Origin of the sequence: Tychonema sp. LEGE 07196 (assembly GCF_963890365.1) — a bacterium.
Classification (GTDB): domain Bacteria; phylum Cyanobacteriota; class Cyanobacteriia; order Cyanobacteriales; family Microcoleaceae; genus Microcoleus.
Genome location: NZ_CAWPRX010000102.1, coordinates 1 through 57,671 on the forward strand (window position 1 = coordinate 1; position 57,671 = coordinate 57,671).

The 57,671-nt window shown below is 45.8% G+C and carries 48 protein-coding genes, 1 pseudogene and 1 riboswitch (1 of these 50 running past the window's edge); of the genes and pseudogenes, 32 read left to right on the top strand and 17 right to left on the bottom strand.

Features of this window, described 5'->3' with window-relative positions:
• The first annotated feature begins 242 nt into the window (after positions 1 to 242).
• Positions 243 to 2,309, top strand: a complete 2,067-nt coding sequence (locus AACV78_RS12375; protein WP_194009901.1) for a phosphodiester glycosidase family protein — start codon at positions 243 to 245, stop codon at positions 2,307 to 2,309.
• 111 nt (positions 2,310 to 2,420) lie between these two features.
• Here the strand turns inward: AACV78_RS12375 and AACV78_RS12380 are convergent, their stop codons facing one another.
• Positions 2,421 to 2,609 (bottom strand): hypothetical protein, encoded by a 189-nt coding sequence (locus AACV78_RS12380; protein ID WP_194009902.1) that lies wholly within the window; start codon positions 2,607 to 2,609, stop codon positions 2,421 to 2,423.
• Between the two features lie 562 nt (positions 2,610 to 3,171).
• On the opposite strand from AACV78_RS12380, the gene AACV78_RS12385 reads away from it, so the two are divergent.
• Positions 3,172 to 5,913, top strand: coding sequence for a DEAD/DEAH box helicase (locus tag AACV78_RS12385; RefSeq protein WP_194009903.1), 2,742 nt, complete (start codon positions 3,172 to 3,174; stop codon positions 5,911 to 5,913).
• A 21-nt stretch (positions 5,914 to 5,934) separates the two neighbouring features.
• On the opposite strand, the gene AACV78_RS12390 is transcribed toward AACV78_RS12385, so the two are convergent.
• Positions 5,935 to 6,090, bottom strand: a complete 156-nt coding sequence (locus AACV78_RS12390; RefSeq protein WP_339383600.1) for a hypothetical protein — start codon at positions 6,088 to 6,090, stop codon at positions 5,935 to 5,937.
• A gap of 90 nt (positions 6,091 to 6,180) precedes the next feature.
• Between AACV78_RS12390 and AACV78_RS12395 the strand changes: the two genes are divergently transcribed.
• The 12 genes from AACV78_RS12395 (at position 6,181) to AACV78_RS12450 (ending at position 24,673) form a co-directional block, all read left to right on the top strand.
• Positions 6,181 to 8,946: a family 10 glycosylhydrolase gene (locus tag AACV78_RS12395; protein ID WP_194009904.1), complete on the top strand. Its 2,766-nt coding sequence runs from the start codon at positions 6,181 to 6,183 to the stop codon at positions 8,944 to 8,946.
• 717 nt (positions 8,947 to 9,663) lie between these two features.
• Positions 9,664 to 13,608, top strand: coding sequence for a PAS domain S-box protein (locus AACV78_RS12400; protein ID WP_194009905.1), 3,945 nt, complete (start codon positions 9,664 to 9,666; stop codon positions 13,606 to 13,608).
• A 7-nt stretch (positions 13,609 to 13,615) separates the two neighbouring features.
• Positions 13,616 to 15,040 carry a hybrid sensor histidine kinase/response regulator gene (locus AACV78_RS12405; protein WP_194009906.1) on the top strand — a complete coding sequence of 475 codons (1,425 nt, stop codon included), beginning with the start codon at positions 13,616 to 13,618 and terminating at the stop codon, positions 15,038 to 15,040.
• Between the two features lie 216 nt (positions 15,041 to 15,256).
• Positions 15,257 to 15,649 (top strand): response regulator, encoded by a 393-nt coding sequence (locus tag AACV78_RS12410; RefSeq protein ID WP_194009907.1) that lies wholly within the window; start codon positions 15,257 to 15,259, stop codon positions 15,647 to 15,649.
• Positions 15,646 to 18,213, top strand: coding sequence for a response regulator (locus AACV78_RS12415; RefSeq protein WP_194009908.1), 2,568 nt, complete (start codon positions 15,646 to 15,648; stop codon positions 18,211 to 18,213). Before AACV78_RS12410 ends, AACV78_RS12415 begins: the two co-directional genes overlap by 4 nt.
• Complete coding sequence (locus tag AACV78_RS12420; protein ID WP_194009909.1) at positions 18,188 to 19,846, top strand: adenylate/guanylate cyclase domain-containing protein; 1,659 nt, start codon at positions 18,188 to 18,190, stop codon at positions 19,844 to 19,846. The genes AACV78_RS12415 and AACV78_RS12420 overlap by 26 nt, the downstream gene beginning before the upstream one ends.
• Positions 19,847 to 19,914: 68 nt before the next feature.
• Positions 19,915 to 20,430 (top strand): DUF1499 domain-containing protein, encoded by a 516-nt coding sequence (locus AACV78_RS12425; RefSeq protein ID WP_194009910.1) that lies wholly within the window; start codon positions 19,915 to 19,917, stop codon positions 20,428 to 20,430.
• 48 nt (positions 20,431 to 20,478) lie between these two features.
• Positions 20,479 to 20,628: a hypothetical protein gene (locus AACV78_RS12430; RefSeq protein ID WP_194009911.1), complete on the top strand. Its 150-nt coding sequence runs from the start codon at positions 20,479 to 20,481 to the stop codon at positions 20,626 to 20,628.
• 137 nt (positions 20,629 to 20,765) lie between these two features.
• A complete protein-coding gene (locus AACV78_RS12435; RefSeq protein ID WP_194009912.1) occupies positions 20,766 to 21,614 on the top strand; it encodes a DUF2382 domain-containing protein in 849 nt (282 codons plus the stop codon).
• A gap of 265 nt (positions 21,615 to 21,879) precedes the next feature.
• A complete protein-coding gene (locus AACV78_RS12440) occupies positions 21,880 to 22,773 on the top strand; it encodes a DUF2382 domain-containing protein (RefSeq protein WP_194009913.1) in 894 nt (297 codons plus the stop codon).
• Positions 22,774 to 22,932: 159 nt separating this feature from the next.
• Entirely contained in the window at positions 22,933 to 23,418 is a 486-nt protein-coding gene (locus AACV78_RS12445) for a glutathione peroxidase (RefSeq protein WP_194009914.1), read from the top strand.
• A gap of 793 nt (positions 23,419 to 24,211) precedes the next feature.
• Complete coding sequence (locus tag AACV78_RS12450; protein ID WP_194009915.1) at positions 24,212 to 24,673, top strand: VOC family protein; 462 nt, start codon at positions 24,212 to 24,214, stop codon at positions 24,671 to 24,673.
• 26 nt (positions 24,674 to 24,699) lie between these two features.
• Here AACV78_RS12450 and AACV78_RS12455 read toward each other — a convergent pair whose 3' ends face one another.
• On the bottom strand, positions 24,700 to 27,321 hold the full coding sequence (locus AACV78_RS12455; protein ID WP_194074290.1) for a PAS domain S-box protein: 2,622 nt from the start codon (positions 27,319 to 27,321) through the stop codon (positions 24,700 to 24,702).
• A gap of 144 nt (positions 27,322 to 27,465) precedes the next feature.
• On the opposite strand from AACV78_RS12455, the gene AACV78_RS12460 reads away from it, so the two are divergent.
• The gene (locus AACV78_RS12460) at positions 27,466 to 27,681 is read left to right on the top strand and encodes a hypothetical protein (RefSeq protein ID WP_194074291.1); all 216 of its coding nucleotides are present in this window, start codon (positions 27,466 to 27,468) and stop codon (positions 27,679 to 27,681) included.
• A gap of 870 nt (positions 27,682 to 28,551) precedes the next feature.
• Here the strand turns inward: AACV78_RS12460 and AACV78_RS12465 are convergent.
• Positions 28,552 to 30,702 carry a sensor histidine kinase gene (locus tag AACV78_RS12465; protein WP_194067246.1) on the bottom strand — a complete coding sequence of 717 codons (2,151 nt, stop codon included), beginning with the start codon at positions 30,700 to 30,702 and terminating at the stop codon, positions 28,552 to 28,554.
• A 145-nt stretch (positions 30,703 to 30,847) separates the two neighbouring features.
• Positions 30,848 to 31,196 (bottom strand): annotated as a pseudogene (locus AACV78_RS12470) (slr1659 superfamily regulator).
• 15 nt (positions 31,197 to 31,211) lie between these two features.
• Between AACV78_RS12470 and AACV78_RS12475 the strand changes: the two are divergent.
• From AACV78_RS12475 to clpX, 3 genes are all read left to right on the top strand, one after another.
• Positions 31,212 to 31,424: a hypothetical protein gene (locus AACV78_RS12475; RefSeq protein ID WP_228042206.1), complete on the top strand. Its 213-nt coding sequence runs from the start codon at positions 31,212 to 31,214 to the stop codon at positions 31,422 to 31,424.
• Positions 31,425 to 31,532: 108 nt separating this feature from the next.
• Positions 31,533 to 31,976 carry a cyanase gene (gene cynS / locus AACV78_RS12480; protein WP_194009919.1) on the top strand — a complete coding sequence of 148 codons (444 nt, stop codon included), beginning with the start codon at positions 31,533 to 31,535 and terminating at the stop codon, positions 31,974 to 31,976.
• 380 nt (positions 31,977 to 32,356) lie between these two features.
• Positions 32,357 to 33,736, top strand: a complete 1,380-nt coding sequence (gene clpX, locus AACV78_RS12485; RefSeq protein ID WP_194067248.1) for an ATP-dependent protease ATP-binding subunit ClpX — start codon at positions 32,357 to 32,359, stop codon at positions 33,734 to 33,736.
• A gap of 177 nt (positions 33,737 to 33,913) precedes the next feature.
• Here the strand turns inward: clpX and AACV78_RS12490 are convergent, their stop codons facing one another.
• Positions 33,914 to 34,690, bottom strand: a complete 777-nt coding sequence (locus AACV78_RS12490) for a pentapeptide repeat-containing protein (protein WP_194067249.1) — start codon at positions 34,688 to 34,690, stop codon at positions 33,914 to 33,916.
• 159 nt (positions 34,691 to 34,849) lie between these two features.
• On the opposite strand from AACV78_RS12490, the gene AACV78_RS12495 reads away from it, so the two are divergent.
• A complete protein-coding gene (locus tag AACV78_RS12495) occupies positions 34,850 to 35,287 on the top strand; it encodes a hypothetical protein (protein WP_194067250.1) in 438 nt (145 codons plus the stop codon).
• 51 nt (positions 35,288 to 35,338) lie between these two features.
• Entirely contained in the window at positions 35,339 to 36,274 is a 936-nt protein-coding gene (locus tag AACV78_RS12500) for a hypothetical protein (RefSeq protein ID WP_194067251.1), read from the top strand.
• A gap of 174 nt (positions 36,275 to 36,448) precedes the next feature.
• On the opposite strand, the gene AACV78_RS12505 is transcribed toward AACV78_RS12500, so the two are convergent.
• Complete coding sequence (locus tag AACV78_RS12505) at positions 36,449 to 37,075, bottom strand: Uma2 family endonuclease (protein ID WP_194067252.1); 627 nt, start codon at positions 37,073 to 37,075, stop codon at positions 36,449 to 36,451.
• Positions 37,076 to 37,244: 169 nt separating this feature from the next.
• A riboswitch (cobalamin riboswitch) is annotated at positions 37,245 to 37,391 on the top strand.
• Between the two features lie 22 nt (positions 37,392 to 37,413).
• Between AACV78_RS12505 and AACV78_RS12510 the strand changes: the two genes are divergently transcribed.
• The 3 genes from AACV78_RS12510 (at position 37,414) to AACV78_RS12520 (ending at position 40,122) form a co-directional block, all read left to right on the top strand.
• Entirely contained in the window at positions 37,414 to 37,824 is a 411-nt protein-coding gene (locus AACV78_RS12510) for a DUF1636 family protein (protein WP_339383604.1), read from the top strand.
• Between the two features lie 276 nt (positions 37,825 to 38,100).
• The gene (gene cobW, locus AACV78_RS12515; protein WP_194009926.1) at positions 38,101 to 39,135 is read left to right on the top strand and encodes a cobalamin biosynthesis protein CobW; all 1,035 of its coding nucleotides are present in this window, start codon (positions 38,101 to 38,103) and stop codon (positions 39,133 to 39,135) included.
• Positions 39,136 to 39,441: 306 nt separating this feature from the next.
• Positions 39,442 to 40,122 carry a CADD family putative folate metabolism protein gene (locus tag AACV78_RS12520; protein WP_194009927.1) on the top strand — a complete coding sequence of 227 codons (681 nt, stop codon included), beginning with the start codon at positions 39,442 to 39,444 and terminating at the stop codon, positions 40,120 to 40,122.
• A 335-nt stretch (positions 40,123 to 40,457) separates the two neighbouring features.
• Here the strand turns inward: AACV78_RS12520 and AACV78_RS12525 are convergent, their stop codons facing one another.
• Both AACV78_RS12525 and AACV78_RS12530 read right to left on the bottom strand, forming a co-directional pair.
• The gene (locus AACV78_RS12525; RefSeq protein WP_194011977.1) at positions 40,458 to 41,297 is read right to left on the bottom strand and encodes a metal ABC transporter permease; all 840 of its coding nucleotides are present in this window, start codon (positions 41,295 to 41,297) and stop codon (positions 40,458 to 40,460) included.
• 153 nt (positions 41,298 to 41,450) lie between these two features.
• Positions 41,451 to 42,170: a metal ABC transporter ATP-binding protein gene (locus tag AACV78_RS12530; RefSeq protein ID WP_194011978.1), complete on the bottom strand. Its 720-nt coding sequence runs from the start codon at positions 42,168 to 42,170 to the stop codon at positions 41,451 to 41,453.
• An 89-nt stretch (positions 42,171 to 42,259) separates the two neighbouring features.
• On the opposite strand from AACV78_RS12530, the gene AACV78_RS12535 reads away from it, so the two are divergent.
• Entirely contained in the window at positions 42,260 to 43,282 is a 1,023-nt protein-coding gene (locus AACV78_RS12535) for a metal ABC transporter solute-binding protein, Zn/Mn family (RefSeq protein ID WP_194011979.1), read from the top strand.
• Positions 43,283 to 43,609: 327 nt separating this feature from the next.
• Here the strand turns inward: AACV78_RS12535 and AACV78_RS12540 are convergent, their stop codons facing one another.
• Together AACV78_RS12540 and AACV78_RS12545 are read right to left on the bottom strand one after the other, a co-directional pair.
• Positions 43,610 to 43,873, bottom strand: a complete 264-nt coding sequence (locus AACV78_RS12540; protein WP_194011980.1) for a DUF7219 family protein — start codon at positions 43,871 to 43,873, stop codon at positions 43,610 to 43,612.
• A gap of 272 nt (positions 43,874 to 44,145) precedes the next feature.
• Positions 44,146 to 44,313, bottom strand: a complete 168-nt coding sequence (locus AACV78_RS12545) for a metallothionein (RefSeq protein ID WP_194011981.1) — start codon at positions 44,311 to 44,313, stop codon at positions 44,146 to 44,148.
• Between the two features lie 146 nt (positions 44,314 to 44,459).
• Here AACV78_RS12545 and AACV78_RS12550 point away from each other — a divergent pair, with 146 nt between their 5' ends.
• Positions 44,460 to 44,870: an ArsR/SmtB family transcription factor gene (locus AACV78_RS12550; RefSeq protein WP_194011987.1), complete on the top strand. Its 411-nt coding sequence runs from the start codon at positions 44,460 to 44,462 to the stop codon at positions 44,868 to 44,870.
• Positions 44,871 to 45,103: 233 nt separating this feature from the next.
• Here the strand turns inward: AACV78_RS12550 and AACV78_RS12555 are convergent, their stop codons facing one another.
• On the bottom strand, positions 45,104 to 45,304 hold the full coding sequence (locus AACV78_RS12555) for a heavy-metal-associated domain-containing protein (protein WP_194011982.1): 201 nt from the start codon (positions 45,302 to 45,304) through the stop codon (positions 45,104 to 45,106).
• Positions 45,305 to 45,494: 190 nt separating this feature from the next.
• Entirely contained in the window at positions 45,495 to 46,259 is a 765-nt protein-coding gene (locus tag AACV78_RS12560; protein WP_194011983.1) for a sulfotransferase domain-containing protein, read from the bottom strand.
• Positions 46,260 to 46,590: 331 nt separating this feature from the next.
• Here AACV78_RS12560 and AACV78_RS12565 point away from each other — a divergent pair, with 331 nt between their 5' ends.
• Positions 46,591 to 46,743: a hypothetical protein gene (locus tag AACV78_RS12565; protein WP_194012492.1), complete on the top strand. Its 153-nt coding sequence runs from the start codon at positions 46,591 to 46,593 to the stop codon at positions 46,741 to 46,743.
• Between the two features lie 64 nt (positions 46,744 to 46,807).
• Here the strand turns inward: AACV78_RS12565 and AACV78_RS12570 are convergent, their stop codons facing one another.
• Positions 46,808 to 47,005 carry a hypothetical protein gene (locus AACV78_RS12570; protein ID WP_194012493.1) on the bottom strand — a complete coding sequence of 66 codons (198 nt, stop codon included), beginning with the start codon at positions 47,003 to 47,005 and terminating at the stop codon, positions 46,808 to 46,810.
• A gap of 26 nt (positions 47,006 to 47,031) precedes the next feature.
• Here AACV78_RS12570 and hpsA point away from each other — a divergent pair, with 26 nt between their 5' ends.
• The 5 genes from hpsA to AACV78_RS12595 all read left to right on the top strand — a co-directional run bounded on the left by hpsA (position 47,032) and on the right by AACV78_RS12595 (position 55,676).
• Entirely contained in the window at positions 47,032 to 52,074 is a 5,043-nt protein-coding gene (gene hpsA, locus AACV78_RS12575) for a hormogonium polysaccharide biosynthesis protein HpsA (protein ID WP_194012494.1), read from the top strand.
• A 40-nt stretch (positions 52,075 to 52,114) separates the two neighbouring features.
• Positions 52,115 to 52,723, top strand: a complete 609-nt coding sequence (gene hpsB / locus AACV78_RS12580) for a hormogonium polysaccharide secretion pseudopilin HpsB (RefSeq protein ID WP_194012495.1) — start codon at positions 52,115 to 52,117, stop codon at positions 52,721 to 52,723.
• Between the two features lie 45 nt (positions 52,724 to 52,768).
• Complete coding sequence (hpsC, locus tag AACV78_RS12585; RefSeq protein ID WP_194012496.1) at positions 52,769 to 53,824, top strand: hormogonium polysaccharide secretion pseudopilin HpsC; 1,056 nt, start codon at positions 52,769 to 52,771, stop codon at positions 53,822 to 53,824.
• Positions 53,825 to 53,884: 60 nt separating this feature from the next.
• The gene (locus tag AACV78_RS12590; RefSeq protein ID WP_194012497.1) at positions 53,885 to 54,508 is read left to right on the top strand and encodes a pilus assembly FimT family protein; all 624 of its coding nucleotides are present in this window, start codon (positions 53,885 to 53,887) and stop codon (positions 54,506 to 54,508) included.
• Positions 54,509 to 55,034: 526 nt separating this feature from the next.
• Positions 55,035 to 55,676: a prepilin-type N-terminal cleavage/methylation domain-containing protein gene (locus AACV78_RS12595; RefSeq protein WP_194012498.1), complete on the top strand. Its 642-nt coding sequence runs from the start codon at positions 55,035 to 55,037 to the stop codon at positions 55,674 to 55,676.
• Positions 55,677 to 56,010: 334 nt separating this feature from the next.
• Here AACV78_RS12595 and AACV78_RS12600 read toward each other — a convergent pair whose 3' ends face one another.
• Positions 56,011 to 56,262: a hypothetical protein gene (locus AACV78_RS12600; protein WP_194012499.1), complete on the bottom strand. Its 252-nt coding sequence runs from the start codon at positions 56,260 to 56,262 to the stop codon at positions 56,011 to 56,013.
• A 120-nt stretch (positions 56,263 to 56,382) separates the two neighbouring features.
• On the opposite strand from AACV78_RS12600, the gene AACV78_RS12605 reads away from it, so the two are divergent.
• Entirely contained in the window at positions 56,383 to 56,961 is a 579-nt protein-coding gene (locus AACV78_RS12605; RefSeq protein WP_194012500.1) for a transposase, read from the top strand.
• Positions 56,962 to 57,067: 106 nt separating this feature from the next.
• Here AACV78_RS12605 and AACV78_RS12610 read toward each other — a convergent pair whose 3' ends face one another.
• Complete coding sequence (locus AACV78_RS12610) at positions 57,068 to 57,241, bottom strand: hypothetical protein (protein WP_194012501.1); 174 nt, start codon at positions 57,239 to 57,241, stop codon at positions 57,068 to 57,070.
• Between the two features lie 127 nt (positions 57,242 to 57,368).
• Positions 57,369 to 57,671, bottom strand: partial view of a peptidoglycan D,D-transpeptidase FtsI family protein gene (locus AACV78_RS12615; RefSeq protein WP_194074292.1) — the 3' portion only. Its footprint extends 1,575 nt past the window's final position; 303 of the gene's 1,878 nt are visible here — the last part of the coding sequence; its start codon lies beyond the right edge, outside the window — the gene reads right to left on this strand; it ends in the stop codon at positions 57,369 to 57,371.

Genomic DNA, 57,671 nt, shown 5'->3' on the forward strand with positions numbered 1-57,671 from the left:
GGGGATTCTTGTTCCCCCCTTTTTAAGAGGTGTGCCAGGGAGATCGTCTTAAATAAACCGTATTGAGTTATAAGTTGTGATATCAATTCCGGTTGCACTCTTTATGATGTCAACAGTCAACAGTTAACAGTTAACAGTTAACAGTCAACAGTCAACAGTCAACAGTCAACAGTTAACAGTCAACAGTCAACAGTTAACAGTCAACGCCTGAATTTACTATTCCGATGAAGACAGGATTTGATATGAAATGTAATTTGTCTTATTGGCGTTCAATATTGTCAGTCTCGATTTTACCTGTACTGGCGATCGCCCAGTCTTTGCTTTGGAATCAACCCGGAAGAGCGCAAGAGGCTTCGAGTGGGAGAACTTCTAGTTTTTCCTCCAATCCATTACACAATTTATTGCCCTCTTCCTTGTTCCTGAATCGTGAATTAACGGAGGTCAATTTGGCTCAATCTGTACCGCCAGTTGCCAGAATTAAACAAGGCCGCCAAGTGTCTCTCAACGGCCGGATTCTGCCCTTAGCTTGGACTGTGCAGCCAACAAACAGCACTTCGGCAAATGTCCGAATTTGGATTGCTGATGTTGGCTTGATGCAGAGTGCGGGAGTGGATTTGCTCAACACCGCCGACAGTACCAAACAACCGGTGCAGTGGTTTTCGGTATCTTTCACCGATGCTAAAAGTTTGACAGCCAGGGCAACAGGCCCGTATCGCTACTTAGATGTTACTGATTTTGCTAAACTTGCAGGCTGGCAGATATCTGCTGAGGGCAATGTTCTAAAAATTACTTCTCCAACTGCCAATATTACCGGCATTCGGCAAGCAGCGAGAGAATGGGGCGATCGCACAGTGCTCGATCTCGATCGCCCCGCCCCGTGGCAAGTCAACTTCGTCGATACACCGATCCCGTCCCCAACAACCCCACCGCGAGACACTCCCGACGACCCCACAAAGCCCGCTATCGGGCAGCAGACAGCGCCCCCAGCCCGAAACCTCGAAACACCAGACGACCCGACTAAACCCGCGCTCTCGCAGCCGCTAGCGCCCTCTGCACCGATCGCCCTTCAAGAATGGTCGATCGCCATCGATGCCAAGATCGATCGCACTTCGATCGATCGCGCTTTTGCAACCAGCAAACAAGTGCGATCGTTAAAAATCGAACCTGCGGGGAATCAAACCAAAGTCAAGGTACAAATTCCATTAGGTTGGCGGCCGCAAGTTTTCAGTTTAGGAAATCCCAATCGATTAGTAATCGACATTCGCCCGGATTCCCTAGTAGAAAAAAACATTCTTTGGGCTCCGGGCGTGCGGTGGCGGCAGCAATATCAAAATTTAGGAACCGCTCGTTTTCCCGTAGTTGGGTTAGAAATTAATCCCCGCCAATCCGGTGTCAAAATTAGACCGCTTTTGAGCAATCCGCCGACAGATCGAGGTACTGCACCTCTATTGCAAACAGCAGAACTTTCTGGAACTGCGGCTGCAATTAATGCCGGATTTTTCAATCGAATCAATCGATTAGCTTTAGGCGCGATTCGGCGGGAAAATAAATGGCTTTCCGGGCCAATTTTGAATCGGGGGGCGATCGCTTGGAACGATCGGGGCGAATTTGCGATCGACCGTTTGACTTTGCAAGAAACTTTGATAACTCCTGCAAATCAACGTTTGTCTGTTTCACAGTTAAATAGTGCCTACGTGACATCAGGAATCGGTCGCTACAATCTTGATTGGGGAAAAACTTATACTCCGTTTTCTGATAATGAAATAGTTGTGACAGTTGCGGGCGATAGAGTTGTCAGCCAATCTCCCGGTGGCGCGCCGGGAACAACAAATTTCCCGATTCCAGCAAACGGTTATGTTTTGGCTTTGCGTTCCAATTTTTCCCCTGCATCTCAATTAACTGCTGGCACTTTATTGCGTTTGGAAACTAACACAATTCCGGCAGATTTTAACCGTTTTCCTTACATTCTAGGAGGCGGGCCGGTGTTGGTACAAAACAGTCGAGTTGTTTTGGATGCTAAGGCGGAAGGGTTTAGCGATGCCTATGTTCGACAGACGGCGATTCGGAGTGCGATCGGGCGAACTGCTGCGGGGAATTTGCTGATTGTAGCGGTGCACAACCGCGCGGGCGGGGCGGGCCCAAATTTTGCGGAACTGGCGCAGATATTGCAGCAAATGGGTGCTGTGGAGGCTTTAAATTTGGATGGGGGAAGTTCGACGAGTTTGTATTTGGGAGGGAGTTTGCTCGATCGCCCGCCGTCTACTGCTGCGAGAGTCCACAATGCGATCGGCATTTTCATTCAACCTTAATTAGTTAATTGGCGGCATTAATTTGGGGCGTTAATTTGGGGTGTGAATTTTCGGCGTTAATTTGCAGAATTTGGGGCGGTTAGAAACCGCTACTACACAAACAAAGTCCACCTACGTGGACTGGGAAATGTGAATTTTCCAACCGGCATCGGCAGGTTTCGTCTGTGTAGGAGCGGTTTCCAACCGCCGGGGCATTTGCTGGGAAATGTGAATTTTCCAACCGGCATCGGCAGGTTTCGTCTGTGTAGGAGCGGTTTCCAACCGCCGGGGCATTTGCTGGGAAATGTGAATTTGTGGCATTAATTTGCGGCATTAATTTGGGGCATTTGCGATCGAATAAACCGGGTTTTTAGAGAATCTGTGACGCGAAATATTGTCATAAAAAACCCGGTTTATGAACCGCCGCCGTGCCAAGAAACCGGGTTTTACCGAGATTACAGGTTTTGAGGCGATATTTTTGCCAAAAACCCGGTTTCTCAAATTAAGCCAAAATCTACATGAGGTCATTAAATTCAATATGTCATAAAATTAAAAAATTGCCGATCGCAAAAAGCAGATTGCAGGCCGATTCAGTACGCACTCCCAACCGGAAATCAGGGCCTACAGGGGGCCCAAGCCTGCAGCAACCGAGTTGTCGCGCACCTGAATACCTGAAAAGTGCTGTAAGTTTGTACTCAGGACTTGAGTGCTGAAAGTTGAGTTAGGCAACAATTGAAAGCAAAAGAAAAATTATCCCATACCCCCTCTCTTCTTCCTTTGAGTGCCGATCGGCTGACAAAGGTTTAAAATCAATACAGTCCTCTGCTGCCTTGCTTTCAGCAAGATTTAAGCATAATTACCCTGCAACCTCAGAATAATCCTTGTGCCAGATAATTCCCAGAACCGCCCAGAGCTGGATCTGAAGACCATATTTCCATTCGAGCTAGATAACTTTCAGAGAGAGGCGATCGCCGCCCTCGATGCAGGTAAATCCGTTGTGGTGTGCGCTCCCACAGGCTCGGGGAAAACGTTAATCGGCGAATACGCCATCCATCAAGCACTTTTCCGGGGGCGGCGCGTGTTCTACACCACTCCCCTAAAAGCTCTCTCCAACCAAAAGCTGCGCGACTTCCGCAGGCAATTTGGAGACGACAGCGTAGGTTTGCTCACGGGCGACATCTCCGTCAATCGAGATGCGCCGATTTTGGTGATGACTACGGAAATATTTCGGAATATGCTCTACGGTACGCCGATCGGAGCAGTCGGCGCTTCCCTCACCGGAGTCGAAACCGTAGTGCTCGACGAATGTCACTACATGAACGATCGCCAGCGCGGTACAGTCTGGGAAGAATCGATCATTTACTGTTCCGGCGAAATTCAACTGCTCGCCCTCTCAGCCACCGTCGCCAATAGCGACCAACTCACAGACTGGATTAACAAAGTCCACGGGCCCACAGAGCTAGTCTACTCAGACTTTCGACCAGTACCCCTGCAATTCCACTTTGCCAATCAAAAAGGCATATTTCCCCTGCTAGACGAAACCGGCAAAAGAGCTAATCCGCGGTTAGTCCCCAAAAAGAAGCAGCAAAAAGCAGAAAGAGGCAGCATTCCCACTCCCAGTTTGACCGATGTTTTGTGCCGGTTGGACGATCGAGATATGCTACCAGCAATCTACTTCATCTTCAGCCGTCGCGGGTGCGACCAAGCAGTCGCAGAAGTCGGAAATTTATCCCTGGTTAACGAAGCCGAAACAGCCGAACTCAAACGCATCATTGACGATTTTTTACAGCGAAACCCAGAAGCAGAACGCTTCGGTCAAAAAGAAGCACTTTTAAAAGGCATCGCAGCCCACCACGCAGGCATTTTACCCGCTTGGAAAGGCTTAGTAGAAGAACTCTTTGGCAGAGGTTTGATTAAAGTCGTATTTGCCACCGAAACCCTCGCAGCCGGCATTAATATGCCCGCCCGCACCACAGTCATTTCCACCTTGTCCAAGCGCACCGACAAGGGACACCGACTGCTAAACGCTTCAGAATTCCTGCAAATGGCCGGTCGGGCCGGTCGCCGCGGGATGGACGAACTGGGGCACGTTGTCGCAGTTCAGACGCGCTTTGAAGGTGCAAAAGAAGCCTCTTATTTGGCAACAGCCAAAGCCGACCCCCTCGCCAGTCAGTTTACGCCCAGCTACGGCATGGTGCTGAATTTGCTGCAAACTCACACGATCGATGAAGCTCAAGAGTTAGTAGAGCGCAGTTTCGGTCAATACCTATCTACCTTGTACTTGCAGCCGCAGCAAGCAGAATTAGACCGACTCGAAACAGAATTGGCGGCGATCGACAAATCCCTGGCGGCCGGAGGTAATGTCTCTTACCTAGAAAAACAACTCGCCGATTACGAAAAATTGCAGGGAAGACTCAAAGAAGACAAACGTTTGCTCAAAATTTTATTGCAGCAAGCAGAAGAAGCGCGCATTAAGGAGATGTCCGTAGCCGTGTCTTTTGCAGTGCTCGGCACGGTTCTGAGTCTCAAAGGCAAGCACGTTCCGACAGCCAAACGATCGCACGCAACCCCGGTACCCGCCATCTTAGTTGCCAAAATCGCAGGTTCGGGCCAAGCACCAAACTTGGTGTGCTTGGGTAAAGACAACCGCTGGTACATCGTCGCCATTAGCGATGTCGCCACCCTCCACGCCCAACTACCTCGCTTGAGTGTCGCAGATACCTTGACCCCCCCGGCAGAACTGACTCTGAGACTCGGCCAGTGTCGCTTGGGAACCGAAGAAACCGTGGCAATTGCCCGATCGATCCCAGAATTGCCCCCACCGGAACCGAGCCCAGAGGCGATCGAGCAACTGCAGAAAATCGCAGCCCTAGAAGATCGACTAGAAATTCACCCAGTTCTAGAATGGGGCAATCCCGGTACTTTGCTCAAACGCCAGCGCCGCCGGGAAGAATTGAAAAAAGAAATCCGCAAAAGCGAACAAGACTTAGAAAAGCAGCGAGCTCGCTATTGGGAGCAATTTCTCAACTTAATTGACATCTTGCTAAACTTCGGCTGTTTGGAAAGAGTAATTTCGGCAGATGGAAACCGAGACGACTCCTCCGACAGATTAGTACCCACAGTTTTGGGCCAAGCCTGTGCCGCCATTCGCGGTGATAACGAACTGTGGCTGGGTTTGTCCCTGATGTCTTCAGAATTTGACGAACTCGACCCCCACCACCTCGCTGCTGCTTGCGCGGCCTTGGTTACAGAAGTTTCCAGGCCCGACAGTTGGACTCATTACTCGCTGTCGCCGGAAGTTTTAGCACCTTTGGACAACCTGCAAAAAGGCCTGCGCCGCCGATTGTTTCAAGTGCAGTACCGCCACGAAGCTGCGATCCCGATTTGGCTGGAACGGGATTTAGTGACTTTGGTGGAACAGTGGGCTCTGGGTGTGGAATGGCTGGAACTGATTAGTCATACGAGTTTGGATGAAGGAGATGTGGTGCGAATTTTGCGCCGGACTTTGGATTTCTTGTCTCAGATTCCTCATGTTCCTCACGTTTCGGATTCTTTGCGGAGGAATGCTTGTCGGGCGATGCAGTTGATCGATCGATTCCCGGTAAATGAAACTGCAATTCAGTAAAAAAGGTTTGTAGTGAGGACTTTAGTCGTGATTTTTGCGGACTAAAGTCCGAACGATCGAACCTTTTTTATTGCGGTTGTTCGATCGCACCCAATCTGAGTATCGGATAAAATTTGCGATCGAATGCGCTCTCATCCTGAGCGGGCGATCGTCTATTTTCCCGATCGCAGGTTGCACGACAGAAGAAAAAATTGTATGGTGCGGATCGATCGATCTAAATTGTTATAGAAATTTTATTAAGCGGTGTGGTGGGTAATTCTCGTGTCAATGCAACAGCTCAAAAAAACCGATCAAACGCCTGAAAACAACTCTCAGACTCAAAAAAATCGCCTTTTCACCTTCTTGCAAAGAGTCTTGATTGGAACCCTAGCGAGTACATTACTAAATACATTCATTCTATTTCCCTCACCCAGTTTCGCCGAAGTAGTTCTGGGCGTTGTTCGCAGTTCCGAAAATTCTCCTGACTGGGTGAAAATTACCACGCGCCTCTGGGAAAGCGGCATTGCTTACAAACCAATTAATCTCGAAGAAATCAAAAGTACGGCGGATTTAGCAGGCGTTAACGTCCTGTTTTTGCCCAACATAGAAACTTTGACCCCGGCGCAAATTAAAGTTTTAGAAGCTTGGGCATCCCAGGGCGGCCGCTTGATTGCTTCTGGCCCTGTAGGGCGCAGTTCCCCGGCTTTGGTGCGCCAATCTTTACGATCGCTCCTTGGGGCCTATTGGGCTTTTCCGTTAACCCAGCCGGCGGTACCACAACCGCGCGCGCGCTGTCGGGATCTCGCCTGCAATACTTCTAGCAATTGGATGCCGGCCCAACAACAAAACGGCTCAGTTCTAGGCGGTGTCCTGATTCCCGCCGACGCCAACAGTCAAACAGTCGCGACTTGGAAAAATAGTTCCGGTTCCTCGGCGGCGATCGCCACCGATCGCGCTACCTATCTCGGTTGGCGCTGGGGTACCGACGGTTCGTCAAATTTAGACAAAGCTTGGCTGCAGGCCTCGATCGCCCGCTGGGGAGGCACAACCAGTTCAGCCCCAACAGCGCCAACAGCCGCTGCTCTCCCACTTCCTTCTCCCCCCTCCAGAGTCCCAAGAAACACCGCCCCTGCGCCGCGCAGTACCCCGCTGAGCACACTTTCTCCTGCTCCCTCGCTTCCCGAACCAGTCCCCGCAAATTTTACAGACCCTTCAGATCAGTCAGCGCCGGCGGGTTTGGACGTGCAGGCAAATTCCAATCAGCCGATCGTCAGCATTGAAGCCTACTTGATGCGCCAAGAACTCACCAACCTCCTCGGTAGGTTTGAAAGCGCCCTGACAGCATCTAATTCCGGGAATACCGCCGTCAATCTCAGTGATCCTAACCCCGCTCAACTCGTGGCTGGAAGCAACAGTGCCGGCGGCCCGGCCGCCATTCGTCCGTCTGTGATACCAGGGACTAGGATGCGGGCGATCGCCAACGCGCGGGAGGTTTTGCAAAATTTTGACCAACTCCTGCAACAACAAAAATACGCCGAGGCCAGACAGCAGTGGGTGCAAGCGCGCCAGTTACTCTGGCAAAATTACCCGCAGGAAGGGCCGCGCGTCGGGGCGGAAATTCGGGCGGTTTGGCTCGATCGCGGTACGATCGTGGCCGCTCGATCTGAACAAGGTTTGGCTGCAGTGTTCGATCGGCTCGCCGCCGCCGGTATCAATACCGTTTTCTTTGAAACTGTGAATGCCGGATATCCAATTTATCCCAGTCAAGTTGCACCCCAACAAAACCCCCTCACAGTTGGCTGGGACCCGCTGGAATCTGCTGTTAAATTAGCCCACGAGCGAGGCCTGGAACTGCACGCTTGGGTTTGGATTTTTGCCACCGGAAATAAACGCCACAATGCTTTAATTGGTCAACCTAATACTTATCCAGGGCCGGTGCTTTCCGCTCATCCAACTTGGGCAAATATTGACAATAAAGGACGCATCCAAAATCCTAATGACGGTAAATTTTATATCGATCCAGCAAACCCAGAAGCGCGCAGTTATCTACTCCAAATTATCAACGAAATTGCCACCCGCTACAAAGTAGATGGAGTGCAGTTAGACTACATTCGCTATCCTTTTCAAAATGATAACGCGGGTTTTACCTACGGCTACGGTGCTGCGGCGAGGCAGCAATTCAAACAGTTGACTGGTACAGATCCGGTGAATATTTCCCCCAAGGACGGCAGTTTGTGGCGGCAGTGGGTTGAATTTAAAACTAATCAAATTAATAGTTTTGTCGCTGAAGTTTATCGGCTTTTGGGGTCGAATTCTCCCCGCACAATTCTGTCGGTGGCGGTGTTTCCTCACCCAGAAAGTCAGCGGATTTACAAAATTCAGCAAAATTGGGAAGTTTGGGCCCGTCAGGGTATTGTAGATTTGATTGTGCCCATGACTTATGCTTTGGATACTAACCGACTTCAGCGCGTTACGGAACCGTTGGCGAAGGAACAAATGCTCGGTTCGGCTTTGATTTCTCCGTCGGTTAAGTTGCTGACTCTCCCGCAAGTTGTGGCGATCGACCAAATTCAAGCTTTGCGCGATTTGCCGACGGGGGGCTATGCTATTTTTGCCGTGGAAAGTATCAGCAGCGCGATGCAGGGCTTTTTTAACCGCACTCAAGGGCGAGGAGTGCGTTCTACGAATGCTGCAGAACCGATTCCTTACCGGCAGCCGTTTGCAGCCGCGGCTTCGCGCTATACTGCTCTCAAGCAGGAATGGAGTTTTTTGTTGGCTAACAATCAGTTGCAGGTGTCGGAATCTGAACTGAAAGTTCTCCAAAGTCGATCGGATGAATTGGCGCAAGCTTTTAGCAAATTGGCGGCCAATCCTTCTAGTGAAAGTTTAGCGACGGCTAAAAGATTGTTGGCAAATTTTCAATCTCAGTTTCCATCTTTAATGCGGCTGCATTCTCGGGACAATAGCTATCAGGTACAAACTTGGCAAAATCGTTTGGAGAGTTTGGATATGCTGTTGCGTTACGGCGAAAGAACGGAGTTGAATCGCCGGTAAATACAGGTGTTTAGGGTGCGCGTACTGGTTAGCTACTGTTGGTTCAAACTCACATCCGAAACCATTCTCAAAAACAGGCATCCTGCCTGTTCCACAAAGAGTAAATTTTCTGGTGGGATAGGCCGGATATCTCGCCCATCAAAGCCTTATTGACAATTCTGCAATATATAGCAACCTTCTCGGTAGTTAGGACATTGATATAGCATTTCGCGCTCTCATATGAGGTGCTAGGAGTGGGCAGAGGGCATAGGGCATAGGGCATAGGGCATGGGGCTCTAACGTTGCGGAGGGATTGGGCATTGGGCATACTTCACCACTCTTGAGAACCGCTATACATTGCTGAAACCGATTGAAAGCACTAAATCTACCATATTAGTCTTCCGATAAGATGATCTCGATTTAGGTCGATCGCACAAAATTATCGGTATAAGTAGTTGCCAAAACAATCAGCACAAATACGCTATATTAGTTTAAATATATTGACTATACTATTGTCAATAGACTACCGCCTAAAAAAGCAAAAAGAAAACAAAAATCGCGATCGAAACTCTTCCTAATGACTACTGATTAGTAAGAGGGCACGCACGCACCATCCACCGCCCCTACCACTGACTAATAACCAATAACCAATAACCAATAACCAATAACCAATAACCAATAACCAATAACCAATAACTACTGACTACTGACTACTGACTACTGACTCTGAGGATGAATATGTTTCCTAAACCGCTGAATCGCTTTGCCACCAAAATGTTAGGTAAAGTTCCATTACAAACAGTGCTCGTAGTGCCTTTTTTAGTGCAAATTGTCGGCACCGTAGGAGTTGTCGGTTGGCTATCATTCCACAACGGTCAGCGGGCGGTTAACGATGTAGCAGCTCAGTTGCGGGGAGAAATTAGCGATCGCATCAAAGACCGCATGGAAAACTATATGTCAATTCCCCACATTGTCAATCACCTCAACGTTCAAGGCATAAAATTGGGGCAGTTGAACCTCGAAGACAAACAAAAATTAGAACTTCATTTCCTCGAACAAATTCAATATTTTGATACAATCAGCATCATTTACGTAGCCACAGAAAATCGAGAACACTCTGGAGCAATTCGCACTAAAGATCGGATTCTCATCTCTGCTGCTGACAAATCTACTGGCAATAAATTAGCTCGATATACTGGTGATTCTCAAGGAAACCGCGTTAAATTAGTAGAAATATCCAATAATATTTACGATCCGCGAATTCGTCCTTGGTACGTAGCAGCCGCCCTCGCAAAAAAACCTATCTGGAGTCCAATTTATACAGATTTTTTGACAAGAGAGCTAGCCATTACTGCTGCTATGCCTATCTACGACGCTGGCGGGAAGCTGTTAGGAATAGCTGGCAGCGATTTGCTGTTTTCCAAAATTAAAGAATTTCTCGTCAGCCTCAAAATTGGTAAATCTGGGCAAACTTTTGTGATGGAAAGATCGGGAATGTTAATTGCCTCTTCAACGGCGGGCGAAGAATTCGCAGTGGAAGGTAAAGAAGCAAAGCGCGTCCAAGCTTCAGCAAGCAACAATCCCGTAATTCGCCAAACCGCACAGCATTTAGAAAAAACATACCAAAGCTTAGCTAAAATCAAAAATTCTCAACAGCTTACTTTTGATATTGACGGGAAGCGCAATTTTATGGAGGTAACTCCTTTTAAAGACGATGGGGGGTTGGATTGGCTGATTGTCGTAGTTGTACCAGAGTCCGACTTTATGGAGCAAATTAACGCCAATACCCGCACGACTGTTTTGCTGTCGGTTGCAGCTTTGATCGTAGCGACAATTCTGGGAATTTTTACTGCTAAATGGGTGGTGCAGCCGATTTTAAAATTGAATGCAGCGGCGAAAGCTTTGGCAAAAAATGAATGGGATACAAAGCTCGCTCTGAATCGCGAAGATGAACTCGGAGAACTTGCGGTTTCTTTTAACAGCATGGCAGAGCAATTGCAGCACTCATTTACTTCGATTTCAGAAAGCGAAAACCGAGTAAAGCAATTTCTAAATGCAGTACCGATTGGCATTTTTATTGTCGAGCCAAACGGTCAACCTCACTATATTAATCCTACGGGAGAGCAACTTTTAGGTCAAGGAATTATAGCAGCAAACTCTGAAAATTTACGACAATCCTACCGAGTTCATTTAGCTGGCACTCAAGAAATTTACCCAGCGGAGCGCGACCCAGTTTTAAACGCTTTGCAGGGCAAAAGTGTCACTGTTGATGACGTTGAAATCTCCTTGACTGACAAAATTGTTCCCCTGCAAGTTTGGGGCACTCCTATTTACGACGATCGAGGCAACATTATCTACGGAATGTGCGCTTTTCAAGATATTACTGAACGCAAACAGGCGGACCAACTGTTAACCGAATACAACCAAAATTTAGCAGTACAAGTTGCGGAACGTACCGCCGATTTTGTGAAAGCAAAAGAAAAGTTTTCTAAAGCTTTTCGTTCCAGTCCCAATGCGATTACGATCACGAGAATCAGTGATGGTAGTCACCTTGAAGTTAATGACAGCTTTTGCCGGATGATGGGCTACAGTCACGATCAAATTATTGGAAAAACAGCGGTTGAACTGAATTTTTGGGCGACTTTGGCAGAGCGCGATCGGATGATTCAAATGTTAAAAAATAAAACTGCTATTCACAATTACGAACTCAGGTTTCGCAATAAAAGCGGTACAGAAAGAACGGCGCTGCTGTCTATTGAAACCATCGAAATTGACGGAGAACCTTGTTTTCTGTCGATTTCGAGCGATATTACCGATCGCCAAAAAGCAGAAAACGCTCTCCGGGAAGCCGAAGAAAAGTACCGCAATATTTATGAAAACGCTTTAAACGGCATTTTTCAGACTGCTGCTGACGGAAAATACATCAGTGCTAACCCCGCTTTAGCTAACCTCTACGGTTACGAATCGTCGCAAGAATTAATAGCATCCCAGCCGAATTTCAATAACCAGCTTTATGTAAATCCCAATCGCCACGATGAATTTATTACGCTGATGAACGAGTACGGAATACTGGCTAACTTTGAATCGGAAGTTTACCGCAAAGATGGCAGCATTATCTGGATTTCGGAAAATTCTCGCGCTGTCTGCGATGCCGCCGGAAGTCTGCTTTACTACGAAGGTTTTATTAAGGATATTACTGATAGCAAACAAGCGGAAATCAAAATGCAGCAGGCGAAAGAAGCGGCCGAAGCAGCAAACAAAGCTAAGAGCACATTTCTCGCCAATATGAGTCACGAATTGCGATCGCCCCTAAACGCAATCATCGGCTTTGCTCAAGTCATGCTCCGCAGTAAAACTATGTCTCAAGAAAATCAAGAAAATGTCGGAATCATCCTGCGGAGCGGCGAACATTTACTCTCTTTAATCAACCAAGTTTTAGACTTGTCAAAAATCGAAGCAGGGCGTACTACTATTTATGAAAAAAACTTCGATTTATACCGATTAATAGACGATTTAGAAGATATGTTTGCGCTCAAAGCTGAGGAAAAAAGGTTGCATTTAAGCTTCTATCGAGAGGCGGAAGTTCCCCATTATATTTCCACCGATGAAGTCAAATTGCGCCAAGTTTTAATTAATTTGCTCAATAATGCAATTAAATTTACTTCCGAAGGGGGAGTGTCGGTGCAAGTCAAAGCAGGAAGAGGAAAGCTACACAAAAACAGCCCTAACCAATTGCCCGGTCGCTACTGGCTGCATTTTGAAGTTCAAGATACTGGTGCAGGTATTGCGGCAGAGGAAATCCCTCATTTGTTTGAAGCTTTTGTACAAACACAAACAGGTAAAGATTCTCAGGAAGGAACTGGCTTAGGCTTAGCGATCAGCCGACAGTTTGTACAATTAATGGGAGGTGAAATTACTGTTAGCAGCGAGCTAGAAAATGGTACAATATTTCAGTTTGACATCCAAGTTCATCTAGTGGAAACTGCCGATATTGAAAGCAAAAAAGCTCAAGTTCGAGTTGTTGCCCTCGCACCCGATCAGCCGCGTTATCGCTTGCTAATTGTGGACGACAAACCCCTGAACCGTCAACTTTTGGTAAAACTTCTGAGTCCGCTCGGATTTGAGTTGAGAGAAGCAAGTAATGGTAAAGAAGCGGTGGATATTTTTATGGAGTGGGAACCGCATCTGATTTGGATGGACATGAGAATGCCTGTGATGGACGGGTACGAGGCAACGAAACAGATTAAAACTACAACTAGCGGCCAAGCAACGGCGATTGTGGCTTTGACTGCTAGTGTTTTGGAGGAAGAACGGGCGGTGATTCTTTCGGCTGGTTGCGATGATTTTATGCGTAAACCCTTCCGAGAAGAGGATATCTTTGTGGCAATGAGCAAACATTTAGGAGTACGCTATATTTATGAAGATTCAACTGCCGTCAGCGCGACAGGTTTAGGGGACTCAAGTCAAGATATACTGACACCGGAGAATCTCGCCTCTCTTTCCGCCGATTGGATGGCTCAATTCAAGCAAAATATTTTGAGTGTGGACATGGAGGCGATCGCCAGTTCGATCGCACAAATTCGCACTGTCAACCCCTATCTTGCGGATGCGCTTCAAGACTGCATTAATAATTTTGAATACGACAGAATTTTAAACACGATTTCTCGCACCCAAAAACAGTAAATACCCAATGGATTCAACTTTAGCTAACATCGATAGAGCTAATATTTTAGTAGTAGACGACACGCCAGAAAACTTGCGATTGCTGGCAGGAATATTGAGCGAAAAAGGCTATAAAGTTCGCCCGGTTCCCAACGGCAAGCTAGCACTTTCTGCGGCTCAAAAAATGCCCCCGGATATAGTGCTGCTGGACATTATGATGCCGGAAATGGACGGCTATGAAGTTTGTAAGCAGCTCAAAGATTCTGAAATCACAAAAGATATTCCGGTGATTTTTATCAGTGCGATTAATGACGTGATGGATAAAGTCAAAGCTTTTGGAGTTGGGGGAGTGGACTTTATTACCAAACCGTTTCAAGTCGAGGAAGTTTTAGCCCGGATCGAAACTCATTTAAAAATTTGTTCTCTACAACAAATTTTGCAAGAAAAAAATCAAGATTTAGCAACTGCGATCCAGGAATTGCAAGCCACCCAAGAGCATTTGATTCAATCGGAAAAGATGGCTGCACTAGGACAACTGATTGCCGGCATTGCCCACGAAATCAATACTCCCCTGGGCATTATAGGTTCCTCTATTGATAACATAGCTAATTTTTGGGACGATAATTTACCCAAAATGCCTCAATTTTTTCAAGAAATTTCTGAAGAAAGTAAAGGTTACTTTTTAAGTTTACTTTACCGATCTACCAATCAAACAAATTTATTTACCAGTAGAGAGAAACGCAAATTCAAGCAGCAGTTGATTATAGATTTGACTGCCGAATCGGTTCAGACTCCTGATGAAATTGCTGATACTTTAGTTGATATGGAAATTTACGACAACATAGAACAGTTGTTGCCATTTTTCAAATTGCCTGATTGGGAAGTAGTTTTCAATACTGCTTATCAATTTGCGAGCTTTAAAAAAAGTATTAGCCTGATCCAAAGAGCGACAGTTAAGTCGGGAAAAGTAGTATTTGCGTTGAAAAGTTACGCTCATTTTGATAACAAGCAAGAAAAAGTCCCGGCGAACTTGCACGACGGTATTGACACGGTGTTAACTCTTTATCAAAATCAACTGAAACACGGTATAGAAGTAGTTAAAGATTATGGAAATATACCCCAAATAATTTGCTATCCCGATGACTTAAATCAAGTTTGGACGAATCTGATTCACAATGCCCTGCAAGCAATGGATTATAAAGGTGTTTTGACTCTAGAGACTCAGCAGCAAGAGGCAAATATTATTCTCAAGTTTACTGATAATGGCAAAGGTATTCCCCCAGAAGTTATTCCCAAAATTTTTCAGCCATTTTTTACGACTAAATCTGCGGGGGAAGGTAGCGGTTTGGGATTGGATATTGTGAGAAAAATTGTTAAGAAACACGAAGGCACAATTGATGTAGAATCTGTACCGGGGCAGACAACCTTTACAGTGTCGCTGCCAATCTATTAAATAAAACTTACTTTTGTTTAAAAAAGAAGGCAAATTTAAACCGGCGCTCCCTACTATTATTTCATGAATGATTCCAAATTGACAATCCCTATGCTCCAATGCAAAATGGTATAAGATGGGGGATAGACACCTTGTCTGCTCGCCTGAAATCAATCACCTAGCAGCAAGTAATTTTCGCAATCCCGCCGGCTAAAATCACAACAGCGATTAAAACAAATGAGTAAGCCTGTAATCCTTTGCGTTGACGACGAACCCGATATCTTGAATACTCTCAAGATGCAGCTCAAGAATGAATTTAAAGATGATTACTTTTACGAATTGGCTGAAAGTGGTGATGAAGCTTTAGATTTACTTGAGGATTTTCAAGAAGAATTTCAGGTGATTGTGGTTGTTTCTGATTGGCTGATGCCGGGAATTAAAGGTGACGAACTTTTAATTAAAATTCACCGGAAATACCCTAAAATTATTACGGTGATGTTGACGGGACAAGCGGATGCAGCGGCAGTTGAGCGGGCAGTCAAAGAAGCCGATTTATATTGCTGTTTGTACAAACCTTGGAGTAGCCAAGAGTTAATAGAGACAATAAAATCTGGGCTGGCTAAGTTATGAAAAAACCTGTAATTGTTTGTATTGACGACGAACCTGATGTTTTGAAGAGTTTAAAGATTGAGCTGAAAAAGGCGATCGGGGATAGTTGTATTATTGAAACGGCGGAAGGAGGGGAAGATGCTTTAGAGTTGCTGGCAGATTTGCAGGCAGATGAATACGAGATTGCTTTGGTGCTTTCCGATTATATCATGCCGGATATTAAAGGGGACGAATTGCTCAAGCAAATCCACGAACGCTCGCCGGATACGCTGACGATTATGCTGACTGGTCAAGCAGATCTGGAAGCTTTGAGCAATGCTATCAAGTATGCTAAGTTGTACCGTTATATCCCTAAACCTTGGCAAAATGAAGATTTGAAATTAACGGTAGTAGAAGCTGTTCACAGTTATTTGCAAGACCAAAAGTTAACAGATGAAATCCTGAAACGGCAAGAAGTAAATCAGGAGTTGAAGCAAGTAAATGCGGCGCTGTCTGCGAGTGAAAGCCGCCTGAATCAATTTTTAGAAGCTTTGCCAGTGGGGGTATCTGTTTACAATCCAGACGGCTCGATCGCCTATTTTAACCAGACAGCGCGGGATTTGCTGGGTGCAGACACGATCCCGGAAAGCACAGCGGAACAATTAGCTGCAAGTTATCAACTTTATGTTGCCAATACTGATGAGCTTTACCCGCCGGATAATTTGCCAGTTTTGCGCGCGCTGAAAGGGGAATTTGTCAGGGTTGACGATGTAGAAATCCGTCAGGATGACAAAATAATTGCGATCGAGATCAATACCACGCCGATTTTTGACGCTAGCGGAAATATTACTTATGCGATCGCAGTTTTTCAAGATATTAGCGATCGCAAACAAGCCGAAAAAATACTAGCAGACTACCAGCACACCTTAGAAGTCCAAATTGACGAACGCACAGAACAACTGCAACAAGCGGCCTTAGCTGCTGAAGCAGCAAACAAAGCTAAAAGCACGTTTCTTGCTAATATGAGCCACGAGTTGCGAACCCCTCTCAATTCCATACTCGGGTTTGCACAAATCATGGAACCAAGCCCCAATTTTTCTGCTGAAAATCGAGAAAATTTAAGAATTATTCACCGCAGCGGCGAACACTTGCTGACTCTGATCAATCAAGCCTTAGACTTGTCAAAAATCGAAGCGGGACGGATGGCGATCGTCCCGAAAAACTTCGACCTCTACCGCTTGCTTGATGACTTGGAAGATATGTTTCAATTTCGAGCACAGAGTCAAGAATTGCAATTGCTTTTCGAGCGCGAGGCTGACGTTCCCCAGTACGTGCGAACCGATGAGGTTAAACTGCGGCAAGTGCTGATAAATCTCCTCAGCAACGCCGTTAAATTCACACCGACAGGCGGAATAGTTTTAAGAATTAGAAAGTTAAAATATTCTGGAATAGTAGATTTATTAGATAGGCCTACAGTTATGTTTGATACCGCAACAAGTATTCGGGACTTCGCCATAACTTCCAGGGAATTAGCAATAGTTGAATTGACAAAGGATACTGAAGATTTAAATTCCGAACCGATGGTTTTCCTTCAGTTTGAAATAGAAGATACAGGAGTAGGCATTTCTCCCGAAGAAGTGGGCAATGTTTTCCAGGCATTCGTGCAGACGACTTCCGGTCAAAACGCTCAGAAAGGTACTGGTTTAGGATTGACTATCAGCCGTCAATTTGTCCGATTGATGGGAGGAGAGATCGTCGTAGAAAGTCAACTGGGAATTGGCACGACTTTTAAATTTGAGATTCCAGTCGGTGCGGTTTATGCTGCAGATATTCCCGAACCACAAATTAACCTGGAAGTTACGGGATTGGAACCAAATCAACCTTGCTACCGGATTTTAATTGTGGACGATCGCGAAGACAACCGCCAACTTTTAGTCAAAATGCTTTCTCCTTTGGGTTTTGTGCTGCAACAAGCCAGCAACGGCAGCGAAGCAGTAGAAATCTGGGAAAACTGGCAGCCGCATTTAATTTTGATGGATGTGCGAATGCCAGTGATGGACGGCTACGAAGCTACTAAAGAAATTAGAACCCGAATACAGCAGAGAGAACAAAAGCAGCAAGGCAACGCTCCAATGAGTGTTTGTGAGTTTGAATCTCCGATTCCGAAGATTATTGCTTTGACTGCTAGCACAATTGAAGGCAGGCGATCCTTTGCTTTATTAGTCGGCTGCGACGATTTTATTAGCAAACCTTTCCGCAAAAATGATATATTTAATAGCCTCAACCAACACTTAGGGGTCAAATATCTCTACTCTCCCTCGACTTATTTGATGTCAAGGGGCGATAATCTATCTAACTCTCCTCCTATTGTTGCGCTTGCTTATTTACCCGCACTTCCCGCAGAATGGATAGAGAAGATGAAGCAGGTAATCCGTAATGCTGATTTTGACTTAATTTCCAGGACAATCGAGGAAATAAGGGATGCTCATCGTGAATTTTCCGACATCCTCCAGGGGCATCTCGATAATTTTGATTACCAGAAAATTCTTAATTTAATTACCGAGGCGGAGGAATCAAATAATGCAGATGAAGGCGGAACAAACTGAAGACTATCAAGCAGATATTTTAGTAGTTGATGATACGCCAGATAATCTGCGTTTGTTGATTAGAATTCTCCAAAAAAATGGTTATAAAGTCCGACCTGTTACCAACGGTTTTTCTGCTATAGATGCAATTCAATCGAGCGTACCAGATTTGATTTTGCTCGATATTATGATGCCGGATATTGACGGCTACGAACTCTGTAAGAAATTGAAATCACAACCGGAATTTAAAGAAATTCCGATTATTTTTCTCAGCGCGCTAGAAGAAGGAATAAATAAGGCACAAGCTTTTGAGGTGGGCGGAGCAGATTATATCACAAAACCTTTTCAGGTGAAAGAAGTATTGGCGCGAGTTAGCAATCAACTTACTGTGCGTTCCTTGCAAATGCAATTGCAAGAAAAAAATCAAATATTGACAGCTAAAAATGTCCAGTTGCAAGAGGAAATTGCCGAACGTCACCAGGTGGAAATGGAAACGAGGTTGCTGCTGAAGGCTACTCAAGCTATTAGTAGATCTGAGAGTTTTGAGTCGGCTATAGATGTGATCTTAGGTTTAATTTGCCAAACTATTGAATGGAATCTGGGCGAAGCTTGGATTCCTTGCAGTGAAGGCGTTTTAAAATGCGCTACAGGTAGGTACGTCAGCGATTCGAGTTTTGCCCAATTCCGACAGACAAATTGGGAGTTAACTTTTGCTGCTGGTGTGGGACTTCCGGGGAGGATTTGGCAGTCGCAGCAGTCTGAATGGATAGAGGATGTTTCTACTGCACCGGAACAAGTTTTTTTACAATCGCAAATTGCGATGGATGTGGGGTTAAAGGCGGCTTTTGGCGTGCCAATTTTGGCAGACAATCAAGTGTTGGCAATTTTGATTTTTTATCAAGAAAACAATCTGGAATGTCAGCCGCGCTTGTTGGAATTGGTGAGTGCGGTTGCGATGCAGCTAGGTTCGCTGATTCAGCGGAAACAAGCTGAAGCAGCGCTGAAATTGCAGCAAGAGCAAACAGAGAAATTGCTGCTGAATATTTTACCGAAACCTATTGCCGAGCGCTTGCAAAAAAAGCAAAAGTTGATAGCGGATCATTTTGATGATGTGACGGTATTGTTTGCCGATTTGGTGGGTTTTACAGAGTTTTCTGCTCACAAAAGTCCGACGCAGTTGGTAGAAATTTTGAACGCGATTTTTTCGGAGTTCGATAGGTTGTCTGAGTTGCACGGGTTGGAAAAGATTAAGACGATTGGGGATGCTTATATGGTGGTTGGGGGTTTGCCGACGGTGCGGGAGGATCACTCTGAGGCGATCGCACTTTTAGCTTTGGAAATGCAGGCAGCTTTGAGAATTTTTAATACTAAAGTTGGAGAAAGTTTTGAATTGCGGATCGGAATTCACAGCGGTTCGGTGGTGGCTGGAATTATTGGAATTAGCAAATTTAGCTACGATTTGTGGGGGGATACTGTGAATGTTGCGTCTAGGATGGAGTCGAACGGATTGCCGGGTAAAATTCAAGTGACTGCGACAACTTACGAGCGTTTGAAAGCTCGGTTTGTTTTTGAAGAACGGGGTGAGATCTCGGTAAAAGGTAAAGGAACAATGTTGACTTATTGGTTAATTGAAGAACAAAGTAAAGTTTTTTGATTTTTTGAGGTCAATTTCAATTAATATTAAAATTAGAATAAATTTACACTTTTAGGAGGGATAATCCTTTGCAGACAGTTGAAACAAAATCGCCTCAAGCATTGAAAAGAGTCCTAGTTGTTTTAATATCACTGCTAGCGGTAGCGGTACTGTCGATCGCTGCTTTTATCCTAATTCCCGGAGAAAAAACAATGTTTGCTGGAAAAAAACCCGCCAATATCGGTATTGTGTCAGGAAAACTCGCAGCGTGCCCTGCTTCGCCTAACTGCGTCAGCAGCTTCAGTCAAGATGCCGAACACCAAATTGAGCCTTTGGCGTACACTTCGTCGCCTACAGAAGCAATGGCAAAGCTCAAAGGGGCGATCGAGTCCTCAGCAAAGACTAAAATTATCACCGCCACTGATAATTACCTCTATGCGGAATTCACGAGTGCTTTGATGGGGTTTGTCGATGACGTGGAATTTTTGGTAGATGATGGCGCAAAAGTCATTCACGTGCGATCGGCATCGCGTCTGGGACAGTCGGATTTAGGAGTTAACCGCAAACGAATTGAGACAATCAGAGCTCAACTAAATCAACAGTGAGCTAATTTCTAGATATCCCGAAGCTCAGACAGCGGTTGAAACCTGGTGTTGTCAAACGATGTCCCTTCCCAGCGGACTCAAGAACATAACCCAGTCTTAACCGCGCGATCGAGTCAAACCCTATCCCCCGGAGTGAGAGTTTGCCTCGATCGGCACTTTCAACCGCTAGGTATTGTCGATCGGGCTTTGCATAGCTGAGTGCGCTCGTCACCGCACCAGGCACTATTCCTATAGTATTAAACGCCCTAAATTGTACACTTCAGACTTTAGGGAGATGTAAGTCAACCCAATTATTTTTTACTATAAATTTAATTAAACAAGCGAGGAAAAAACACATGACACTTCAAAGATTAGAAGAATTTTATCCTAACTATCAAGAAGAAATTTTTGCTGGAGACGACATCAAGGGATTTGATGTTTATGCAGGCGACTCTGATGAAAAAGTAGGAACCGTTTATGATGCTTTGGTTGATGAAACAGGTCGTTTCCGCTATCTGGTAATTGATACCGGTATTTGGATTTTTGGCAAAAAAGTATTGCTGCCGATCGGCTCTGCCCGCTTCGACTACGGAGCACGCCGCGTCTACGCTACAGGCCTTCGCAGCAAAGATCAAGCAGAAAGATTGCCTGCTTACAATGAATTAGAACCACTAGATTACGATCGCGAAGAACAGGTAAGAGGCGTTTACCGCAATCAAGGCACAGCCGCAACTGCCACTCCTGCTAGCTACGATCGCAGTAACTACAGCTACGATCTCGATCGCCCCCTCTACGACACTAACGAACAACAACACCAAAATCTCAAGCTTTATGAAGAACGCTTGATTGCCAACAAAACCCGCGCCAAAACAGGCGAAGTAGCAGTTGGCAAGCGCGTGGAAACTGAAACAGCGCGAGCTTCAGTACCTATCGAGAAGGAACGAGTCGTAATCGAGCGAGTAACGCCCGTAGAAGCGGGTAGAGTAGTTTCAGTCGGCGAAGCTGACTTCCAATCAGGAGAAGTTGCACGCATGGAAGTGTACGAAGAAACGGCCGACATTCACAAGGAAGCCTACGTGCGCGAAGAAGTCAACGTCAGAAAAGAAGTTGTCCGCAGCACGGTTGATGGCGAAGAAACCTTGCGCCGTGAAGAATTGGACATTAACACCGATGGCGCTCCGGTTGTAGATAATAAAAAGATCTAAACCAACTGCAGAAGGTATTGAATAGGAATTGCGGATTAATCACATAATTCTGTCACAGCGCTGATTTAAATTGTGCGATAGTCGCGCAATTCCTAGATGCAGACGGCGGTTGAAACCAGGTTTACAAAAACTTTCGTCCGTGCCAAACGGGCCCAAGAAAATAACGTAATTTTAACCGCCCGTTCTTCAGCCCGCTACTGTCGGGTGAAAGGCAAGTATAAACCTGGTTTCTACCGCCCCGTCTTTTTAGCAGGAAAATTTAAAAATGAACGGTCAAGCATCAGCCGAAAAAATAGCAGCGGCAAAATCAATTACTCGTCTCAACCGGGTGCCGGAAAAAGTCAGAACTAAGCTAAAAAGTTTTACAGTCAAAGACAATCAAGGTCACTTGGTAGGTAAAATAAAAGATGTATATTTTGATGAAAGCGGTCAACTAAACTTTGTGGTAGCAGGGCTAGGCAGCGAAAAAGCTCGGATATTTTTAGTGAGTATTAAGCTGCTAAAAAAAGTAGATTATCACCAAAAAGCCTTGTTTGTAAGTGTTAATTCAGATGAAGTCGATCGGCTGCCGGGAATTTCTGCAAATAGTGAGGCTCAGTCTGTAGAAGATTCCTCAGAAGCGCTGAATGAATTAACCAATAGCGAGTCAACCCAACCCTCAAAAGTTATGTCAAATCTAACAGATTCCGAGCGCCAAAATGAGAATTTGGAGACGAGTGAAGAGGATGAAGACTTTGATATTGTCGATCGAGAAGTAATTCGCCTGCTAGAAGAACGATTGGTGATCAATCGCAGCAAGCGCAAAGTCGGCGAAGTCATTGTCCGCAAAGAAATTGAAACTCGGATGGTACAAGTGCCCATCCAGTGGGAAAAGCTAATTGTCGAACAAGTCGGCGACGATCCGAAGGTGTTGGCCGAAATAGATTTGGGCGAGGGAAGCATCACGGGTATAGATTTGGCGGGAATTAAGCACGATCGCGATGAACCGACAGTTAAGGCTGAGTTTACCTCGGTACAGAAAGCCAGCAAAATCTTAAATTCGATCGCCTCTCAACCCCGCCACGGTTGCGTAAAAGTCCGCCTCGAACTCGTTCTGGAGAACCCGCAACTAGAGGAAACTTACCAAAAATGGATGACGGAAAGCCACTCCGACAGTTGAATAAAATTAGTTTGTAGCAAGGAATGCAAGTCCTCTGATTTTTATGAGGACTTGCATTCCTTACTAGCAACACCTATAAATTTTGAGCGATCGGCATACCGACCAAATCTGACCAAATTGCGGTAAAATCGTGGTGGTCAAATTTACAAGTATTTGAAAATGCCCAGCACCATCTCCGACATTAAAGTAAAAACGATCGCAGGCGCAGACAAGCAGCTAGGAGAGTACGCTGGTAAGGTACTCTTGATAGTTAACGTAGCTTCTCAATGCGGCTATACATCTCAATACAAAGGACTCGAAGAATTGAGCCAGAAATACAGCGCTGGGGGACTCAGGGTTTTAGGATTTCCCTGCAACGACTTCGGAGCACAAGAACCGGGAAGTAACGCAGAAATCGTCAATTTCTGTACGACCAAATACGGTGTCAGCTTTGAATTGTTTGACAAAGTACGCGCCAAAGGCAGTCAGCAGCACCCGCTGTACGCTACACTTACGAGTGAAGCCGACCCCAAGGGTGATGTTTCCTGGAATTTTGAGAAATTCTTAGTTAACAAACAAGGTGAAGTGGTTGCCAGATTCCCCAGCAGCGTAGCCCCAGATTCGCCAGAATTGATCGCCGCCATTGAAAAAGAATTGGCAAAATAAGCAGTTCGGCAACGAATTTTTTAAGGAATTTAACGGATGTTGAGGGAAGGGATAAGAAGTTGATCTGCTTTTTTTTTTAACTTTGAAAGCTGGTTTTTCTTCTCTTCCCCATTGTTTGCGGTTAGCATCAATTGAGAAATATCGGTGATGGGATTTAACTGGAGAATAATTTAATTTAATGGAAAATACATCGGGATTAGATTTAGCTGTAGGTTTACTAGCCTTCGCGATTCTGGGAGGCGGGCTGGCCATGCTGTTTGTAGGTATGGCATCGTTCCCTAAAGAAAAGTAACAATAATTGAGATTATATCCTGACTGCGACTCCAATCAAATTGGTTCGTAGTGAGGACTGCAGTCCTCCATTTTCTATAGAACCCATTTGACATCTTTGAGTTTTTGAGTTGGGTGATGAGAAATATAGAGAGAAACTGGTTTTTGAGATTTACGCTCATGGCGAGAAACCGGGTTTCTATGAGTTTTTGGTTGGGTGACGAGAAATATAGAGAGAAACCCGGTTTCTGAGATTTACGCAGAATAGATATCAAATGGGTTCTCTAAAAAGTGAAGTCCGAGCCATCAAAATTTGAATAAATTTAAAAGCATTCATTTTTAGAGCAACCGTCAACAAAATTAGGAAGTTATTAATTTCGTAAAACCTTGATTTGATTGCTTCTTTATTGTTTATTTTTTCTTCCTAATGACCAATGACTAATAACAATGATGAATGACCGATGACCAATGACTAATGACTAATGACTGATGACTTCTTCTATAACATTCGCAATTGACCACCATGCAAACTAGCGAAAACACCGTCAAAATTGTCCTCGCGCCGGGGAATTTGCGCCGCGTTCACCATATCGCTTTAAACGTGCGGGACATGAAAGCTTCCCGCTACTTTTACGGTACAATTCTCGGCTTGCACGAACTTGCAGGCGCAGAAATTCCCGCAAGTTTAACAGAAATGGTAGCAGCGGGTAAAGTGGCTAATTTCATCACCCCAGACGGGACTGTAATTGACTTATTTTGGCAGCCAGATTTGGAACCGCCAAACCCAAACCCGGAGAAAGCTTTTACTCGCGCCAACCACTTGGCTTTTGATATCGATCGCGATTTGTTCGATCGCGCGATCGAAGTGCTAAAATCTAATCAAATTGCGATCGACAGCGGCCCCGTCACGCGCGCTACAGGACGCGGCATTTACTTTTACGATCCCGACGGATTTATCATCGAAATCCGCTGCGATGCAGATTAAACGGTCGCTATCGGGTTTGGGGTGCGCTATCCACGCCCTACATTCACTAGATTTAGAGTTGTTTCACTTCCCTCTTTGCTAACAGGTTGCTTCGGCCAAGTAAATCTAAAAATTGCTCCTTCACCGACCGCAGATTCCAGCGAAATAGTGCCCCCTTGGTCTTCCACAATCTTCTTCACCAGCGACAAACCAATACCAGTATTTTCAACTTTATCGCGAGCTTCCAAGGTCTGAAAAATCACAAAAACTTTATCGTGATATTGAGCAGCAATCCCCGGCCCGTCATCGGCTACTGAAAATTCGTACACATCATCTAACTCTGTAACGGATATATTTACATGACCGGATTCACTTCGATTGTGCTTGATAGCGTTACTAATTAAATTAGCAAAAACCTGGTGCAACGCCAATTTTTCGGCTACAAAAGTTGGCATTCCCGGTTCAACTTTCACCTCAAATCCCGCCGGCGGTGCCAAGGAATCAATAATTTCTGCTAATAAATTCTCAACTTTTACCGTTTCTGAAGGTACTTGAATGCGCCCGACGCGGGAATATTGCAGCAGTCCCTCAATCAATCCTTCCATCCTGTGAACTCTGCCGCGCAGCAGGTTCATTTGGTGCAGAGTATCCTCTGTCATGGACTCGCTGAGGTCTTCTTCTATCCAACTGCTGAGATTGGCGATCGCCCTAAGCGGCGCTTTCAAATCGTGAGAAACTACATAAGCAAACTGGTCTAATTCTTGATTCCGCTTTCTCAAAACACTCGTCGTTTTAGCCAGCGACTGCGCCGTCCAACTCAACTCTCTAGCGCGCAACTTAAGGGACTCCTCAGCTTGTTTGCGTTCCCTAATATCCTCTATCACACACATCAAAAATTGACTGCCATTTTGTTCTCGCAGCAGCGAAACCGTCAAGTTTGTCCACACCAACTCTCTGTCTGGGCGGACAAAGCGCTTTTCTACACAGTAATTATCAATTTCTCCTGCTAACAATTGGCGCAAAAATTCTAATTCCTTTGCCAAATCTTCCGCAAAAGTAATCTTTTGAAATTTTTTATCCATCAATTCTTGGCGACTGTAGCCCAAAATGTCGCAAAGTTTTTGATTGACCAACATAAATTTGCCTTCTACACTGGTTTGGGCCATGCCGACTGCCGCTTGTTCAAAAGTATGACGAAACCGGAGGGCACTTTCAGCTAAGGCAATTTCTGAACGTTTGCGATCGCTAATATCGTTGCTGATTTCCAAAATTGCCACCGGTTGATCTTGCTCGTCGTGTTGCAAAGTCCACCTGCTGGCCACCGTTATTTTTGTGCCGTTTTGCTTGGTTCGCACCATTTCCCCTTGCCAAGAACCATGCTCAAAAAGCATTTTTTGAATTTCCTCAAAAGGCTGCTTCCATTCAGTTTGCAAAATCTCGTGAATATTTTTGCCTGTTGCTTCCGACTTCCGCCACCCGTAGAGCAACTTCGCCCCCAAATTCCAATAATAAATCTCCCCTTTCAAGTCTAGTACCGCGATCGTATCGTTCGCCAAATCTAGCATTTGCGCTTGCTTGCGGAGAGTTTCTTCAGTTTGTTTCCTTCCTCTGATATCGCGGCAAATCGCAATAAACAAGTGTTGATTTTTCAGACGCATTTCGCTGATAGCTAACTCCATCGGAAACTTGATTCCGTCGCTGCGAAGTCCCATTGTTTCTTGCTGGTAAGTTTTCAGCTTAGCATTAGGATTTAATGTAAAATATTCTATCGAATAATCTCCGGCGCTGCAGTGCGGTTGCGGTTGAGCTATCAGCCGGCGGAGGTTCGAGCCAATTGCGCGATCGGCACTTTTGCCAAAAATCTTTTCGGCTGCCGTATTAAAAGACTCAATATTTCCCCGTTCATCCAAAGTAATGATCGCGTCAGCCGCATTATCTACCACAGCTTGAATGCGAGTTTTGCTTTCTTCTAAGCCAGCTTCCCGCTTCCTCAATTCCTTCTCTAAACTATCAAATAAATACCAGCAAGCCACGGCACCCAAACAGCCGACAAGCAAACCGCCTATTTGCAGGAAATTAGTTAAATCTCTCAACTCCCGTATTTGCCGCTCTTGAGCGTTCTGGTAAGCTTTGTTTGCTTCACCAAACGCATCAATTTTATCGCGCAGCTTATCCATCTTCAATTTGCCTATACCGAACACCTGATTTATTTCTGGCGACGGCACTCTTGTTGCCGAACTATCGAGCTGCTTTAAAGTGTTTTGCAAGAAATTGATGTGTTGTTCGGTAATTGTTTTAATTTCTGCAAATTCCTGAGCTTGCGGTTGATTTTTCCCCACCCTCAACTTGAGTTTAGCTAACAGCGGAGGCAATTTTTTTTTTGCTTCTAAATAGGGTTCTAGAAATTCGGGGCGCTTCGTTAACCCGTAACCGCGAATTCCGGTTTCTGCATCCACCATTGCTGTTAACAAGCGGTTGGTTTCGTTAAGTATTTCCTTGTTAGTATTTGCTTGATTTCTGAGCTGTATGGCACTCTCGCGGAGTCCTGAAATTGCGATTAGTGAGGCAAACATACCAATCAAGGGGATGGCAACGATGACTGTTCCCCGCTGGCGAATTGGTCGGTTTGTCCAGATCAGTTGGACTAAGCGATCGAGCAAATACTTCACGGATCTTCAAGGAGAAAGTTTGCTGGCAGTATATCGCTTTTTGGCAATTTATGCTATTGATTAAGTTGTTTTTTTTGTTGGGCGCGAGCCCGGGCGTAACCGTGGAAACTAGATCCGGCCCGGGGCGATGGCTATCTGCTGAGAGTGACAACAGATTTTTTAGCCAGCTTTTTGAAGGGAGGCAATGAGAAGGAAAGGCGTTTGTTCGGCAACGATATTGTAGGCGAAACAGGAATTGTTGTTTCTGCTTTACCTGCGTTTTCGCTTTCGGCTTTTGCTTTCCAACTAGAGTCTGTTGCGGAAGGGTTCTCAACTGTTGCGATTACAGTAGTCCACCTGCCTGTAGCGGGATCGCGATGACAAGTGAAAGGATTTGTGTTTAGCGGTTGACTGCAAGGTTTAATCGACATATAGATGCACTCCTTTGATTCTGATAACTTGCGCGCTGTTGAAGGCGGCATTGCTATGAAGCCTGTAGAGGCTGCTGTTGGAAGGCCCTTCGGATTCGGTAAAAGACACCTATGGTGTTTCTGCCTCCTTAAGCCTGTGAGAATTCCTGATTTCCTGTTAACTTTTGCCTTCTAGTGGTTAGCGACCCTAGCATTATTTTTATCAAATTGTCTTTCTACAAGCAATCCCCCCTCAATCTGATTGAGGTGCGACTTTTGAATAATGCAGCGAGGCGCTAGATCCGGGCGACGGCACAAGTCTAGGATAATAAGATATTCTAAGCTGGGAACAAATATTATTGTGTGATGAGCAACAGAGGTCGATCGCGATCGGTGTCACAATTAACAGATTATGATCCTTAGGGATAGGTCTTTAGGAATAGCTCATATAGCCTGTCTCAAAAAGCTCAGGATTTTAGATTTTAGATTTTAGAGTGATGCCTCATTTTTGTGAGAACTGCTATAGCCTTTCGAACTCTCATAGAAGGTACTATGCGGTATAGGGCATAGGGCCTAGGGCACAGGGCATACCTCACGTTTTTGAGAAAGGCTATACATTAAGTGCGATCGATGACCACAACAAAAACGGTTCGTAGTGCGGACTTTATTGATTGCATTCAATCCACCGGACATGATATTATTAGGAGTTTGTCATTGAGAATCGGTTGACTAATGACTAATGACCAATGACTAATGACCAATGACCAATGACCAATGACCAATGACCAATGACCAATAACCAATAACCAATAACCAATAACCAATAACCAATAACTAATAACTAATGACTAATCTCAACTTGTGCCTTTAATTTAACAGTAAAAGTAGAGCCGACATCCAACTGACTATCAAGACTAATATCGCCGCCCATCATCTGACAAAACAAGCGGCTAATCGTCAATCCCAAACCGGTGCCGCCGTACTTGCGAGTAGTCGAAGCATCGCCTTGCACAAAAGGTTGAAACAAACTCTGCTGCTGCCCGACCGACATTCCAATGCCGGTATCAGATACCTGTAAATAAACCCAATTGCTGCCGCCTGCTGGTTCCCTAGTCGCGCTCAGCAGCACCGTCCCGCCTTCGGTAAACTTCAAGGCATTCGAGAGCAAATTGAAGAGAATTTGCCGGACTTTAGTTAAATCTGCGTACATAATTCCCAAATTCGGAGAGTAAGAAACCTGCAATTGATTGTGATTTTTTTCCACTAAAGGGTGCAAAGTTGCAACGACTTCTTCTATTAAATTGCCGATATCAAATTCTTCTAAATAAAGCTCCATCCGACCTGCTTCTATCTTAGACAGATCGAGAATGTCGTTGATTAAAGTCAGCAAGTGTTTGCCTGCGTTACGAATTTTTTGGGTATCGGGAATGATGTTTTTTAGTCCTGATTCGAGTGCTTCTTCTTGTAGCATTTCGCTGTAACCGATAATGGCGTTGAGCGGTGTTCGCAACTCGTGGCTCATATTGGCTAAAAAAGTGCTTTTAGCTCTGGAAGCTGCTTCAGCTTTGTGTAAGGCTTCTTGCAAGGCTATTTCGGCTCTTTTGCGCTCGGCAATTTCGATGCGGAGCAGTTTGTTGGCGGCGGTGAGTTGAGCGGTGCGCTGATCGACGGTCATTTCTAGCTGGGCTTTGGCTTTGGAAAGTGCTTCCTGAGCGCGCTGGCGTTCAAATCCTTCGATCGCCAGCGCGACCAAATTTGCTAAAGAATCGGCGAAGGTGCGTTCCTCCAGAGCCCACTGGCGGGGCGCGCCGTGTTCCAAGGAGAGGATGCCTACGATCTGACCGCCGAGCCTGATTGCTACATTTAATATAGATGAGTTTGGTTTGTTGGGATTCGGTAGCGCGGGGGAGTGTTGGGCTACCGGAGATGAGTGGCACAAATTTGTGGCGATCGAGTTTGAAGTGTTGGGCGCAGTTTTTAATGCTTTGTCCTCAGCTAAGTTTTCGCCCGGTGTGTCGCCTTCGACATCATCTAAGATTGATGAAAGTTGTAAATCGCTTGTCGCCGATAGGGGCTGGCGGCTCAAATGATTCTCGCTGGTGCGATCGTACAGGTCGAGACAAACTAATCTGAGGTTGGAGATTTTAAATTTAGAATGATTGACCAAATCTGGGTTTTCTTCTCGGGCGGCGGTTTCTGGATCGAGTGATTCTGTTTGGCTGCGGGCGATCGCTCGGTTGATAAAATTTAGCTGGGGTTCGATCGAATAGCGACTGCCAAATCTGAGATGGTTGTAAAGCCAGACGCTGACTTTTTCCACCTCCAAAGTACGGGCTGCAGCCTCGGTAATTTCGCGAATTCCCACATTCAGCGCACCGCTGTTGAAAGTCCTCTGCCGGCCTAGCTGCAACAAAGCCAGACTCTGGCGGCGGAGACGCTTTTCGCTCTCTTTGAGGGTTTGTTCTGCTTCCTTGCGCTGGGTGAGGTCGTACAAGGCGCACAATGCTGTCTGTTGACCGTTAAACAGCAGGGACTCAACGGAGATTGTGGCCCAGAAGGGAGTACCGTCTGACTTTTTGCAGTGGAGTTCGTAGTTTTGGAGGTATCCGTTTTTGGCGAGGGCTTCTAGTACCTTTGGGCGATCGTCCGGGTTTAAATAAAAGTCTGGGGTGCTGCAGCCGATCAATTTTTCTAGGGGTATGTTCAGCAGAGAAGCCAGTTGAGAATTCGCATACATAATTAAGCCGTCACCGAGGCGAGAAACCAATACCGGAACGGGAGTTGCTGAGGCGATCGCCCGAAACTGCTCTTCGCTCGATCGCAGCGCCACATCAGCTTTAGAGAGCAAGTGAGCGTCCATCGTGTCCGAATGTTCGGTAGTAGTCTCCAGCAAAATTTCTAGGTCAGCTTTTTCGCGCTTCAAGTTTTCAAGTTCCGCACTCAGCCGCTGAACGTCCAAAAGTAGCTGTTCTCTCGATGGTTCTTCCTGCATGGCAATTGACAATTGGTATTTTTTAGTTGGGTCGGAAGTTTTTTAAGGTTCGGGGCTAGCTTAACTATGACTTACGAGCCTTCACTTGAGTCTCCCGATCTCGGTTCTCGGACTTGGGGTGGGACTCACATAGAGCTTGGGCGATTTAGTATTTTAATTGTAAGTGCAAGGAAGGGATCGGCCGCTGTAAATTTTTCAGGATTTTTCCCCGCCAGGGTATTTGTTTAGAGCCTTTTAGGGTTATTTGAATATTTTTTTGCTGGCGCACTTCGATCGCAAATTTTGAGAGGATGTTAATTCCCGAACTATTTAAGAATTCTGGCTTTCGTAAGTCTAAAGCAATCGTGTTTGGCGAGGAGTCAGCAACGAACTCGAGCAGCACGGGCGATCGGCGCGTATTCTTGGGCCTGTTTGAGCCGGAACGAGCCGCAGCAGGTGATTGTTTGGGCAGCGCGATCGTACTCAATGCTATAATCTTTAACCTGAATCTCCATACTCAGTTGCCCGTTGTGAACGGTCAAGAAGTTGTGGCTGCGGTAGCCAGCCACCCGTGCGTCAGGCTGGAGCGATCGAATTTCTGCCTAAATGTTGCCCAATGCCTTGGTTGGTGTAATTTGCACTGCATCTACTGCCAACTCTACCATTGTGGCAGGGCATTTATGAGTTATTTTGCGATCGATCTGTTGCAAGTTGTGGAAGTTGACGAGACCAGCTTTTGCTGAAATTCCGAGTTATCAATTCAGTTTGTTTTTTCGCTTTGCTATTGACAAAATCCCCAAAATGTGAGAGAAATTTCACATCTAGCACCTCAGTGAGTTGGAGAATATTTAATGGCAATTTCTGAAATTACAGAAAAGCTTTTGGCTGCTAAAAAAGCTAAGGGAATTAGTTTGGCCCAATTGGAAAAACTTTTGGATCGCGACGAAGTTTGGATTGCTGCGGTTATTTACCGTCAAGCTACGGCATCGATCGATGAAGCAGAGAAAATTGCCTCAGCCTTGGGACTGTCGGGCGAGATGGCTGCGCTGCTGACCGAACCTCCGTTAAAAGGTTCTTTGGATGCTGCTGTTCCGGTAGACCCGTTGATTTATCGCTTCTATGAAATCATGCAGGTGTACGGAATGCCGCTCAAAGCAGTAATCCACGAAAAATTTGGTGACGGGATTATGAGCGCGATCGACTTTACTATGGATGTCGAGAAAGAAGCAGACCCAAAAGGCGATCGAGTAAAAATAATTATGTCAGGCAAATTTTTGCCCTACAAAAAATGGTAAGCCCGTGCCGCTTTGCCCGAAAGTGAAAATTTAAAATTTAAAATATGGTCGCAGGGCTGACGACTAATGACCGTGCCTCAAAAGTGCTAACTTAGAAATAGAGACCGCGAAGCTTGACCAGGCAAAAATTGAGACAAGCCCCTGACTTAACTCGTGTATATCCCCAAGTTTTAGACCAAGGTTCAACTTCAAAAATTTATTTGTGGAGTAAATCTCAAATCTCAAATCTCAAACTCGTACCCTCGCGAAGCCGAAGTATCTCAAATCGACAGACTGGCTTGGGTGTTCTTTCGGGAAATTTTTCTAGGGCAAAGATATCGCTCCCGCCGCAACTTCCCCAGTCAAAACAAGCAACCGCAACCGTAAAGTAAGAGGCAAATATGTCAAAGTATGACTCCAATCTCAGATGCTCCTTTTGCGGCAAGTCGCAGGAGTACGTCCGCAAGTTAATAGCTGGGCCCGGCGTGTACATTTGCGATGAATGCGTGGAACTGTGCAATGAAATTTTAGAGGAAGAATTTTTTGACTCTAGCAAAACAATTGGTCAACAGATTCCTCAATCAGAGGTGCGAGAGTCTCAGGGACAAGGAACGCGACGCCCGAGTCGATCGAACAAATCTAAAATTGTCTTAGCCCAAATTCCCAAACCCACAGACATTAAACAGCATTTAGACAACCACGTCATCGGCCAGCACTCAGCCAAAAAAGTCCTTTCTGTCGCAGTTTACAACCATTACAAGCGCTTGAGCGCCGACCAAGCCAAAGACAGCGGCAAATCTTCCCCCGACGGCGATGTCGAACTGCAAAAATCCAACATCCTGCTAGTCGGGCCCACAGGTTGCGGTAAAACTTTGTTAGCGCAGAGTTTGGCGCAAATGCTCGAAGTTCCTTTTGCGGTAGCCGACGCAACGACGCTGACAGAAGCTGGATATGTCGGCGACGATGTAGAAAATATCTTGCTGCGACTGTTGCAAATGTCGGATTTTGATGTCGAATCAGCACAGCGCGGGATTATTTATATTGACGAAATTGACAAGATTGCTCGCAAAAGCGAAAACACTTCGATTACCAGAGATGTATCGGGAGAAGGAGTGCAGCAAGCGCTGCTGAAAATGTTGGAAGGAACGGTGGTTAATGTTCCCCCGCAAGGCGGCCGCAAACATCCTTACCAAGATTTTATTCAAGTTGACACGAGCAAGATTCTATTTATTTGCGGCGGTGCTTTTGTCGGTTTGGAAAAAATAGTCGATCAGCGTTTGGGTAAAAAATCCTTGGGCTTTATTCAGCCAAATGAAAGTGACAGCAACTCGACAATGGCTGCGAAGGATAAGCGGGCTGTTGATATTTTGCAACAGGTACAGCCGGACGATTTAGTTAAGTTTGGTTTGATTCCTGAGTTTGTCGGGCGGATTCCGGTGGTGACGGTGATTTCGCCGCTGGATGAAGCGGCTTTGATGCAGATTTTGACCGAGCCCCGGAATGCGCTGGTGAAGCAGTATCAAAAGCTGTTGAAGATGGACAGTGTGGAGTTGGAATTTGAGCCGGATGCGCTGCGGGCGATCGCCCAGGAGGCCTACCGCCGCAAAACCGGCGCGAGAGCTCTCCGCAGCATTTTAGAGGAGTTAATGCTGGATGTGATGTACGAGTTGCCTTCTCGCAAGGATGTTGCCAACTGTACGATTACCAAGGAAATGGTCGAGAAGCGATCGACTGCGGAATTGCTGTGGCATCCCGCATGGCGGAAGCACGAAACTGCATAATTTGAAGGGTGGGCAATGCCCACCTTGTTTTTTAAGGTAATATAAATCATACCAAATCAATTAGCATCGGAATTATCGATCTCTTTCTTCTCTTCCTCTGCGTTCTCTGTGGCCTCTGCGGTTAAATCATTCCGATGCAACAATTGATATCACTCGACGATTGAAATCGCTTCATACTTATTTCTGACTCAATATTTCCAAAAACTCCTGCACAACTAAATCGGGTTGTTGGCTGCATCGGGTAGAATCGTAATGCTTGATAAGACTGATGCCGGAATCTATTAAAAGCCCGCACATTTCATCTTCTGTTGCGTTTCGATCGGATGATTCGCTGTCAATTTTCAGCATTCCTAGCTTGTTTTGGTGAAATATCAGAAAGTCAGCTTCTTGGTTTTGTCTCCCTTCCGGTGTGGCGAGTCGGAGTTGGGAGTTGGGGATGAAGAGTGTGGAAGTGCGATCGAGAATTTCGGCTATTTTCACTTGTGCGTCGCAGTGAAAACAAAAACCGTTCCAGTCAATTTCTTTATTTGAGTTAGATAATTCAGTTTCATTATTAGAAGTTATTTTATCTAAATCAGCTTGAACATAATCAGCTTCATTCAAGTTTGCGAATAATCTAGCCCCGCTGAGATTTGCACCGCTGAGATTTGCACCGCTGAGGTTAACTTCGATGGTCAGATTGCGCTGTAAATTCACTTGACTTCGCCGTAGATATCGCTTTAATACAGATTTAAGATTATCTTTTTTAACTTTTTCGTCTAGTGCTTTTGAAAGTAGTTTCCACAGTTTAGCACCAGCATCTTTGATATAATCGTATTCATAGCCTGCGGTTTTAGCAATTTCTATATAAGACTGCCCTTCCCAGGATTGACGAAACACTATTTCTTGAACTTTGTTGAGGCGATCGTAGTTGAGGGCTGTTTCTGCGATCGTGATGGCTTCGTCAACAGTCATGTGTGAAAGTCCCTTACTAGCGGAGCGTTAAGGTAGGCTTAGTATAGATTGTACCGCAACAGGGAGCTAATCTTACTTTTTTATTACTATTTTATTACTTTTTATTACTGTTGAAGCTGCTATTAAGTCGTTATAGTTTAAAAAACTAAGGAATTTTATATGGAACCTGTAACATTGACAGCCGGGGCGATCGCAACTTTGGTATTAATCAAAGCCACGGAGACAGCTACAGAGAAGGCTACTGAACAGCTAGGCAAGCTAGTTGTTGAAAAAGGCCATAATTTGCTATCATTGCTTAAAAGGGAGTCGCCAAGTACAGCAACGGCTATAGAACTATCTCAACAGCAGCCCTTAGATTATAGAAAAGCTGTTCTTGAGTTAGAAGCAGCCACGAACCCGGAAGTCGCTAAAGCAGTCGAGGAAGTAGATACAGCAGTAGGTAAAGATGCAAAACTGGCCTCAGCCGTTAAAGCTTTGACGAATGCACTTCAATCTCAGCCACCAAGTGTCCAGAATTATGGGAAGATAGCAGAGGAAATCAAAGAAATTAAAGCTCTTATTCAGGGGAATGTTTATGGTGACATTAACATCGTCTGACCAAAGTCGCCCAATGGTGGGAAAAAAATTAATAAGCTAGGTAATGGTGCAATGAGGGAATCGGGTCTATTTGCTTTATTTGGTTTTCTGGGAGTAATTATTATACCAATACTAATAGTAGGCTTGCAATATCGTTATTATCCTCCAACAGAAACACCACGACTTCCTCCTCCTACGCAAAATGAGGGGACTAAAAACGAAGTTATAACCTCAACTCCAGCGGCAGATTCATTACCGCCAGTTTCGTCACCGCTCACTCCACCTAAAACACCTGATATTGACAAAAAACCTTTCGTAGAACCCAAAATATCCAGAAATCCAAATATTGGCATTTTAAAAGAAAGTCGCATTTTTAGCGATCGGCTCACATCCAAAAACCCCGAAAGAACTTACTTTTTCACTATAGATAAGTCAAGCAATGTCAGTCTTTACTTAGATCAAGTAACTAACCAAGTTGGAATGTGGCTTTATGTTGACACAAATGGTAATAAAATTATAGATTCTGGAGAGCAGATAGATAGTACCTCGGCTTATAGTAATTCTACCGGAACAATTAGTAGAACTTTAGGGCCAGACAACTATATTGCTACTGTTAAATTTCAAGGTAGCAATACTGACTATAACTTTCAAATTGTTAACGATACAAATGATGCAACTAATGTTAAATCATTGCAAGAACGTAAGACTTTTACTGATACTCTTTCTTTGACTCGTAAAAATCGCCAAAAATATTACTTATTTAGTTTGGAAAGTACCAGTAGTGTCAATATAATTTTAGATCAAGTAACTAACCAAGTTGGAATCTGGCTATATGTTGATACAAATGGTAATGGAGTTATAGATCCTGGAGAACAGATAGATAGTGCTTCGGCTTATATCAATTCAGCCGGAACAATTCAGAAAAACTTAGGTAAGGATGACTATATTCTTCAGGTTCGAGAAACAGGAGGGAACACAAAATATACTTTAACTATGACTTCTCAATAGTTAATAAAAAATTGTCCCTATGATTATTTCTTAGTGTCCGAAAACTTTCCTAAAAATTATCAAATTTCATAATGCTTCCGGGATTTTACTTGTTCTCCCAGTCCGCGAAGGCGGACTTTGTTTGTGTAGACGCGATTTCCAATCGCCCCGAAATTAGTGGTTTTAATATCACCCTCACTCCTCAGATTTAGACTCAGATTCAAAATCCACGCGGTCGTAAATATCACCCAACCGCATCTCAAACTCCACACAACTCAATTGTAATACCGTATCAGCACCATCATACTCAGACAAAATCCACTTATTATCATCCGTCTTGCAAAAATGTTCAACGTGCATCTCGTATTGATCGATCAAAACATACTCTCGAAAACTAGGAATAGAACGGAAAAGCTTAAACTTGCCGCCCCTGTCATAATCCTCCGTCGATGGCGATAAAACCTCAGCCACCATCACCGCATTAGTAATCGTATCTTTCCTGCCCTCAGCAAACTCCAATTTCCCCGCCACCAACATTACATCAGGATAAGTATAAACCCGCTTCGACGGTATCCACAAACGCAAATCGTTGATAAATACTCGATACGGTTGTCCTTTCGTAGCAAAATTTAGTGTACCGCTCAAATTAAGAGCTATTTGATTGTGATTTGGTGTTCCGCCTGTCATAGGGATTATCCTGCCATCCTGATATTCACTTCTAAATTCTGCGGCTTCTTCCAGTTTTAAATACTCTTCAGGAGAGTAATAAGTATGTACTTTTTCCTCAACTACTTGTTCGCGGATTTCTGTTAATGCGGTCATCGTATATCCTCGGACGATCGTACTTACAATTATACAGGAATTCAATCCTTAAAAAATTGGAATGTCAGGACTAAAATCCTTACTAAGAACGGGGTTGATTTATGTGTGTAGATATTAAAACTTGCTTTTACCAAGATAACTTTTTTGGAAAAGGGCGCCAAGTGCGGTATGATGTGAAATTGCGATCGGTTCTAGCGGGGAGCAGCCGCTAGAGGAAACGGGGAAAGTTCGGTGCAAGTCCGGCGCTGTCCCGCAACTGTAATGAAACCCTTGTGGTTTATAAAGTCAGAATGCCCGCCGATATCTAACTCACTTTTGAACGCATCTGCGAGGTACGGATGATGGATGGAATTAATGCGACTGTACGCACAAAGCACAGTCTGTTTGTTTGTACTGCTTGCGCTAGTATTTGGAAAGACGGCAAGCGCGAAGGCAAAAGCGGCGGCCAACAATTTATGGAAGATTTATCGAAACTCGCTAAAGATTGGGAGTTTTGCGATCGATTTGAGATTCAAGAGGTTGAGTGCATGAGTGCTTGCAGTCACTCTTGTGCTGTGTCTTTTGCTGCTGCTGGAAAGTACACTTATCTATTTGGTGATTTGCCTGCAAATGAGCCAGAAAGCATCGAGGCTGTACTGGAATGCGCGGGTCAATACTATGTTAAACCGGATGGTTTGTTGCCTTGGTCAGAGCGTCCTCAAGCTCTGAAAAAAGGCGTTTTGGCTAAGATTCCGCCGCTGGGGAATTAGAGCATTTTCTCGTTACCAGGCTCTGCTTATTGGTGACAACTTAACGTCAAGCCGACCGGATCTCTTGTTTTTATCAAAATCTAGATCCCCCCTAACCCCCCTTAATAAGGGGGGGACAAGAAATATGCTCAAAGTCCCCCTTCTTAAGGGGGATTTAGGGGGATCTAGACTTCGCATAAAAACGACATTTATTGTGGGTTTTAGTCTTAAATTCTCACCTATGGGCAGAGCCTGGGAACGAAAGATCCCATCACAAAACAAAAAACAAAATTATCAATGCACAAAATTCCTGTTACGGTGATCACTGGTTTTCTCGGTAGCGGCAAAACTACCTTAATTCGCCATTTGTTGCAAAACAATCAAGGCCGCCGCATCGCAGTTTTAGTCAACGAATTTGGCGAAATCGGAATTGACGGAGAGTTGCTGCGCGATTGCCAAGTTTGCGATGAAGAAGAAACTGTCAGCAGCAATATTGTTGAACTGACAAATGGTTGTCTTTGCTGCACTGTTCAAGAGGAATTCTTGCCGACTATGCAGGAGTTGTTGAAGCGCAAGGATAAGATTGATTGTATCTTGATTGAGACTTCTGGCTTGGCACTTCCTAAGCCTTTGATTCAAGCTTTTCGCTGGCCGGAAATTCGCACGGGCGCTACTGTTGACGGTGTGGTTGCTGTTGTTGATTGCGAAGCTATTGCTAGCGGTAATTTTGTCGGTGATATTGATGCTTTGATAGCGCAGCGGCAGGCTGATGATAGTTTGGATCACGAAACTCCGATCGAGGAATTGTTTGAAGACCAGTTGGCCTGTGCTGATATGGTACTGTTAACGAAGGTCGATCGCGTGGATGCGGAAACTCAACAGAAAGTTCAAACCTGGTTGCAGCAAGAGTTGCGCCCGAGTGTAAAAATTGTTGCGTCTAAGGGTGGCGAAATTAACCCTGATGTGCTGTTGGGATTTAATGCGGCGGTTGAGGATGATTTGGAGTCCCGCCCCAGTCACCACGACACGGAGGAGGAACACGAGCACGATGATGATATTAACTCGACTTTCTTTATTGCCGATCGCGAATTTGAACCCGAAGCTTTGGTGAAAAAGCTGAAAGCCTTGATGCTGCAGGAAGAAATCTATCGGATTAAGGGGTTTGTGGCGGTTCCCAAGAAGCCGATGCGGATGGTGTTGCAAGGTGTGGGCGATCGTATAGAATATTTTTACGATCGCCCTTGGCAACCTTCCGAACTCCGTCAAACCAAATTAGTGCTGATCGGAAGAGAGTTGGAGCGCGATCGAATTGCAGCTATAATTAGCAGTTAATTATCCGAAATTATTAGTCATACCGCGTGCGCTCGACCTCACTACAAACGGTTCGTAGTGCGGACTTGCATACGCTTTATGCTGCAGACACTGACAAAGGCAGGCGCGAACAACTTTGATGGCGGTTAATAATAATCGCCCGCGATATCAGCATCAACAACGATTCGCTCCAAACACAAACAATTGAAAATTTAGTCTTGACAAAATGCTAGATTACGATAACATTTTAGTCAAGGACTGAATTCCTCACTACTAACCCATTTTATCGCAGGTTTGCTGCACTATCCTTAAGGGCGATCGACAATTATGAACAAACAGCAATTTCTCGAACAACTCAACAGCATTCTCGACCAAAACCACCTGCTGAAACACCCATTCTACCAAATGTGGAACGAAGGCAAACTAGACATCGCAATGCTGCAAGAATACGCACAAGAATACTACCTGCAAGTCCACAACTTCCCCACCTACGTCAGCGCTACCCACGCCGCCTGCGACGACATCAAAATTCGTCAAATGCTCCTCGAAAACCTGATAGAAGAAGAAAGAGGCGCTGCAAATCACCCCGAACTGTGGCTGCGCTTTGCCGAAGGTTTGGGTTTAGACAGAAACGCAGTTCTCGAACGCGAACACTTAGGAAAAACCACCGAATCCGTCCGCATTCTCAAAGACTTAGCCCGCAGCGAATCTCCCGCCAAAGGTTTAGCCGCCCTTTACGCTTACGAAGCACAAATCCCCGAAGTTTCCACAACCAAAATCGCTGGTTTAAAGGAATTTTACGGCATCGATTCACAAGCAGCTTTATCTTTCTTTCAAGTTCACGAAAAAGCCGACGAGTTCCACTCCGAAGCCACTCGCGAAGCTTTGTTACAGGTTTGTGAAACTGAAGAAGCACAACAGGAAGCACTGTTAGCTGCTGAGAAAGCAACTTCTGCTCTTAATTTACTGCTTGATGGGGTTTACGAAACCTATTGTCAAGCTAAGTAAGCTTCAGTTGACAGTTGACTGTTGACAGTTGACTGTTGACTGTTGCTTTCTGGTAAAAAACGCATATTTGCAGGGCGGGTTGAAAAGCATTGGTGTCAACTTACTGTCAAACGTAGTAATAACTTTCTTGTTTGACGACTGGCCCAGATCCCCCCTTAGCTTGCCCCCTACTCGACCCCTACTCCCCTTAAAAAGGGGGGAACCGGAAAATATCAAAGTTCTCCTTCAAAAGGAGAGAACCGGATAGGATCAAAGTCCCCCCTCTTAAGGGGGATTTAGGAGGATCTAGACTCAGCTAGCAGCGAGATTTATCAAAATGTTTACACTGAATAGGACTATTCTCCTCTCTTTCTCGTCAAAATTCCTTGACTGGGACTGAACAGCAAAGCAACCAAAAATAATCCAAACACAACTAATACAATTGCCGCACCAGACGGCATATTCAAATAATAGCTAAAATACATTCCAGCCACGCTAGCTACAATTCCAATAAGCGCTCCCAATCCCATCATTAAATGTAACTCTTTTACCAACAAATACGCTGTAATTCCCGGCCCGATTAATAGCGAAATTACTAACAGCGCCCCCACAGTTTGCAAACTCGCGACAATTGTCAGGGTAATCGCCGAAATCATTCCCAGGTAAATCCAGTTTACCGGCAAACCTGACGCTTGCGCTCCTAAAGGGTCAAAAGTATAGAATAGCAGTTCTTTGTAAAAGATTTTAACCGCCGCCAAAATTATCAAAGTTATGATAAAAGTCTGCTGCACGTCAGCGGGTGCAACTGACAGGATATTGCCGAACAGAAACCCGTCTAAGTCTAATTTGGTTGTCCGCAACAGGCTAATCAGCGTGACGCTAATTGCTAGGAATGTAGACAAAATTAATGCCATGATTGCATCAATTTTTATTCGCGATTGCGATTGAATCCACGCCATGATTACCGCGCTGATAATTCCTGAGATAAATGCGCCGATGGAAATATTGAAGCCCAAGGAAAATGCAACGGGCAATCCTGCCAATACTGAATGGGCAATCATGTCTACCATCATTCCCATTTGTTGTACAATTAAGTAGGAGCCGACTACGGCGCAGAGTATTCCTAGCAAAATTCCGACGGCGATCGCATTTCGCATGAACTCGAATTGTAGCGGCTCAATTAGTAGGTTTAACATCTATAGAAGAAGGAAGTTCGGCAACGAGCAATGTACGGGATTTAACGGATGTTCGGCAGCGGATTTAGCTGTTGTGTCGCTATTGAACAATTATCAAGGGAAATTGACAATCTCGTAGCGACGCACCCTACGGTTAGAATATTTCAATTTGTGTCACGCGGAAACTAAGCTTAAATCGTATCCGTAAGCCTTGTGAATATTAGCAGCGGTGAGGACTTCCCGGCTGGAACCAGCGGCAATTAATCGTTTGTTCAGCAACAATAAATTATCGTATTGTTTTAAGGTTTCGCCTAAATCGTGACTGATTACTAGCAATGTTTTATTTTCGGCTTTGAGTTCGGCAAAAATATCGAAAATAATTTCTTCTGTTGCTTTGTCGATCGCATTAAAGGGCTCGTCGAAGAAGAATAAATCGGCTTGTTGGGCGATCGCCCTTGCTAAGAAAATCCGCTGCTGCTGTCCCCCGGAGAGTTCGCCAATTTGCCGATCGCGCAAATCCCACATTCCCACCCGCAGCAAAGCAGTTTTCACCAATTCCTGCGACTGCTTCGAGAAACTGCGAAACCAACCAGTCTGGACAGTCCGCGCCATCATCACCGAATTTTGCACAGTAATCGGATAATCCCAGTCAATTTGCGATCGCTGCGGCACATAAGCCACCCGCGACAACTGTTCCTTCAACAACCGCCCCTGATATTTTACCAAACCCCGACAGGTCGGGATCAATCCCAGCATCGCTTTCACCATCGTGCTTTTCCCCGCGCCGTTGGGGCCGAACACCCCCGTTAACTGTCCGGGTTCTAACTGGAAATTGACGCTGTTGAGGGCCGAAATTCCTCGATAATTCACAGCCAAATCTTGCACTTCTAACATAATTCCAGATTTTGAGAACGATTCTTGTTCGTAGCTACTAGAATAGGATAACTCTAAAAGTAATAACGATTATCATTCCAGAGGTAAAAATGTTACAAAGATTGACCGGAAAAACCCGCAGATTGTGCGGTGCGGCGGTTTTGGCAATGGGTTTCGGGCTGGTTGGGTGCAGTTTGGGCCCCCAAGCCAGCAATTCCACGCCCCAGAGTAAAGACACCAACTTGCCGAAAGTCGTCGCCACCACTGGCGTTATCTGCGACATAACGAAGGAAATCGCTCAAAGTTCGATCGACACCACCTGTCTAATTAAGCCTGGAGAAGACCCCCACGCCTACCAAACCAAGCCAGAAGACCGCAAAGCCATTGAAACGGGCAATTTGATTTTATACGGCGGCTACAACCACGAACCAAGCATCATTAAATTAATTAAATCCAGCAGCAATCTCGCACCCAAAATCGCCGTACACGAACTCGCCGTTCCCAAACCGCTAATGGGCGAACACGAACACGAACCGGGGGAAGAAAAAGCAGAACAAAAATCCCCAGCCACCGACGAAAAAGTCCCCGACTCTCACGTTTGGCACAATCCTCAAAATGGCATCCGCATGGTAGAAATAATTCGCGACCAATTGAGCAAAGTTTCTCCAAAAAATGCTCAACTTTACACCAAAAATGCCGCCAAACTAACAAATGATTTAAGAAAAATAGATACTTGGATTAAAGCACAAATTGCGACAATTCCGGCCAACCAACGCAAATTAGTCACAACTCACGATGCACTGAGTTACTATGCCAATGCTTACGGCTTAGAAATTGCTGGAGCTTTGCAAGGAGTGACCACAGAAGAACAGCCCGCTGCAGCAAGAATCGCGGAATTATCATCAGAAATTAAGACCGCAGGAGTGCCGACAATTTTTGTAGAAACCACAACTAATCCCAAGTTAATGGAGACTGTAGCGAGGGAAGCAAATGTCAAAATTTCCGACAAAGAACTTTACAGCGACGAGTTAGGAGGTCCTGGCACCGGTGCTGATACCTATGAAGGAATGCTGAAAACTAATACTTGTGCAATTACTTCTGGACTCGGCGGCAATTGTACTTTGCTCCCCTAGGGCGTGTATCGCGCACGATAAACTTGTTGAGCAAGCAATTATATTTACTGTCATTGCGAGGTTGGTGAAACACAGGGAAGCAATCGCAGAATTTATCGATATATAGCCTTTCTGTGCTCTGATATGAGGTACTGTGCGGCCTAAGGAATAGGGCATACCTCACAATGCTTGATAACCGCTGTAGCTTAAAATTGTTGGTGTGCAGTGCAAGCCCTACGGTTAAGCTACGTGCGCCCGAAAGCTCCCTACATTTGCTGAGTGCACAGCAAAACGCAGCTATCGCAATCGCAGGGGTTTTCGATTGCACTTGCTGCATCTGCGATGAATTTAAGGCGAATTTTCCTCATCATCGCTAGTGGGGGGTTTTTGGCCAATTCCCAATTGCTTCTTAGAGGATTTTAAGTTTTTCCAAAGAGCCTTAATATCTTTATAGGCTTTTTCCGCGCTAATCTTCCCTCCTGTTTCCAGCGAGCAAATATAAGTTATTTTCTGAGCAAATTCCTGCAAGTTGGCATTAAACGCCAAGTTTTCTGGCGTAAAATCACCGTAGTAGCGATTGCGAGGATGTAAAAAATCTTCCCGCTCTTTCATAGGCCCCTCCTAATTCAAATTTTGGTTTTGTCTCTGCTATTAATAGCAGTCTTTGCACTTAGTATCGCGACGCTAACTTACTCTTATTGTATTCCGCTGGCAACAATTTTGCTTTTTCGCTTTGTACTTAGCCTGTCAAGGGAATTTTAACCTTTAATTATCCGTATTTTAACCTTAAGTTAACCTAAAAGCACAAAAATTGGGAAATGCGCTGTTCGCATCTCCCTTGAGATATATTTTACGGTTAGTGAACCTATTCTGAACCGAAATATTTATTTGTGGCACTCGCAGCCTGTGTGGCCGCAGCCCTTGCCGTTAGGATGCCCGTCAGCGCAAGCAGTGCAACAATAGTGCTTGCCGCTTTTTTCGACGGCTTCTGTGAGGGTGACAATGCACAAACAAGAAGGACAGGCGCATTTCATTTGGTTGACGGTAGTCATTTTACTTTCTCTTGGTGGGTTTGTTTCGCTCTACTAATATGTGAACACATATTCAGATTTATGTCAAGGAGAGGTCAAAGTTTTGTAACAAAAGGTAAGCGAATAGCGCTAATATGAAAATGAGAATTAAAACCAGCCGGGGAAAGATGTCACCGAAGTCTGCTGTTAACGGAGCGATCGCTCAGCCCGATCGAAAAAACGATACACCAATGTGCGATCGCCCGCATATAGTTGACAACGTGCGGGCCGGGGAAATGCAAACACAGGTGCTCAACACGGCAAAAGCTCAGCGCATGGCAGAGTTTTTCAGTCTTTTGGGAGATGCGAACCGGCTGCGGCTGGTGTCGGTGTTGGCAAATCAAGAATTGTGCGTGTGCGACTTGGCGGCGGCTTTGAGTATGAGCGAATCAGCGGTATCGCACCAGTTGCGGGCGTTGCGGGCCTTGCGGTTGGTAAGTTATCGCAAAGTTGGGAGACAAGTTTTTTATAGTTTACTCGATCGCCACGTTTTAGAACTGTACCGAGCAGTCGCCGAACACTTGGACGAAGAATCTTAAATTAGTCAGCAGTCAGTAGGTAGGGGCGGTGGATGGTGCGTGTCCGCCCTCTTAGCAGTCAGTAGTCAGTAGTCATTAGGAATTCTTGTCGGGGCGGATTTTGTAGGGACGAGTTCACAGATATCTTTGATGCACATCGAAAATACTTATAAACTCGCCCTCCCCAACCAAAGATTTATCTAAGCGATTATGTTTAAAACGGCCCCGACTAGAAACCAGGGCTGATCCCGATCTTATGCTTCGACAACAGTGTGACCGCAAGCAACTACAGCCTGTTTAATAGACTCTTCCGAGGCTTTGGCATCCACGGTGACAGTCTTGGCTGCTATATCTACATCGACTTTAGCATCGGATTCAACAGTTTTGATGGCTTCGGTAATAGTGGTTCCGCAGCCGGCACAGACGATCGAGGGAACATGAAGTTTGAGTGGCATAATTAAACCAGATATTGTAGATTGCAGGATTTATTCTGCTTTTATTTTAACCTGATTTCGGTGGGCTTTCATAATATTTGTTGAAAGTTTAGCTGCGGGTAGAGACTCAGGCATTGCTTTTTGCTGTCTCAGCAGTGGGCTTTCGGTGCAATTCCGGCAGGGGTTGAAAACCCCGGTCGGATTGATGATTTTAGTCCCAGCCGAAGTCTCGATCGCACAATTGAGCTAATCTCTGATTGTGCGATCGATAATACGCCTTCAATTGCTCGTATACTTTCTCGTCTACGGGCGAATATTGGGTAGCGTTGTGTTTTTGGTAGGTCTTGAGTTGGTGCGGCGGCAAGCCTAGAAATTCTAACACGCTGTTGTACGTGACCGCCGGATTGGTATATAAATCTTCGCTTTTGATAATTAAAAGTTGTTCTTTAGGAAATAGTTTCATCCAAGCTGGGAGTTGGTCGGCGTAGATGCCGCGGCTTAAATAAGAGTGGTGTTGGTGTTCGTAACTAAAGTAAGTTGGGTCGGCTAGGAGTTTTTCTAGTTCGCCTTTTAATCTTTCGGGTTCTAGGGCGATCGCCTCTTCAAAAGATAGCGATTCGTATTTAATCTTAATATAGTGATAGTAGTGGGAAATCGCGCGGTCTACAGGGTTTCTCAGCAAAACTATTAATTTGACTTCTGGACACAAATCGTAAATTCGCTGCGGAACTTGGGGGTGAAAAATGTAATAGGGGCTGGCTTCTCCGGTAATTTTGTGTCGGCGTTTTGCTGCTGCGGGAAATTGGGAGTAATACCATTCTGGGCCTTTGTCGAATTGGAGGTCGAAATAATGTATTTCTTTGACGGCGGCGGGGGCGATGTGGGGATGTTGGGTGAGATAGGTGTAGAGGGATGTTGTGCCACCTTTTTGAGCGCCAATGATGATGAAATTTGGGGGATTTGGAGTTTTTTTCACAGTTTTTTGATTTTTGTAGGTCTTGATAATCGATCGCCATTTTAATACCCAGCGTGAAAAATTGTTGCTGCCCTAGGGTCGATCGACCTCCTAGGGACTGGCCACCGCGCCCGAAGCCTGTCAACTTAATACCAATTTTAAAAAAGAATGCAACAGTATTCTTGTTCCCCCCGCAATGCAGCGGGGGGGCTAGGGGGGGGCGAAGAGTGTTGCACGATTCTAGAAAAATGGTATTAATACCATTTTCATAAAGTAGCGCTAGATTTTACCCCCCCAACCCCCCCTTATTAAGGGGGGGCTAAGAATTCATCCATAGCACGATTTTAGAAAAATGGTATCAACCCAAAATTTAACCCGAAAAACCGCAAACCGCCGGGGAATTACTCGTTCCCTGGCTCTGCCTGGTAACCAGTTAAATAATACCGTATTCGATCAAACCCGCCCCGGCGATGAATTGGAAACGATCGCGATCGCACTTCAATAGCGATCGAAATCACTTTAGGGCTGAACGCTGACAATAGGATAGAACTAGACTAGAGTGGAGTTACTCAGCCCAAATCCTTGCGGAGCAAATCTTTGGGAAAAAAATATATCGGCTGCGAGTTCGATCGCCCGTTTGTCGGTTTTATTTTTTCGCTAAAGTGCACATTTTGTAAATTTCTGCAAGGGTTGATATGGATGTTGTGGAAATTGGGAACAATAAAAGTGGGATCGTACTGTTGAGCAGTATCTACCTGCAATACCATCTCTGAAATTATTCAGGAAGGCGTCAATGTTTAAAAGCAAATTATCCAAAGTTATCGTAGTGCTGTTGCGGCGGATTGCTGGCGTGACCAGATATGGGGCTAAACGGCTGATGAGAGCAATGCTGCAAGCCCTCATGGCTATGAGCCGCCGGGCAAAACTGCCAGTGGCGGGCTTTGTGCTGCCGACGGTGACGATGGTGTTGCTGGTAGTGATTTTGTTGACGGTGGCGATTACTCTGCGATCGTTCGATCGGGCAAATACGGCCCGTAACGTGCGCGTGAACCAGCAGGTGCTGGCGGCCGCCACTCCCGCGATCGATCGGGCGAAAGCGAAAATAAACTTCCTGCTGTACGAAGACCCGCAAAGACCGACGGCTACTCCCTCCGATGCAGAAATGTACCGGATGATATCTGATAGCACTGGTGGTGGTGTTGGTAGTACAGATACTTATACCTTTGGGGACGAGACACGTCTAAAACTTAAAGCCGATCTAGACGGTAACAAAAGTATATTATCCCCCGATCTTCCCATTACCGATACTCGCAGTGTCGAGACCAATGAATCTATAAACACTGCTTGGAGATATCCTGTCGATACAAACAACGATGGTAAATTTGATACTTTTACCCTCTACGGCATATTCTTTCGCAGCCCTCCACGTACTACAAAAGGTGCTAATGCAGGCGAGTTCACGAGGGCAAGAAAACCGCTGGAAGCAAGAACGCCACCGATGTCCCTTGGCGTACTGAAAAAAGGATGTGAGGCAGCAGCAGGTAACATTGCTAGCTTGGTTGGGGATTCCGGTTGGTACAGTATTAATGGCCGATTGTTAAAAAGTTTCTTTGTTTACACGGTTAATGTACCGATTACAGCCTCGGAAGCTAGCAGTTTGGGTGGTAATTATCAAGAATTCACAGGAACTAGCAGCATATCTGCCCTGGAATACCAGCAAGACCAAAGCCGCATTCCCCTCAGCAACAACGCGGTTGTGTACGAAGACGACTTAGAAATATCTCCTGGGCCGCCCCTAAATATCAACGGCCGAATGATTACAAATAGTAATCTTATTGTGACGGGATTGCAGGGCGATGATAATTTAAAACTGTATCAAGTGAGCAGCCAAAATTCGTGTTTTTACGAACAAGAAAATAGCAAAATAATTGTCGGTGGAAATGTGGTAAATGGCGGCTCTGGTGATAATTTTGCTGCTAACAAAGTGCAAGTGCACCTATTTAATAAAGCTGCTCCAATAACAGACCAAAAAATTAGCAAAACACTCGAAAATAAAAAAAGTGGTCAATCTGTTGCATCAAGTGCTTTAGACGTACTTTACAACAACGCAGCCTTTCAGGATCGCATCGATTTGCTAGTGAAGTGGCAAGTTCTTAAAGCCGTTACTGATGACCCATTGTCAGTCCAGCAGAGACCGAAGACTCAGAGCCGGGAGCAAGCACTAGAAAATTACTTTAAACTCACAACTCGAAAAGTTCCCTTTGCTGAAGTGGCATTTGGAGACAGCGGAATTACTGGGTACGGCCCTCCACCAACAGGAACCTCGCCCATTGAATCAGGTAGTAGCGGAGAGAATCTACGACCAGTCGAGAAATGGAACCTTCCGACTGATGGCGAAACTACACTAACTCTCGAACTCAACCAGCTAGAAGCAACAAAGATCGATCCAAACAAGCCGATCGAAGAAGAAACATACCTGGGCGATCGCGTGGTTGCAGGCAACAGCTTGCCTAATAAATGGTGGGACAGCAGTCAAAATAAATTAGTCAGCACAGAGCAACCAGTCCCCGCTGGAAAGTGGAATAGCGACTCAACAGACACAGGTCGCACGCGCTCTTCGCAGATAACACAGCTCGCTGACGTGGGGGCGACAGACCGCGGCAACGGTTTAGGAGAAAAGACAGATGCAGACATCAGAGACGGTTTCTGGGAAGCATCAGCAGCCCAAATACCTAAAACACCAGTCGATGGGATTGGCGGTTTGCGCGTCATCACCAGTGCTGGAGTTTACGATCGCAGAAATTCCTTCCTGCCACCGCCTGTTTGGCTTGATACTGCTGGTAATCCAAAATATGGACGACCAACAATCAACGACTCCTTGACTGCCACAAATACTTACGACGACCCAGCAACACCAACTATTACTGAGCATTACCCCGTTGTCTGGCCCGATACGATGCCGATGTCGCCGCTGGGAAAGGGATCTAAAGTTTATAACAATAATGCTATTGCTGGCAGCCCTCGTGATTCAAATTGGATTGACTTTCTAGGGCCCACAGATGGATCGGGGCTGCCTACCGGAGTAGTCGCTAGTACAACATCCCCCGTTGTTGAGATTGCCACCAAAAATCCCCAATATGCCAAAGGTGATTTGCGGATGCGGGCATCGGCTGTTTATCACTATGCAGAGGAAGGCTACAAGGCAGACGACATTGTTCCACCAGCTCAACCAGCCCAAAAGCCGATAGCCTGCGTCAGCAGCTACTACGACCCCAGCAGCGCTTTGACAGCCCTCAATATCGGCCCGCTACCCAATGTCAGCGGACAGGGAACAGGAACCCAGCCGAAAGTCATCGGCTCTAACAACGGGATCACTTACCCCGCTCCTACAGACAGACCAGCGGGTGCTTCCATTGTCGGGGCTAACGGCTTGCTGAGCGGTGGCGATGCAGTTTTGGATAATCAAGCCAACTTAGTCTTCCCCGACGGTCGCTTTGCCAACGGGCCTTTGCGATCGGCTCTCCAAGTGGCTGACACCGAGCGCACATTGGCACAAAAAGCTGCTATTGACTCAACGAATTGTGCACTTGACATTCTAAAAGGCGCTACTCCCGATCCCGCAAAGATTCCTCACGGGGCAATTCAAGAAGTAGCATTTTTGGATGCCAGAGAAATCAAGGCAGTCGATCGGGACGATCCGACTACCAAGGTTAATGAAACCTTTACCCTGAGCAGTCCTCTTGCTCCAAAGCCCCGACCAGCAGGCTCCCAGGCCGCAAAATTAACAGGAGATTACAATCAGCCCATCGAAGAACGGCAACCCCTAGAAATTCGAGCCACTCAGATTGACTTAGACCAACTGCGGAAAAAGCCGATCGCTCAAAAGAATGATACGGGGCCAAGCCCGGAGTATTTGCTGCCCAACAGTGGAATAATTTATGCTAGCCGAGATGACGCCCTGCCCGATCGCAGCGATCGGACTCTCGATCCCGCGACTGGAAAGATCGATGAAAAGACCAGCAAAAGAGTCAGCCCCTCGGACTCTCTGCTAGATCCAACCCGCAAACCCAACGGCATAGTCTTAATCAACGGTAAGGAACTATTCCGCGGCACGAGCCCGGACGTGGGGAGTGTGACAGATTTGGTCAAGCAAAAAGGCTTGACATTAGTTTCTAATTTGCCGGTTTATATCAAAGGAGAGTTTAATCTTCACACCGGGGGCACTACTGGGCAAGAGTTTAAGCAGGCACTGACCGGTTCTTGGACTACAGCTAATTTCTACGAAGGTCGAACCACCCTTAATGAGAGCTTTGCTTGTCGCAAGGGCGACCCGCGACTTACGGCTTGTCAGGGTGACAAATGGCGTCAGGCAACTGTCCTAGCAGATGCTGTCACCCTGCTGTCAAACAATTACCGTTTTGGCTTCCGCAACGAGGGTGACTTTGACCTCAGAAATAATGTCGGCGCTGCTGCTGTAACACTCCGCAAAGAGCAAGGATTTTTCAACAACAACTTTGTGACTAACGGGCTCACTAGCCAAGCATTCTTAAAGACTGGCGAGCTTGTTGGAACTGGAGGGCTTACAGATGCAGACTACAAAGATGTCAAAAATAAGCTGGATAGTTCTTACTTCACTAACTTCGCCACCCCTGTCCAGCGGCGCGGCGACTTCCCAGAGTATTTGATGGAAGTTTGCATGAAACTGCCTGTTTCTGAATGCAAAGCTAACGACTGGTTTGTCGATCCGCTAGCAGCAACACCAGTGAGGGCAAACACTACCGCCCCAAGCACTAACTGGAAAGCTGGAACAACTGCTACTCCCCCAGCATTAGAGTTGCAACGTTTCCCCCGTCGCGTTGCTTTTAAAAGAGATCCCAGTAGTTATGCTTTGACAAGCCCGCCAGTGCCTTTAGGAATTGATGGTGGCGTTGTAGAAGGCAGGGGCGCTCGAAAAGCCAATTCTCTGTGGTTTGCCACGGCACCTTCCCCTACAACTATGAGTTACGACGGGACTGCTGGTGTGCCCTTTCGACTCAACACCAATGTCAATGATTGGAATAATCAAGCGTGGTTGCCGCCTTCCTCACCAACTGCTACCGTGCAGCCGCTGCTGATGCCGGTCTTGCAGATCCAAACAGTGACGGAGACTACTGGAAGTGGGACAACTCCACCCCAAGGCGGTACCGTTACAGGAACGGGGTGGATAACCCGAGCCGACAAAGACACAACATATAATTTAATCATCGGCTCCGGCGACATTCCTTCACGAAAGCTCAACAGCACTACGGGTGAATTTAACGGTGGCTTGCAAAACTTCCCCCGCTTCTTGGAGAGCTGGAGTAATGGCACAACAAACATTAAGGTTAAGATTCAGGGTGCTTTCGTCCAACTAAACCGCAGTGCCTTTAGTACCTCACCATATCAGCCGATTTTGCCAGCGAAATCTCCGCAGAGGACAGATCCAGCAAGGACTCTAAAAAGTCTTTTCGCTCCCCCAACGACTCCTACTCCTACAGTTACTTATACACCTCCCATAGCTGACATAGACACAAAATCCCCCGGATACAAAATTGAGGGCTTAGGTCTCATTCCCTTCTTCAGACCACCAGATCGGGATTGGGGTTATGACGTGGGTATGCTATCTCAGCCTCCTGACTTGTTTACCCAAAGGTTCACTACTCCTCCGAGAAAGACTGAGCCGGCCGAGTATTTCCGGGAAGTACCTCGCAATGACAAGTGGGTAAACACTTTGATGTGCGGCGTTACGGACGACTCTGCAGCCACGCCGGCTACCAAAACCGTCGATCCTACCAATGCAACTCAATGCCCCATTTAAGCCTCTAACTTTCCGCCGTGCAATTACTGGAGTCCTATTTATGACTGAGCAAAAACAACACCAAAATTTATCCGAGTCACCAGATGGCGGCTACACGATTATCGAGTCATTGGTAGCGATGATTGTAGTATCGGTGCTGATGATCGCGATCGCCCCTGTGATGGCTTTCTCAGTAGCGACCCGCGTCCAAGCGCGGCGGATAGAAGTGGCCACACAGGCGGCGAAAACTTACATTGACGCTCTGAGAGTGGGGGCGACTCCGATTCCAAACGAGACCTATGTGAAGGTTGCCGGGGCTCCGACCGCTCCTTCCGAGATTCCGGCTCCGGCAAACAAAACTAACTTGTACTGTTTTAAGTCAGAGCCAACGAGCGCAGCCTGTGGTAGCCAAAAAGACTTTTACGTTCAGGGTATTCGTTCTGCTGGGGACAACCCCACAGACACAGGCTATTCTTTAATAGTCCGCGTTTACAGAGCCGATGCCCCCTTCGGTTCTTTGACAACCGGACAACAATCAGTTGCCAATTCCGGGATCGGGAACCCTAAAGCGCCTTTGGTGGCGATGCAGACAGAAATCCCGCCTACTACAAAAGGAGGTACTTCGGCTTATCAATCGTTGCGCGATCATACAAAGAAACCGTCCCCGTGATTGAATTTAAAATCGCTCCCCCATTTGACAAAGGAAACAGTCAAAATGAAAAGTTTACTCAGGTTGCTTCTCAAAAGTCAGCACCAACGAAACCGCTCTCACCCAACTCAAACAGAAAAGGGCATGACTCTTGTCGAGCTATTGGTGGGAGCGATTATGGCGTTTTTAATCATCACCCCGATGCTCGCCTTTGTAGTCGATATGCTGAATACCGACAGAAAGGAACAAGTCAAAGCAAACACCGAGCAAGACATTCAGGCGGCAGTTGATTTCATCGGCCAAGATTTGAGCCAAGCTATTTATATTTACGATCGAGCAGGAATCAATGAGATCAATAAGGTTCCTAATACACTTCCTCCTTCTCCTGCAAATACCACAGGTACTCCAATTTTAGTATTCTGGAAGCGACAGCAAATTAAAAATGCTGTTCCTATTAATTCGGCTGTTGATGCAAAAAAACCAAGCGATTGCCCAGATGACGGTAGTGAGTGCAACGACACTTATGTACTATCATTAGTTGCCTACTACCAGATTAAAGATACTACACCTAACCCTATTTGGTGTGAGCCTTCAGGAGGCACTTGTCCTACTCGTATTGCTCGCTATGAAATTAGGGATGGAGTGAAAAACCCAATTTCACCCCCATCCGATCCTGCAAATCCTTATTACAGTCTTGATGAATCAAGCGAATATCCACCAGATAAAGCTTTTGATCCAAGTTTTGACATTAGTAAGCCCACATTAAACGTGACGAAGAGAGCAGATTTTAAGGATGGTGAAGTATTGGTTAATTACATTGACCACAGCCCAGGCCCGACATTATCAACCACTGAATGCGAGAATGCTCTTGGCAATCCTACCGATACCACAGTAGTTCCCCCAAAACCAATCCCAGAAACAACCCTAAAAATAGCAAACCCAGATAATACAAATAGCTTTTACGCTTGTGTTGATACAGCGAAAAACACAGCCAGAGTTACGATCCGAGGAAATAGCCTGCGCCGCATTCAACCCAACGATGCTGCTTACGATGACAAAAAATCGGCATTTTTCCCAACAGCAAGCATTCAAGTACAAGGTTTAGGTGCGCGAGGAAAGTAACTGCTGCCTGAAACGCAATTCCCGATCGCCCGCAGCCGATCGCCCAAACAGGAGAAAACTATGAAAACCCCACCAATATTATTAAAACTTTTGCATAACTCTACCGCCAAATCCCGCCCGAATTTCCACAATACTGCATCCAAAAAGAACGATGCAGGGTTCACTCTTATAGAAGTGCTGATCATAGTCCTGATTTTAGGCATATTTGCTTCCATCGCCGCTCCGAGTTGGCTGGGATTCATCAACAGACAAAGAGTCCGCACAGTGAACGATCGCGTTTTGCAAACCCTGCGAAGTGCACAAAGCGAAGCCAAGCGAAATAAGAGCGATCGAGTAGTTACATTCACTTTATCTGACCCGCCAACAGCTACAATTAAGACAGATCCCGCCCAAAACCCCCCGCTACAAACAGTGACTTTCGATGGTGGAGGCGAAATAAAGGCCAAACAGATTAAACTTTCTGTTGCTAGCTGTCCTAAAGGTGTCTGCACGGATACTACTCAACCACTGACTTTTAATTATAACGGTGTAGTCGATATAAACAATTCAAACAATCCAAAATTACCTCTTGTGGTCACGGTTTCTGCTGTTGGAGGCGGTATAAAGCAATGCGTAATTGTCGAAACCCTAATCGGAGGAATGAGAACTGCTGAAGGAAATAATTGCCCACCACCACCATCCTAGTTTTCAATAAATTTAATTTTAATCTCTAACAGCGATTCCGCGCAAGTTCAGAATTGCTCAAATATATTAATACCAATTTAAAAAAGTCTTGCTAAAATCCTCAATCTTATAGCAACTATCAAAATCTCGCCGCCCCAAACTTAGGCAAAGCCTTTTTGAAAGAATCAACTCAACCTCAAACGTAGTTAGGATCGAAAACTTAATCACCTAAACATCTGCCACACTCCACTCTCCTGCAGGTTGCCCGATCGAAGGAAGCACAGCCTCCGCACCTGCATTACCAGGCAGAGCCTGATAACCAGTAGAACGTCGCTATCAAAGCCTTTCGAGCTTTAGTGCGATCGCAAATTTAGCAGCCCCGCAGCCTCTCATTCACAGCAGATGCCATCCCCCCTGCAACCTCCCAATTATGTATGTAAATTTTATTTAAGCGCCCTATATATTAACCAAACTCAAGAACTAAAATAAATAAAAAATAGCGCCTCCTAGCTATTTTTTTGAGCTAAATATCAAGGAGTGCATTTACGTGTCAATACATAAAACGCTCAAAGACAGAACCGCTGGATCTGCCGCAGGTTTTACAATGATTGAAATGTTGATAATTATAGCAATAGTGGGGATATTTTGTGCGATCGTCACCCCCTCTTGGCTCATGTTCCTCAACAACCACCGTTTGAAGGTATCAGTCGATCGGGCTTATTGGGCAATGGAATTAGCCCTAAGCAACGCCAAACGCGACAAAATATCATGGCAAACCAGCTTCAAAGAAGTAGTCGGAAAAAACGTACAAGTAGCAATCCACCCAGCCGATATTACCCCAGCCCAAGTACCAGCCCACCAATGGAAAAACCTAGAACCGCAAATTCAAATACATACAGCTATAAACGACAAAGGAGGATATGAGACAACACTGCTCAAAGTAGATGAAAACAACAAACCCACAGACAAGGGAACAATCCGGCGGGTCAGGTTCAACTTCCGAGGTTGCGCCGTTTATAAGGGTAGCGACGAATGCGGCCAAACAAGCCTAGAAGCAAAAGGGAGACTAACACTATTCCATCCCCATTTAAAAAATAGCGAACGCTGCGTCATCGTCTCTACACTTTTAGGACATCAACGCATCTCCCAAAGACAACGCACAGCTCAAGACAAAAGATATTGCTACTGAGCTCTAGGGTGCGTCAGGGAAAACGATATTACCCACAGTCAGGAGACGGCAGTACCGTGTCCCTACAAATGGGGCGATCATTTTGTGGTAGGGAAACGGCATTGCCGTGTCCTCCATCGCCCCACCGGGCGATCGTTATATTCGATCGCCCGATCGATTTCACCCATTACCCAAAATCAGGAGACGGCAGTGCCGTGTCCCTACAAATTGGGTGATAGTTACATTCGATCGGGCGATCGATCATTGTGGGGTAGGGAAACGGCACTGCCGTGTCCTCCATCGCCCCGTTGGGCGATGGTTATATTCGATCGGGCGCTCCGGTTAATTTCACCCATTACCCAAAATCAGGAGACGGCAGTGCCGTGTCCCTACAAATTGGGTGATAGTTACATTCGATCGGGCGATCGATCATTGTGGGGTAGGGAAACGGCACTGCCGTGTCCTCCATTGACGATAATTGTGGGGTAGGGAAACGGCACTGCCGTGTCCTCCATTGACGATAATTGTGGGGTAGGGAAACGGCATTGCCGTGTCCTCCATTGACGATAATTGTGGGGTAGGGAAACGGCACTGCCGTCTCCTCCATAGCCGTATTGTCGATGGTTATGTTCGATCGGACTCACAATTTTACCCATTACCCAAAATTAGGACACGGCAGTGCCGTGTCCCTACAATTTTTATATTCCTACTATTCTATTTTTATACCATGCCTTACGACCCCCAAAAACACCACCGCCGTTCTGTTCGTCTTAAAGGATACGATTATACTCAACCCGGTGTTTATTACATTACCATTTGCACCAAGGCACGACAATGTATATTTGGCGAAGTGATTGACGGTAAAATGCAATTAAATTTTTTAGGTTATCTTGCCCACATTTGTTGGTTAGACATTCCCAATCATTTTTCCCGCTTTCAATTAGATACCTTTGTGATTATGCCCGATCGTGTACATGGACTTTTGGCGATCGTTGACAATACCCCGGTAACGACACAGCAAAGGCGTGTCCCTACCCCCGAACAATTCGGTCAACCCGTTCGCGGTTCTATTCCTACCGCGATCCGTTCGTATAAAAGTGCTGTTACGAGATTCATTCATAGGTTCTGCGAAACAACAGAAGTTCCTGTCTGGCAAGATGGTTTTTACGAATCAATAATCCGCGATCGAGAAATTTTGAATTGTAAAAGGCAATACATCATCAACAATCCTCAGCGTTGGGGCGACAATCCTCAGAAATTAGAACATCAAAAAAATCACCCTATTTTGCTAGATTTGCGTTTTTAAACATTGGTAAAAATACCGTTTGTAGGGCAACGGCACGGCGCCGTGTCCGACATTTTTGTAGGGCAACGGCGCCGTGCCGTTTCCTCCATCGGCGTGTTGTTGATGGTTATATCCCGATCGCCCCAGCGATAATTTTGCCGTAGGAAAACGGCACGGCGCCGTGTCCTCCATCGCCCGATCGCCCCAGCGATAATTTTGCCGTAGGGAAACGACACGGCGCCGTGTCCTCTCCATCGCCCGATCGGGCGATGGTTACATCCGAATCCGATCGCGCAATCAATTATTACCCGTTACCCGAAATCAGGACACGGCGCCGTGCCGTTTCCCTACAAATTGGGTGATGGTTACATTCGATCGGGTACGATTTTACCCGTTATCCGAAATCAGGAAACGGCACTGCCGTTTCCCTACTTACTCGGCGCAATCTTCTCAATATTAATCAGCGCCTCCATCACCGACTCCACAATCGGCGCCGCCACCACACCCCCCGAACCGCCCTTCGGCTCATCAATCACCGCCAGCACCACATACTTAGGATCTTCCACAGGCATTATCCCCACAAAGCTAGTAATAATCGCCTTGTGAGAATAACCCCCCCCAGCATTAGCTTTTTGAGCCGTGCCCGTTTTCCCAGCAATCCGATAGCCGGGAATTTGTGCAGCTTTCCCCGTACCGCCATCCACCACAGTTTCCATCATTTCCAAAACCTG

Coding starts and splice junctions, on each gene's coding strand:
- AACV78_RS12375 (WP_194009901.1), top strand. CDS start 243: ATGAAATGTAATTTGTCTTATTGGCGTTCAATATTGTCAGTCTCGATT.
- AACV78_RS12380 (WP_194009902.1), bottom strand. CDS start 2,609: ATGCCACAAATTCACATTTCCCAGCAAATGCCCCGGCGGTTGGAAACC.
- AACV78_RS12395 (WP_194009904.1), top strand. CDS start 6,181: ATGCAACAGCTCAAAAAAACCGATCAAACGCCTGAAAACAACTCTCAG.
- AACV78_RS12400 (WP_194009905.1), top strand. CDS start 9,664: ATGTTTCCTAAACCGCTGAATCGCTTTGCCACCAAAATGTTAGGTAAA.
- AACV78_RS12405 (WP_194009906.1), top strand. CDS start 13,616: ATGGATTCAACTTTAGCTAACATCGATAGAGCTAATATTTTAGTAGTA.
- AACV78_RS12410 (WP_194009907.1), top strand. CDS start 15,257: ATGAGTAAGCCTGTAATCCTTTGCGTTGACGACGAACCCGATATCTTG.
- AACV78_RS12415 (WP_194009908.1), top strand. CDS start 15,646: ATGAAAAAACCTGTAATTGTTTGTATTGACGACGAACCTGATGTTTTG.
- AACV78_RS12420 (WP_194009909.1), top strand. CDS start 18,188: ATGCAGATGAAGGCGGAACAAACTGAAGACTATCAAGCAGATATTTTA.
- AACV78_RS12435 (WP_194009912.1), top strand. CDS start 20,766: ATGACACTTCAAAGATTAGAAGAATTTTATCCTAACTATCAAGAAGAA.
- AACV78_RS12440 (WP_194009913.1), top strand. CDS start 21,880: ATGAACGGTCAAGCATCAGCCGAAAAAATAGCAGCGGCAAAATCAATT.
- AACV78_RS12445 (WP_194009914.1), top strand. CDS start 22,933: ATGCCCAGCACCATCTCCGACATTAAAGTAAAAACGATCGCAGGCGCA.
- AACV78_RS12450 (WP_194009915.1), top strand. CDS start 24,212: ATGCAAACTAGCGAAAACACCGTCAAAATTGTCCTCGCGCCGGGGAAT.
- AACV78_RS12465 (WP_194067246.1), bottom strand. CDS start 30,702: ATGCAGGAAGAACCATCGAGAGAACAGCTACTTTTGGACGTTCAGCGG.
- cynS (WP_194009919.1), top strand. CDS start 31,533: ATGGCAATTTCTGAAATTACAGAAAAGCTTTTGGCTGCTAAAAAAGCT.
- clpX (WP_194067248.1), top strand. CDS start 32,357: ATGTCAAAGTATGACTCCAATCTCAGATGCTCCTTTTGCGGCAAGTCG.
- AACV78_RS12490 (WP_194067249.1), bottom strand. CDS start 34,690: ATGACTGTTGACGAAGCCATCACGATCGCAGAAACAGCCCTCAACTAC.
- AACV78_RS12495 (WP_194067250.1), top strand. CDS start 34,850: ATGGAACCTGTAACATTGACAGCCGGGGCGATCGCAACTTTGGTATTA.
- AACV78_RS12500 (WP_194067251.1), top strand. CDS start 35,339: ATGAGGGAATCGGGTCTATTTGCTTTATTTGGTTTTCTGGGAGTAATT.
- AACV78_RS12505 (WP_194067252.1), bottom strand. CDS start 37,075: ATGACCGCATTAACAGAAATCCGCGAACAAGTAGTTGAGGAAAAAGTA.
- AACV78_RS12510 (WP_339383604.1), top strand. CDS start 37,414: ATGATGGATGGAATTAATGCGACTGTACGCACAAAGCACAGTCTGTTT.
- cobW (WP_194009926.1), top strand. CDS start 38,101: ATGCACAAAATTCCTGTTACGGTGATCACTGGTTTTCTCGGTAGCGGC.
- AACV78_RS12520 (WP_194009927.1), top strand. CDS start 39,442: ATGAACAAACAGCAATTTCTCGAACAACTCAACAGCATTCTCGACCAA.
- AACV78_RS12525 (WP_194011977.1), bottom strand. CDS start 41,297: ATGTTAAACCTACTAATTGAGCCGCTACAATTCGAGTTCATGCGAAAT.
- AACV78_RS12530 (WP_194011978.1), bottom strand. CDS start 42,170: ATGTTAGAAGTGCAAGATTTGGCTGTGAATTATCGAGGAATTTCGGCC.
- AACV78_RS12535 (WP_194011979.1), top strand. CDS start 42,260: ATGTTACAAAGATTGACCGGAAAAACCCGCAGATTGTGCGGTGCGGCG.
- AACV78_RS12540 (WP_194011980.1), bottom strand. CDS start 43,873: ATGAAAGAGCGGGAAGATTTTTTACATCCTCGCAATCGCTACTACGGT.
- AACV78_RS12545 (WP_194011981.1), bottom strand. CDS start 44,313: ATGACTACCGTCAACCAAATGAAATGCGCCTGTCCTTCTTGTTTGTGC.
- AACV78_RS12550 (WP_194011987.1), top strand. CDS start 44,460: ATGTCACCGAAGTCTGCTGTTAACGGAGCGATCGCTCAGCCCGATCGA.
- AACV78_RS12555 (WP_194011982.1), bottom strand. CDS start 45,304: ATGCCACTCAAACTTCATGTTCCCTCGATCGTCTGTGCCGGCTGCGGA.
- AACV78_RS12565 (WP_194012492.1), top strand. CDS start 46,591: ATGGTATCAACCCAAAATTTAACCCGAAAAACCGCAAACCGCCGGGGA.
- AACV78_RS12570 (WP_194012493.1), bottom strand. CDS start 47,005: ATGGTATTGCAGGTAGATACTGCTCAACAGTACGATCCCACTTTTATT.
- hpsA (WP_194012494.1), top strand. CDS start 47,032: ATGTTTAAAAGCAAATTATCCAAAGTTATCGTAGTGCTGTTGCGGCGG.
- hpsB (WP_194012495.1), top strand. CDS start 52,115: ATGACTGAGCAAAAACAACACCAAAATTTATCCGAGTCACCAGATGGC.
- hpsC (WP_194012496.1), top strand. CDS start 52,769: ATGAAAAGTTTACTCAGGTTGCTTCTCAAAAGTCAGCACCAACGAAAC.
- AACV78_RS12590 (WP_194012497.1), top strand. CDS start 53,885: ATGAAAACCCCACCAATATTATTAAAACTTTTGCATAACTCTACCGCC.
- AACV78_RS12600 (WP_194012499.1), bottom strand. CDS start 56,262: ATGGAGGAGACGGCAGTGCCGTTTCCCTACCCCACAATTATCGTCAAT.
- AACV78_RS12605 (WP_194012500.1), top strand. CDS start 56,383: ATGCCTTACGACCCCCAAAAACACCACCGCCGTTCTGTTCGTCTTAAA.